Raw genomic sequence first — 57,671 nt, forward strand, 5'->3', positions numbered from 1 at the left:
TCCGCCCGATCCGCGTCGAGCTTCGCCTTCAATGCGGCGACGCTGTCGAAGAAGACCTGCTCCTGCCGCAGCGGCACCAGGCGCAGCGATGGCGGCATCAGCACATGGCTGACATTCGGCCGCCCCGAATTGGCGAACGCCTCCGACCGCTGCAGCGTCTGGACTGCGATGGCCACCACGAGCAGAACGCCGACCACGACGCCCTTGGCCACCAGATGGGTCCGCCCGACCGCGCGCAGATGCAGAAAACACGTGGCTGCAATGACCGTCCAGGAGACCACATAGCCATAGGTGAAGACGGCGGCCCAGGTCAGGGCGAACGCGGCAATCTGCGCAAACTCGCTGTAGATGCAGAACGCCGTGAGCCCGGCCTCGGCGATCAGGAGATGGCGCAGGACCTGCGAGCGTCCCGAAAACAGCCGTGCCAACAGCGCCCATATGCCGACCCACGCCGCCACGACCCCGACCATCGTGAGCGACGGCACGAGATAGTCGGACAGATGCGCTTCGGAGGTTTGTGCAAACCACACCGTGATCGCGTTGATGGCGAGCAGCGCCGCGCCGAGCCCGATGGCAGCCACGACGGGCAGCGCACTGCGCTCAGATCCGACCAGCCGCTCCGGCTCGACGGCATGCGCGGCGTCGCGGATCCGAAGCAGCGTCTGTCCGATGCGGATCGGCTGGACGCCGTCGAGAACGAGCTGCGGCTTTCGGCTCCTGCTCCTGTCGAGATAGAGCCCATTGGCGCTGCCGAGATCCTCGGCGACGAGGCGCCCGTCAGCGTCGCGAAAGATCCGGACATGGCGCGCGGCCACGTAGGGGTCGTCGAGAATGACGTGATTGTCGTAGCCACGGCCGATGCTGATCTCCGTCGCATCGACGCGGAAGCGGCCGGCGACCTCGCGATGCTTGGAGAGAATCTCGATCCAGATCATCGGGCGACCTGCAGCCGTTCGAGAAAGCTCCTGCCGAGCCGCAACGCGTCGTCATAGGCGATCGCCTGCAGATTCAGGCGGGAGACGAGCGCCTCGTCGGCACGGTCCTGCGTGACCGCGACAACCGCGACGTCATAGAGGCCGTCGAACTCGCGATAGCCCTGCGCGCACCAGAGCACGCGCAGCGGTGGGTGATCAGCCGGCGGTGCGATGCCGACGAAATCCTCATGGCAGTGCTGCGGCGTGTACCATTTGCGGAACGTGCCGCCCAAGGTCAGCCGCGGCTGCGCCAGCTGCGTCAGCACGGTGGCGAATTGAAACTGATTGAGGTCGATCGACTTCGCGTAGGAATGATTGATTTCGACCGTACCGGTGTTGAGGTCGGAGGCGACATAGACGCTCGCATCGGCCTTGCAACTGGTCGAATTGATGCTGGCCCGCGGCTTCGGCGAGGCGCTGGCATTGGTGCTGGCCCAGCATTCGAACCACGCCGCATGCGTTTCCGGCGCCTGATAGGAGCCGAACACGCGATCATGGAAGCCTTCCTCGGCCAGGGATTTGTACATCGCGCCGCGCCAGCTGGCGAGCTGGGCAACGACGTCCTTGCGCAGATCCGCGGCCTCCGGCCTGATGTCCTTGCCGCGGATCAGCAGAGCGGCGGCGAAGCGGGCGGGCACCAGAAAGCTGATCAGCTGACCGCCGCGTCGCGTTGCGACATTGACGCCGACCACCTGCCCTTGGGCGTTCACGGCGGGACCGCCGCTCATGCCGGGATTGAGCGCGCCGGTGAAGTGAATATGGTCGTTGTAGCTGTGCTCGACGAGGCCGTTATAGGTCCCTTCGATGATGGTAAAGCCGAGGTCCAGCGGGTTGCCGAGCGAATAGAGACGCTCGCCCTTGGGCAGGCTGCCCTCGAGCGCCGCTTTGTCGAAGGTGAAGAACGGCGCGTCGTGCTTGTCGACGCGCACGAGTGCGAGATCATTGGGCAGATCGACCGCAAGCAGAGTCACGCCGCCCTGCGTGCCATCTGCTCCGGTATATTCGAGCCGATAGGTCTTCGGCTCGAGCGCCGCGTCGGAGACCACGTGGTAGTTGGTGATCGCAAGCCCGTCTGCCGAGACCAGAAAGCCGGAGCCGGTCGAGGTCTGGCGGCCGGCATCGGCCAGGAGGGTGCGGATCTGCAGCAGTCGCGGCGGAGCCGAGGCATAGACGGTGTCCGCGCCAGCGAGCGCCTGCGCACTTGCGCCTGACGGCACCCCGGTGATGCCGATCGCGCCGAGAGCGGCGACGATCACGCCCCGCCAGAGCAGCGCCGACACAGTCCTCACAAAGCCGCGTCCCAATCGAACCCCCGCAACACGCCGGCGGCCGCCGACGTCCTGCGTCACACGCTCGATCAGCCCGCAATCCGGCCAATAACGAAAACAGACCGACCTTGCAACCGAGCCACCACCACCCGATGCGACTCAGCAATGCGGCACGTTCGGCGGACATCGCTTGCCTGCCGCCGGCGGAGCAGCCGGCCGCGGCGGCGGCGCCGCGGGCCGCATCATCGGCGGGGGCGACGGCGGCCGGGCCATGGCAGCCATCGGCGGCGGGCTGGGACGCGCCATCGGCGGTGGGGGAGCCGGTCGCGCCATCGGCGGCGGCCCGGGGGGACGCATCATCGGCGGCGGGCCCGCGGGACGGATCATCGGCGGCGGCGCGGCGTGGACCGGCGCGGCGCGAACCATCGGCGCCGTCGGAGGTCGAGGCGGAGCCGGCGGCTGGCTCAGGCGCGCGGCCGCCGCAGGCGGCGGTGGGGCACGGCGCGGCGGCGCGGCCTGTTGCAGTTGCGGCCGTACCTCAGGCGCGCGCGGACCAGCGTTAGGCCTGACCGGACGCGACATCGCCGGCGGCGGCGTGACCGGCGTGACCGGCGCGGCCGCCGCGCCTGGCGGCGTGCGGCTCGCCTGCAACCCGGACGCAGGCGACTNGCGGACCAGCGTTAGGCCTGACCGGACGCGACATCGCCGGCGGCGGCGTGACCGGCGTGACCGGCGCGGCCGCCGCGCCTGGCGGCGTGCGGCTCGCCTGCAACCCGGACGCAGGCGACTGCGGCGGCGGCGATCCGCCGGCCGGTCGCGCAGCTTGCGTCGGGCCCGGTGCGGGCGCGGCCAGCAACGGGGTCCGCACATGACCGCCATTGCCGGCCGGCGGGATCGCAGGTGCCCCCTGACCAGGCATCGGCAGCGCATTCGCTGCAGGCGCGACCGGCCCCGGTCGACCGGGCAGCGTCGGCGGCGTGCCAGCGACGCCGCTTTGTGTCGAATTGGGAACCGGTCCATGGCCGCCCGGCCCTGCCCCGGCGCCGAGCCCGGCCCCAGGTCCCGCGCCGGCGCCCGGCAATGGCGCCTTGCCCTGCTGGATCAACGTCGCCCGCTGCACCGCTGCGGGCGGCAGCGCCGGCGCCAGGGCGACGGCGGGCGTCGTCGCGGCGGCCGGCCCGGCGGCCGCCGGGCCCGTCGCTGGTGGTGCGGTCGGCGGCGTTGGCGGCGGCCGATTGATCACGGTATTGATGACCGCAGTGTTGTGGATGTTCTGGTAGATGATGTTGTTCGGCGGCGGCGCAACGAACGCCGGCGGCCGGCAATAGACCGGGATCGGCACGAACACCGGCCGCGGCAGGAAGAACACGCCGACCGACGCAAAGGGCGGCGCCAGATCGACGAAGTCGGGTGGCGGCGGCGGCAGGATATAGACCGGCGGCGGTGGCGGCGGCACGAAGCCGAACTCCGGATCCGAGAACATCAGCGCCGGACGCTCGATATAGACGACTTCATCGAGCGGCGGCGGCGGTACGTCATACTCGATCATGGCGAAGGTCGGCGGCGGCGCCGGCAGCGCCGACAGCATCGCCAAACGCCGTCGCGCGTCCTCGGCATGTGCGCCATTCGGATAGCGCTTCAGATAGGACCAATAGGCCTCGGGGCTGTCGGTGCGAAAGGTGCGACGCCAGGTCAGCGCCTCGCGGCGGGCCGCGAGAATCGCGCGCACGCGTCGCGCCAGCGGGTCGCTCGGATAGGCTGCGACAAAGTCTTCGTAGCCCTGAAGGGTGTCGCGCTCCAGCGCAGCCACATAGGCCTCCTGCACCGGCAGATCGCGGATCGGCCGCGTGCGCAGCGCCGCCGTCTGCTCGGGCGAGGCTTGCGCGGCCGGCGCGTCCGGCCCCCGCTCGAAGAAGGTGACGGCCGCCTGGATCTTCTGCGCATCCCACGGCACCTGCGCGCCCTTGGTCTCCTCATTGACTCGCAGCCGCAGCCGGTCGAACACCTCCGGCAGCGACAGACCGCCGGTGCGGATCATCTCCGCCAGCGAGCGCGCATAGACGCCGTAGGAGCCGGTCTCGTTCGGTGCGATCGTGCCCGGCGCGGCGTTGAAGGCGATCAGCATGTTGTTGTCGGGCTCGACCAGCGCCAACCCGCCAGCCAGGGTCGGCCCGCTGGCGATGAAGGGCTGCTGGCGAGCCGCGTCGAGCACGACCACGCCGGCCTTCAGCGGCGTCGCGGCAAGCTGGCGGATGTAGTCGCTGAGGCGGAGGCCTTCGGTCGGAATGTCCACGTCGCTGGCGATATTGGCGTCGACCGGAATGAAATAATTCTCGCCGGCGAGCTGCATGCCGTAGCCGGCGAGATAGACCATCGCGACGGTGTTGCCATCGGACGACTGCGCCTTGTGAATGAAGTCGCGAAAGCTCTTGCGCAGCGTATCGCCGTCGAGGTCGCGGGCGCCGACCACGTCGAAACCCGCCGCCTGCAGCGTCTGCGCGATCAAGCCGGCATCGTTGGCGGCCGTGGCCAGCGCGCCCTTGGCATAGGCGCCGTTGCCGATGACCAGCGCGATGCGTTTCTCGGTTGCGGGCTGCTGCGCCGCGGCAGACACGAGCGAAGCTGCCAGCGCGAGCAGGCAGAGCGAGACAGAGCAGACGATCTTTGAACAGCGCATGACGGTTCAAGCCCTTCGAGGCATTCTGCCCCGGATTCAGCGCGCGCGTGGCTGAACGGCGGTTGAACGGGGGCACGCCCGTACAGCCCACGGGCAGCCTTTTGGTTCCTCGCCCTGCGGTTCCGCGTCGTATTCCTGAGCGCAGCTACGCGTCGTTCCGCGATCCGGAAGCCCCCGGCCCACCGGACCGCTCGCTCACAGCTGCTGCACGTCGACCACGCCGGTCACCGCCTTGATAGCGCCGGCGATTTGTGGCGAAACCTTGAAACGCCCGGGCAGCTTCATCTCCACCTCGGTCTCGAGGTCGAGCATCATCACCAGCGACACCTCGCCCTCCCCGGCCCGCGGCGCGAGCGGCGGCGCGGCCGACTTGGCAGGCCCACCAGCGCCGTTCGCCGCGGCCTCCGGCCCCTGCAGGCGCTTGACGATGGAATCGAGCGGCTTGGTGTCGCGCAAGAAGATGCGCAGGCCGCGCTGCGTCTTGGCGGCGGCATCGTCGAGCGGCTCCGCATGCAGCACGCGGGCGCGCACATCCTCGCCCTGCAGCTCGGCGCCGAGTTGCAGCAGCACCGCGGCGCCCGGCTCGAGCACGTCGCGATATTGCGCCAGGCCTTCCGAGAACAGCACGGCCTCGAAATGACCGGTCGGATCCGACAGGCCCATGATGCCCATCTTGTTGCCGGTCTTGGTGCGGCGCTCCATGCGCGACACCACTGTTGCGGCGACCTTGCCGGCGGTCGCGCCGGTCTTCACCGCGCGGGAGAACTCGGCCCAGCTCTGCACCCGCAGCCGCTTCAAGGCCGCCGCATAGTCGTCGAGCGGATGGCCCGAGAGGAAGAAGCCGATCGCATCATATTCCCGCCGAAGACGCTCCGCCGGCAGCCAGTTCTCGACGTTCGGCAGGATGATCGCGGGCGCATCGGCGGCATTGCCGAACATGTCGTTCTGGCCTGAGGTCGCGGCTTCATGCGCGCGCTGGCAGGCCGCGACGATGGCGTCCGCGCCGGCGAAGACGCGGGCGCGGTTCTTGTCGAGCACGTCGAAGGCGCCCGCTGCCGCCAGAGTTTCGATGATGCGCTTGTTGATCGCGCGCGGGTTGACCCGGCTGGCGAAGTCCGCGAGCGAGGTGAACGGCCCGCCTTTGTTGCGGGCCTCGACGATCATCTCGATCGCCTGGGGTCCGACGCCCTTCAGCGCGGCGAGCGCGTAGAAGATGGTGTTGCCGCTGACCTCGAAGGTCGGCCCCGAGCGGTTGATCGAGGGCGGCTCGACCTTGATGCCCAAGCGCTGCGCCTCGGCGCGGAATTCGGACAGCTTGTCGGTGTTGTTCAGATCGAGCGTCATCGACGCCGCGATGAACTCGACCGGATAATGCGCCTTCATATAGGCGGTGTGGTAGGACACCAACGCGTAGGCTGCGGCGTGCGACTTGTTGAAGCCGTAGTCGGCGAACTTGGCGAGCAGGTCGAAGATGGTGTCGGCCTGGTCCTTCGACACGCCGTTCTTGACGGCGCCCTCGACGAAGCGGACGCGCTGCTTGTCCATTTCGGCGCGGATCTTCTTGCCCATGGCGCGACGCAGCAGGTCGGCTTCGCCGAGCGAATAGCCGGACATCTGCTGCGCGACCTGCATCACCTGCTCCTGGTAGATGATGACGCCGAACGTTTCCTTGAGGATCGGCTCCAGGATCGGATGCAGATACTCCGCTTCCTCCTCGCCGTGCTTGCGGGCGCAATAGGTCGGGATATTGGCCATCGGACCGGGGCGATACAGCGCAACCAGCGCGATGATGTCCTCGAAGCGGTCCGGACGCATGTCGATCAGCGCCCGCCGCATGCCCTGACTTTCAACCTGGAACACGCCGACCACATCGCCGCGCGCCAGCATCTGGTAGCTCGCCGCATCGTCGATCGGCAAGGTCGCGAGATCGACATGGACGTCGCGCTGCTTCAACAGCTTCACCGCGACGTCGAGCACGGTCAACGTCTTCAGGCCGAGGAAGTCGAATTTGACGAGGCCGGCCGGCTCGACCCATTTCATGTTGAACTGGGTCACCGGCATGTCGGATTTCGGATCGCGATACATCGGCACCAGCTCGCTGAGCGGCCGGTCGCCGATGACGATGCCCGCGGCGTGGGTCGAGGCGTGGCGCGTCAGGCCTTCCAAGCGCATCGCGATGTCAAAGGCGCGCGCCACGACGGGATCCTCGTCGCGGAACGCCTGCAGCTTCGGCTCGCCCTCGATCGCCGCGGCGAGCGTCACCGGCGCGGCCGGATTCTGCGGCACCAGCTTGGTGAGCTTGTCGACCTGGCCATAGGGCATCTGCAGCACGCGGCCGACGTCACGCAGCACGCCGCGCGCCTGCAGCGTACCGAAGGTGATGATCTGCGCCACCTGATCGCGGCCGTAGCGCTGCTGCACGTAGGAGATCACCTCGCCGCGGCGGTCCTGGCAGAAGTCGATGTCGAAGTCCGGCATCGACACGCGCTCGGGATTGAGGAAGCGCTCGAACAGCAGCGCGAAACGCATCGGGTCGAGGTCGGTGATGGTCAGCACCCAAGCGACCAGGGAGCCGGCGCCAGAGCCGCGGCCCGGTCCGACCGGAATGCCGTGCGCCTTGGCCCATTTGATGAAGTCGGACACGATCAGGAAGTAGCCCGCATATTTCATGCGGGTGATGACGTCGAGCTCGAAAGCGAGCCGCTTCTGATAGTCCTCCTCGGTCATGCCCGGCGCCATGCCGTGCACCTTGAGACGCCGTGCCAGGCCCTCCTCCGCCTGCCGCTTGAGCTCGGCGGCCTCGGCGCTGGCCGCGTCCACGGCATCAGCCCCGCTGCCGGCGCCGACGGTGAAAAACGGCAGGATCGGCTTGCGCGTGCGCGGCCGATACGAGCAGCGCTCGGCAATCTCGACGGTCGAGGCCAGCGCCTCCGGAATGTCGGCGAACAGGACCGCCATCTCGGCCCGCGTCTTGAAGCGATGGTCGGGCGTCAGCTGGACCCGATCGGTGTCGGCGATGAGATGGCCGCCGGCGATACACAGCAGCGCGTCATGCGCCTCATAGTCATCGGCGGTCGCGAAATAGGGCTCGTTGGTCGCGACCAGCGGCAGGCCCTTACCATAGGCGATGTCGATCAGACCGCCCTCGACGCGGCGCTCGCGGTCGGTGCCATGACGCTGCAGCTCGATATAGAGGCGGTCGCCGAACAGGCTCGCCAGCCGCTCGCAGCGCTGCCCCGCCAGCGCCGCCATGTCGTGCTGGATGGCGAGCGAAATCGGGCCATCAGGCCCGCCGGTCAGCGCGATCAGGCCGTCGACACCCTCCTGCAGCCATTCGAACTTGATGTGCGGCGCCTGGTGCGTCGGCGTATCCAGGAAGGCCCGCGAGTTCAGCCGCATCAGGTGCCGATAGCCCTCCTCGCGCGCCGCCAGCAGCACGATTCGCGACGGCTGCGCCACCGCCGCAGCGTTGCGGGCATTGGGATCCATGTCGCCAAAATCGATCGCGAGCTCGCAGCCGGCAATCGGCTGGATGCCATAGCCCGCCATCTTGTCGGAGAATTCAAGCGCACCGAACATGTTGTCGGTATCGGTCAGCGCCAGCGCCGGCTGGCGGTCGGCCTTGGCGAGTTCGCCCAGCTTGCCGATCTTGATCGAGCCCTTCAGCAGCGAATAGGCGGAATGGACATGGAGATGGACGAATCCGGCGCTGGACATGCTCGCCTTGCAACTTCTCTGAGGACTTCCGGGGATCAGTGCGGTGCGAGGGCCGACGGCCGGGCCTGGTGGTTCCCTCGTCGACTCGCTTGCCGATGATAACGGATCAGCCCGTGCGAGTCGGGCCGCTCCCGCCGCTGTCCGGCTTTTCCCCAGCCGCCCCGATCAGAAACATCAAAGCTGCGGAATGATTTGCGCCCAGAGCGCGATCATTCCGACGAACAGCGTGATCGACGCCAGTGCGGCGGCTTCTTCGACGAAAACCTTCAGCATGGGGACCCTCCCTGAGCTAGAACATATGAAGAACAATGTTCCTTTTCTGTTCTCAGGTCAAGCGCGCCGCCGGCGACGGTGACCGGCCGCAGCGAGACGTGGTTAATCCGCCCCGCTCGCGCAAGAAAAAGCCCCGGCGCGATCGCCGGGGCTTGTGACTTGGTCGATGACTTGGCCGATGGTCCGAGGAAAGGACTCAGTACCGCGTCGCGACCGGGCCGCCGAATCGATAGTTCAGGCGGGCCGTGAACAGGTCAGCATCCTGCTTGATGCTGTCGGAACCGAGCGCGCCGAAGCTCACGGTCTGGCGATCCATGAACAGATGGTCGTATTCGACGCCCAGCGACCAGTTCGGCGCAAAGCCGTATTCGAGGCCAGCACCGACGACGCCGCCCCAACGGGTGTTGTCGTTGGAACCGAGGAACGCGCCGGTCGCGGCGTTGGTAATCGTGTAGGTGTTGCTGGTGATGGCCGCACCGCCCTTGGCGTAGACCAGCACGTTGTTGAAGGCGTAGCCGACCTGGCCGGTGAACAGACCGAACGCATCGGTCTTCGTGCGGTTGCGGGTGCCGAACAGCGCGCTCTGATTGTCACCGGAGAAGTCCGCCCAGTTGCCCTGCGCCTCGACGCCGAACACGAACTGACCCATCTGCCAGCGATAGCCAACTTGGCCGCCGATGGTGCCGCCCGACGAATCGTGCGAGCCCTCGCGACCGCCGCCAACGACATCCCACGTGTTGTGGGTCCAGCCGCCGCCACCGTTCACACCGATGTAGAAGCCGCTCCAGTCATAGATCGCGGCCATCACCGGCGGCGGCGCCTTCGTGTAGGGACGCGCGGCGAGATCCGCGGCAAGCGCCGGCGAGGCCAGCACCACGAGCGCCGTCGTCGTCAACAGAAGTTTCTTCATCAATCCAGTCTCGTCTCATTTGGCCCCCAGGCCAGCCGCACCTCTTAACGATCTGCGCCACAATTGCTGTAGCCATGATGTCACAGGGCGCTGCTGAACGCGCCTCAGACATGACTGGAAATTAATCTGTAATCACAGTGTGTTGATGGAACTTTTTGATATGCAATCGGGAGCTGACCGACTACACACGAAGCGGCTCGCGCGCACTGCTTCGCATGCTGTATGCCGGGTCAGGACATCAGGGGATGAAGGAGAGATCGGTGATGCGTGGTGTGTTCTTCGCAACCTTGGCTGCAGCCGGCCTTGTGGTCGCAGCCCACGCGCCCGCGCAGGCGGTTGGCATCAGGCATCCGTTCTGTCTGCAGGGCGATCAGTTTCCCGGCTTGAGCAATTGCACCTTCGACAGCTACGCGCAGTGCCAAGCGACTGCATCGGGACGCCTGCTCGCTTGCATCGCCAATCCTTATTTTGCCGGCGTCAGCGATGATCCGCGCGCAACGCCGTATCCCTATCCGAACCGGCAGCGCATCAAGCCACGTCCCCCGCGCCCGAATCCCTACGCGCCGCTGCCCAATCCCTTCGTGTTCGAAGAGGACTGAGTTCGAAGACGATCGCAATCATGCTGCGCTCCCACGGAAACGCATCATGATCTTTCTTCCTTGAGCATGGTCTTTTCGGAAAATCGGTTTCCGCTTTCCGGATCATGCTCTGACGAACAGGATCGAGACGGAGGCAGGCGTGTCGCTCGCCTCCGCTCGACGAGCGGCCTCAGCGCATCATGCCGAAGCCCGGGCCGAACTTGTAGTTCAATCTGACGAGCCCGATGTCGACATCCTGCTTGATGCGATGAGTCATCACAGCTGCACCAGCGGCGTTGACGAAGTTCAGGTTCTTGTTGCCCAGGAAGATGTGATCGTACTCGACGCCGACCGACCAGTTCGGCGCGAAGCCATATTCCAGACCCGCACCGATCGTGCCGCCCCACCGCGTGGTATTCGCCCGATCGAGCATGACATTCGTGTTCGTCGTGAAGGTGTCGTAGCGATCGCCGACGACCGCCGCACCGCCCTTGATGTAGCCCAGAATGTTGTCGAAGGCGTAGCCGACCTGGCCGGTGAACAGGCCGAAGCCGTTGGTCCGCGAACGGTCGCTGACATTGGGCAGGATCAGGTTGCGATTGGTGCCCTTGAAGTTGGCCCAGTCGCCCTGCGCTTCGACGCCGAACACCCAGTTCGCCATCTGATAGCGATAGCCGACCTGACCACCGACGGCCGCACCGCCGCCGCCGGAGCAGCCCTCGCGATTGAGCGCCGGGTTGACCACGACGTTGGCGTTCTGAACCAGATTCCAGCAGTCTCGGCTGGAACCGCCACCGGCGTTGAAACCGACATAGAAGCCGCTCCAGTCATAGACCGTCGCCACCACGGCAGGTGGAGCCTTGGTGTAGGGACCCTTCTTCATCTGAAGGTCAGCAGCCAAGGCGGATGTCGCCGCGGCGATCGCGCCGAGTCCCACCGTTGCGCCGAAAAGCGTTTTCATCATCGAACTCCGTAGCTTCTGTCCCAAGGTCCCCAAACCCTCTGTTCCGACTCAAATACATGCAGCGCGACGAGGCGACGGTGCATTCGCAACGCGCTTCACCGAGATCACTTGATGAGCAGATTAGAAGCGTTCTTTCCGGCTTTTATGGGATTGGGCGCAAACGCCTGTTTTCAAAGGACTTGGCGACACTCTGAACAAACAACTAACAGGATATAAGGAAGAGTCGTGGCCGGCGTCGCGCGCACGCCACAATACGAGACGCACATCGTCGCCGAAATCACGGCGCGCCGCGTCACATCACCGTCGCCTTGAGGTCCCAGTCGTGAATTCTTCACGACAACCGATCACCTTGCGAATGCTTGGCATCATCATACGCAAAACCGACGATTGTATGGTGGCTCACTACACGGCAGCTCGGAACTCAGCGACCGAGCGCGTCGCCGCTCGTTCGGTAGAAGCCCTCAAATCGTGTAGTAGATCGCAAGCTTCAGCGCAGGATCGTCATTGGCCTGGAACGTCGCGTAGCGAAGCCTGACACGCCCCTTCTTCGGATGTTCGAGCAGCTTCTCGCCGGCGACCAGGCCGTTGATATCGTGAGCTGCCCACAGCTCCTCAAATTCGCGACTGCCGCGTCGCAGCCGCGCGATCAGATCAAGGAAGGCAGGATCACCCGCCCACAGATCATAGGTTGCGCGAAACTGCGCGACCATCCGTTTCGCCAGCTCCTTCCATTGCGCACCAAACAGCCGGCGCACGCCCGGCACGCACAGCATCAGCAGCAGCGTGTTGCGCTCGTCGTCGGCCAGCTGTGAGAACCCGAAGATCTCGTCCGCCGCGGCGTTCCACGCCAACACGTCCCATCGCCGTCCGGAGATGTAGGCGGGCTGGTTCAGACTCTGCACCAGCTCGCGCAATCCGGCCGGCACCTGCTCGCGCACGAACGGCTTGCGCAGGGGATTGCTCGCCAGCGCCTTGAGATGCGCATGTTCCGTTCGGTTGAGGCGAAGGGCACGTGCCAGCGCATCGATGGTCGCGGATGACGGCTTCACCGCGCGACCCTGCTCGAGCCGGATGTACCAGTCGACACCGATCCCAGCGAGTTCGGCAACCTCCTCCCGGCGCAGCCCGGCCGTGCGCCGCCGCCGTCCAGTCGCAAGCCCGACGGCTTGCGGCGTCAGCCTCTCGCGCCGCGAGCGCAGGAAGTTTCCGAGTTCGGCATGCCTTGGATCACTCATATGCGTTCCCGCGCCAGCGCGTTCCGAAAGTGGGCTTCCGCAATCCTAGGATAATACCAGGTCTTCTTGCGCGACGCATAGACCGCCATGCTCGGCCACCGCCATCGGGAATGGAGAAGGGTCATGAAAGCAGCCGTGCTGAAACGCTTTGGAGTGCCGCTCGATATCGAGCAGGTCGAGGCCCCCGTGCTCGGCACCGGCGAGGTCATCGTCGACATCGTCGCGGCGGGCGTTCTGTCCTATGCGAATGAGGTGTTCAGCGGCGAACGGCAGTACCTGCTGGAGCTGCCGGTCGTTCCAGGGACCGGCGGTATCGGCCGGGTCCGTGCACTCGGCCCCGATGCGACACATCTTGCGATCGGCGACTGGGTGTTCTGCGACCCGACGGTCCGCTCGCGCGATGCGGATCTCGCGCCCGACATCACGCTGCAGGGCTTGAGCGCGCGCGGCCCGGGCGGGCTGAAGCTGCAACAGCATTTTCGTCACGGCTCTTTCGCCGAGCGCATGCGGCTGCCGACGGAGAACGCCAAGCCGATCGGCCGCATCGACGCGCAGGAGGCCGCGCATTGGTGCGCGCTCGGCACCCTGCTCGTCCCCTATGGCGGCTTTCTTGCGGCCAATCTGCAAGCCGGAGAGACCGTGCTGATCAGCGGCGCGACCGGCAGGTTCGGCAGTGCCGCGGTCGCGGTGGCGCTTGCCATGGGAGCCGCAGCGGTCGTGGCACCCGGCCGCAACGAGACCATGCTGGCCGAACTGCAGCGCAGGTTCGGGCCACGCGTCCGTCCCGTCAGACTGTCAGGCGACGAGAACGAGGACACCGAGCGCATGATGCGCGCCGCACCCGGCCCGATCGACTGCGTGCTCGACATCATGCCGCCGTCGGTCACGACGACGGTGGTGCGCTCCGCGGTGATGACCGTGCGTCCTTACGGCCGCGTCGTCCTGATGGGCGGCGTCGGGATGCTCGGCGGCGCCGCGCTCGAACTGCCCTACCCCTGGATCATGCGCAATTGCGTCACCATCCACGGCGTCTGGATGTATCCGCCAAGCGCGACGGTCAGGATGGTGGCATTGATCCGGGCCGGCCTGCTCGATCTCGCTCAGTTCGAACCGACCTGTTTCGATCTCGATCACGCCAACGAGGCGGTCGCCCATGCCGCCGCCCATCGCGAACCGTTCAAGATGACCGTCATCAGGCCTTGAGCCCGGCCGAGCCGTTCAGTCGAGCTCGACCACCTTGCCGCCGACGATGGAGACGCGCCGGTCCATGCGGCCGGCCAGCTCCATGTTGTGGGTCGCGATCAGCATGGCGACGCGGGTCGCCTTCACGAGCTGCATCAAGGCGTGGAAGACGTGATCGGCCGTGCCGGGGTCGAGATTGCCCGTCGGCTCGTCGGCCAGCAGCGCGCGCGGGGCGTTGGCGACCGCGCGCGCGATCGCGACGCGCTGCTGCTCGCCGCCGGACAGTTCGGCCGGACGGTGCTTGATGCGCTCGCCGAGGCCCAGATAGGCCAGGATCTCGGTCGCCCGCTTCACCGTCTCGGAGCGCTTCAGGCCGCGGATCATCTGCGGCAGCATCACATTCTCCAGCGCCGTGAACTCCGGCAACAGCCGGTGCGACTGGTAGACGAAACCGATGTCGGTGCGGCGCATCTGGGTGCGCTCGATATCGGTGAGCTGCGAGGTCGGCACTCCCGCGACATACACCTCGCCCTCGTCGGGGCTTTCGAGCAGTCCCGCGATATGCAGCAGCGTCGATTTGCCCGACCCTGACGGGGCCACCAGCGCGACCGACTGCCCAGCCCATAAAGCGAGCTTGGCGCCGTCCAGAATGGTCAGCTGCCGCTCGCCCTGCATGTACTGTCGCTTGATCTCATGGAGATAAACAACAGGTACATCCTCCGCCCCCTGCTCGTCCATCAGCGCCTCACTCGTAGCGAAGCGCTTCGACCGGGTCTAAGCGGGCGGCGCGCCAGGATGGGTAGAGCGTGGCCAGAAAAGACAAAGTCAGAGCCATGATGACCACCGCGCTCGTCTCGCCGGCATCGATCTCAGCCGGCAGCTTCGACAGGAAGTACAGGGTCGGATCGAACAAATCCGTGTTGGTCAACCATGACAGAAACAACCGGATGGTCTCGATGTTCATGCAGATCAGGAGACCAACGATGAAGCCGGTGAGGGTCCCGACCACGCCGATCGAGGCGCCGGTGATCAGGAAAATCCGCATGATCGCGCCCTGCGACGCCCCCATCGTCCTGAGCACGGCGATATCCTGGCCCTTGTCCTTCACCAGCATGATCAGGCCCGAGACAATGTTGAGCGCGGCGACCAGCACGATCAGCGTCAGGATCAGGAACATCACGTTGCGCTCGACCTGGAGCGCGTTGAAGAAGGTCGAATTGCGCTGGCGCCAGTCGACCAGGAACACCGGACGGCCCGCCGCCTCGGTCACCGTCTTGCGAAACTGCTCCACCTTGTCCGGATTGCTGGTGAAGATCTCGATCGCGGTGACGTCGTTGTTGCGGTTGAAATAGGCCTGCGCTTCCGACAACGGCATGAACACGAAGCTCGAATCATATTCCGACATGCCGATCTCGAACACCGCCGCGACCTTATAGGGCTTGATGCGCGGCGTCGTGCCCATCGGCGTCACGGCGCCCTTCGGCGCCACCAGGGTGATGCTGTCGCCCGCATGCAGCGACAACAGGTCGGCCAGCCGGCGGCCGATCGCGACGCCCTGGCTCTCGTCGAAGCCTTCGAGCGTGCCCTGCTTGATGTTCTTGGCGATCGACGTCAGGTTGACGAGATCCTGCGAGCGGATGCCGCGGATGAACACGCCCGATGCGTTGAAGGGCGACGAGCCGAGACCCTGGCCGTCGACCACGGGCGCCGCAAGGCGGATGCCCTGCACCTGCGAGATCCGCTCGGAGACATCCTTCCAGTCGGTCAGTGGCGACTCCAGCGGCTGCACGAGCAGGTGTCCGTTGAGACCGAGGATCTTGTCGAGCAGCTCCTTTCGGAAGCCATTCATGACCGCCATCACGATGATCAAGGTCGCGACGCCGAGCATGATGCCGAGGAAGGAGAAGCCGGCAATGACGGAGATGAACCCTTCCCGACGCCGCGCACGCAGATAGCGCCCCGACAGCATCCACTCGAAGGGGGCGAAGGGCACGGTCTGCTGGGGTTCGGTCATGGTTTCATCCATCGCGCGATCATCCCATGATTCGGGCCGATTGTGGCCGGATTGGCCAGGAGGAGCCGAGCGGCCCGGTGGATAATCCGACGACCGAACGAATGGCTCAGCCGGCGACGGTTCCGCCGCCAAGCCTCGCCACGACATCGGCCGGCGACATCATTTGCCGCGCGCCATCGCTGCGGGTCTTCACCTCGACCTTGCCTTCGGCAAGGCTCTTGGGTCCGACCATGATCTGCCAGGGAATGCCGATCAGATCGGCCGTGGCGAATTTGCCGCCGGCGCGCTGCTCGGTGTCGTCATAGAGCACGTCGACGCCCTTGGCGAGGAGATCACGATAAAGCTGCTCACAGGCGGCGTCGGTATCGGAGCCGCCCTGCTTCAGATTGAGGATCACAGCCCGGAACGGTGCCACCTCCTCTGGCCATTTGATGCCGGCATCATCATGACAGGCCTCGATGATGGCACCGGCGAGCCGCGACACGCCGACGCCGTAGGAGCCACCATGGATGGTGACCTCCGCTCCGTCGGGGCCCGCCACCAGCGCCTTCATCGGCTCGGAATATTTGGTGCCGAAATAGAAGATCTGGCCAACTTCGATGCCGCGGGTGTGGAGGCGCCGCTCCTCTGGCACTTCGGCCTCGAAGCGGGCCCCATCATGGACGTCCTCGGTCGCGGCGTAGAGCGAGGTCCATTGCTTGATGATCGGCGTCAGGTCGCCGTCATAGTCGACGGACGCCGGCGGGATCGGCAGGTCGAGCACGTCGCGGTCGCAATACACGCCGGACTCGCCGGTCTCGGCGAGCACGATGAATTCATGGCTGAGATCGCCGCCGATCGGACCGGTCTCGGCGCGCATCGGAATGCCCTTGAGGCCCATCCGCGCGAAAGTACGCAGATAGGCCACGAACATCTTGTTATAGGCGCGCCGCGCGCCGGCCTCGTCGAGGTCGAACGAATAGGCGTCCTTCATCAGGAATTCGCGGCCACGCATCACGCCGAAGCGCGGACGCTGCTCGTCGCGGAATTTCCATTGGATATGATAGAGATTGAGCGGCAGGTTACGGTAGGACTTCACATAGGCACGGAAGATGTCCGTGATCATTTCCTCGTTGGTCGGCCCGTACAGCAACTCGCGCTTGTGGCGATCGCTGATGCGCAGCATCTCCGGACCATAGGCATCGTAGCGGCCGCTCTCGCGCCAGAGATCGGCGAGCTGCAGGGTCGGCATCAACAGCTCCAGCGCCCCGGCGCGGTTCTGCTCCTCGCGCACGATCTGCTCGATCTTCTTCAGTACCTTGAAGCCAAGCGGCAGCCAGGCATAGATGCCGGCGGCCTCCTGCCGCAGCATCCCCGCGCGCAGCATCAGCCGATGCGAGACGATCTCCGCCTCCTTCGGATTTTCTTTCAGAATGGGCAGGAAAAACCGCGACAAACGCATGGGCGAGGCCTTCGAGATTCGGTTCGGGCTGGCGCAGTCAAACCGGATCAGGCGGCAAAACACAAGACTGGGATTGAGAAAAAGCGGCTAAGCCGCCGGATTCCCAATCATTTTACCGGTTTGGCTGAAGCGGCAGATGAACGCGCCGCAAGCGCCGGTGGCGACGGCCGCAACGGTGGCCGCCGGCGCGCCCCGGACCGCCTATTGCGGCCGCCCCTGTTCCGACGACCATTTGTCGAGATCGCTGATCTCGGCGCTGCCCTCGATGGTCGAGATCGCGCCGTCGCGGGTGACCAGCATGGTACGGGGAATGTCACCTTGCCAGCTGGGATCGACCTCGAACCTGAGACGCTCGACATAGCCGTCGTTGAAGATGAAGTTTTCGGCGGCGGCGAGGCCCGCTTTGTCCAGCATGCTCTGGGTCGCGGCGTTCAGGTTGGGCACGAGGTCGGCGCTGACCGTAACGACGTCGATGTCGGGATGTTCGGCCATGAACTTGCCGAGTTGCGGCAGTTCGATCTTGCAGGGACCGCACGTCACGCCCCAGAAATGGATCAGGGTCGGCCGCCCCGCATGGGCGCGCAGCACCTCGCGCCAGCTGCCGCGCTCGAACGGCTTCAGCGCTGGCGGAGCCGCGGCGCTCGACGCGGCGCAGGCGACCATGCCGCCGATGACAAGACCCAACACTGCCCGCTTCATGACTCGTCTCCGATCGCCTGCAGCCGATAGCCGTCCGCCTTGGTCATCCACGACAAGAACACCTTGCCGCCATGAGCGACCAGCAATGGATGGTCGGACGCATTGTCCGTGCTGGCGACCGCCCGCGGCTTCGACCAGGTCTCGCCATCGTCCCTGGATTGCATGACCATGACGATGGTCCGCTCGCCATCGAACTCCTTCCACACCAGCGTCGTGGCCTCGGGCGTCGCCAGCAGATAAGGCCGCGTCGGATTGCGGTCGGCCTGCCCGATCGCCAGGGGCTCGGAGAAGGTTCGTCCGCCGTCGCGCGAATGCGCATAGAACAGCCCCTTGCGGACCTTGCCGCTGGTGAACCAGGCGACATGGTAAGTGCCGCCCGGCGCCACGGTCAGGCTGGGCCCCTGGTGCGGGCAGGCTTTGATCTGCCAATCGTCGGTGCTCACCCGATGCAGCTCGCCGGGCGTTGCGAGATCGCTGAACGTGATCACGGCATGGTCGCGCACACCGCCATCGAAGATGTTGCGGAACATCACCACCGGGCGTCCTGGCCCGGCGAACGCCACGCCGAGCCTGCAGCATTCGCAGGTGTTGTCCTGGGCCAGCGTCGCCTCGGCGTAGGTTGCGCCGCCATCGCGCGACGACGCGAAGAACAAGCCGGCCCCGTCATAGGAGCGCCCAGCCGCCTTCGCCGGAGCGCGGTTGCGCTTGTCAAGCCACGCCACAAACACCGTACCGTCCTGGTCGAGCGCCAGCGCCTCGAAGCGCTGGCTCTCATTGTTCGCCGTGAGCGGGCGCGGCGGCGCGAAACTCTTGCCGCCATCGTCTGATCGGGTGGTGAGCACCTGCCCGTTGAAGGCCTGGTCGCGGAAGATCGAGAACGCCACCGCGATGCCGCCTTTGCCGTCGACCACCAGCTTGGGCCGGGCGTCTGGCCCCCAGTCGAGGTTGAGCGGCTGCTCATTGACCGGCACGGATGCCGAATATGTCTTGCCGGCGTCGGTCGAGCTCGCCACCGAGACCCGTCCACCGGCCATCCAAGCCAGCCAGAGCTTACCGTCCTGCGCAAAGAACGGCGTGACCTTGGTGGCGCAGCGGAGCTCGGTGCCCTCGCATGCCGCATCCGAGCCGTGCTGATGCGCCATCTGGGCGTGACCAGTCAGCGGAGCGAAAACGGCGATCGCCAGTCCGAGCAGACCGCTCCTGAGCCGTGCTTTGCTTGTCATGCCGCTCCTCATCGGAATGCCACCTTCATGCCGGCCAGGAACGCGCGCGGGGAGCCGGCATAGATTGTTCCGGTGCCCGCCAGCCCCTGCACGCCGGTCCCCGCCACCGTGTTCTGCAGATTGTTCGCCGAGGCGATGTAGGTGCGATCGAACAGATTACGGACCTCGAAGAAGACGTTCATCGACTTGAACGTGTCTGAGGCGAGCTCGGTCTTGTAGTGGACATTCAGATTGACCAGCTCATAGCCCGGCGCCTTGAGCAAATTCGCGTTGTCCATGTAGAAGGAATCCTTCCATTGGACCTCGACGAAAGCACCGAGCCCGGCGAATCTCCCGCTATCGTGATCGTAGCCGAGCCGCGCCGTCAGCTCGTTGGGCGATATTCCGGGGATCTTGTTGCCGGCACGATTGAAGCTGAACAGCTTCGAGGCACCCACAAGGTTCTCAGTATATTCGGTGTAGACCTGATCGAGGTAGGTGTAGGCAGCGGTGAACCGCCAACCTGGCAGGAACCTCCAGTCAGCCGCCAGTTCGACGCCACGATGCTCCGAACGCGGGGCGTTGAAGGTGTAGGACGTGTTTTGCGTACCTGTGACGGCCTGTGTGACGAGCTCGTTGCGGAAGAACTCGTAGAAGCCCGTCGCGCTCAACGTCACCGCCCGGTTCGGCGTCCAGTCGAAGCCCACATCGTAGCCCAGGTTGGTCTGCGACTGCAGCTGGGTGTTGTTACCGTTGTCTCCGGTCGGCAACACGAACAGGTTCGAGACCTGCGGCGTGCCATAGCCGCTGGCGAGACGGGCCCGCAGCAGCCAGTCGCTGTTCACCCTGTAGAGCAGCGCCAGCTCGGGAGCGAGATTGTCGAACTGTCGGTCTGCGCTGGTGATCGCGGTGGTCGCAGTGCCGACCGCGTCCTTGTAGCTATACGCCGTGTTTACGCCACGCAGATGCGTGCGCTCCCATCCGAGCCCGGCCACCGCGGTCAGAGCCGCCGTCAGCTTGAGCTCCTCGCGCGCCCGCAGGCCATAATTCGTCGTCTCGCTCCAGGTGTTGGCGGACAGCCGGCCCAGCGCACCGTTGCCGCCGGGCACGACGAAGCGCGTATCCCCCGACGCGGTCAGCGTGTTGTAGAAGGCGCCGAAGAAGGTGGTCGATTCCAGGCCTAAGATTTCACCGCGCCGGGTGATGTCGCTCATGTAATTGTAGGACGGATAGTCGCCGATCGCGCTGGTCGAGCCCGTCGGCTGGCTGATGTTGCGGTCGTCGAACACAAACTGGTTGCGCCAGGTCGTGTTATTGTCGAAATCATGCTCCCAGCGGCCGCCGACGATGGTACGGCGGTCGTTGCGGCCGAGCCCGGCCTGCAGCGCGGTCTCCGTGTCGACACCACCGAGCGTATTGAAGCCGTTGTTGTTGAGCGCGACGGTCGCGCAGCCGGCTGCCCGGAAGCTCCCGGTGGTGCAGCCCTGCTGATACGGGTTCTGATTGTACTGGCTCAGCGTGTAGCGCAGCGGCAACCGCGTCGTCAGATCGTTATTGATGATCTTGACCGTGAAGCGGTCATCCGGCGTCACCTTCAGCGTGCCCAGAAAGTTCACAGTCTGGGTGTTGAACCAGCTGTTGCCGAGATAGCCGTCGCCGCGCACGTCGCTCGTGAACAGCGAGCCCTCGAAATTGCCGACCTTCTTGCCGAAAGCCATGTAGTTGCTGAGATAGCCGAAGCTGCCGCCCTCGCTGCCGATCTCGGCGCCGTCGATCGTGCCGCCCGGACGGGTGCGGAAATTGATCGCGCCGCCGGTCGCGTAATTGCCGTAGAGCGCGGAGGACGGTCCTCTGATGACGTCGACCGCGCCATAGGCATGGGGATCGATCAGGTCGCTGCGCGACAATCCGTCCGGCTGAGTGACCGGAAAGCCGTCCTCGAACAGCACGATGTTGCGGATGGCGAAGCTGTTGCGAGCATTGGAGCCGCGGATCGAGATGCCGAGATCGCGCGGCCCGTTGCCCTGCTTCAGCGACACGCCCGGACTCTCGCGCAGGATGTCGCCGACGGTGAAGGCCGGCCGGTCGTCATAACGGCTGCGGTCGATCGTGGTCGCGGTCTGGCCGGCGGGTGCCTGGCCGAGCTGATCACGGGCGTCAGTCGCTCCGGCGACCCGGCCTGATGCCGCCTGTCCCTGGGCGGAGATGTTGGTGGCGGACGCGGCGGTCGGCTTCGGCGCGCGGGCGCTGGCCGCGTTGGGCTGTGCGGCCGGCTTGCGCGTGGCCCGTGGCGTCGCGGCACGCGGCGCGTCGACGGTGACGGACGGCAATTCTCTCTCGGTCTGAGCGTGTGCGATCGTGGCCGGCTGCAGCCACGCGATGGCGATGACGCTCACGCCACCGAGGGCATGACGACGAAACATGATTGACTTTCCCCAATGCCGGCAGCTTCGGCCGGTCTTCCTGATCAGATGCAAAGCCGCGCGAGCCACTGCCGCGCCGGCGACGACAATCGCGGTCAGACGGGGAAAGGAGGCGCTCGCGGCTGGGTTTGCGACCGGGCGAGGAGATGAATCAGGCCGAGCTCGCGCCCGCGCCATGCGATCCGCACGCATCCGCGCTGCGGAGCCGCGCAGGTCGGCGCAGGCGGCGCGTCGAGAACGGCCGCGGCGTGAAGCACGCAGCACATCACGCAATCCAGGCCGCAGGCCGTGCGGTCGGTATCGCGGCTCGACGGCGGAGCATCCGGCTCGGCGTGGCAGATCACGGCGCCGGCAAGCGGATCGACCGCGGCCATGGCGGCCGCCGCCATCGCCGACGACGCCACCGGCGCCAGCAGCTGGATGATCAGTGCCAGCATCGCAAGCGGCAGAACCCGCGCGATCCAACCGCGCCGCGCGTCGCCGTGAGCCCGGCGACGGCGCTTGCGCAACGCAATGGAGACCGCGCGGGCTGAGCTCATGGCACGCCGATCCTGGCGCCGGCGGCGCGCGCCGCCTGCTCGGCCAAGCGGATCAGCGGCCCGCGCTGGGTCAGCACCGCCTGGGTGGCTTCCGGCCCGACACGCTCCGGCGATCCGGCCGCGAAGGGCGGCTGCGGGTCATATTCGATCAGCAGCTGGATGCGCCGCGCGGTGTCTTCGTCGGTGAGCTGCGCGGCCAACGCCAGGCCGAAATCGATACCCGCGGTGACGCCACCGGCCGTGATGCGGTTGCGGTCCGACACCACGCGATCCGCGATCACGGTGGCGCCCATCAGCGGCAGCAGATCGCGCACGTACCAATGCGACGTCGCCTTGTAGCCCTTCAACAGGCCCGCCGCACCGAGCAGCAGCGCGCCGGTGCAGACGCTGGTGACGAAGCGCGCGGTTTCGCCGCGCCTGGCGACGAAGTCGATCGTGCGCGGATCGTTCATGCCGTCGACGGTGCCCTTCAGCCCGCCCGGGACGAACAGCACATCGAGCCCGGTCGCGGCGGTTTCGAAGCTGTGGGTTGGAGTCACGGGAATTCCGACATCCGTCATGACCGGAGCCATCGACGCTCCGATCAGGTGGATGTCGGCCTGCATGATGTTGAAGACGGTCAGCGGCCCGGTGAGATCGAGCAGAATCATCCCGGGATAGACGAGCAGGCCGATGACCGGCTTGGCCGCCGGTCGCGGTGTCTCCGCAGCCCGTGCGCCCGGCAGCAGCAGGCCGGCCAGTGACCCCGCCAGAAGCGACGTGTTGAAGACGCGTCGGTCCACGAATGCCCCCGTCGTCCCGGACGCTACATCTTCATGCCCGAATGGTCGTGCTGCTTCATCATGCTGCCGCCCTCGCCGCCCGGCCCCTTGGCGCCGACCGCCTGCACCTCGAGCGTGACGGCCACCTTGCCGGCCTTCTCGAATTCCAGCGTGACCGGCAGCTTGTCGCCTTGCTTCAGCGGGCTCTTCAGCTCCATCAGCATCAGATGATAGCCGCCCGGCGCCAGCGCGACGGTCTTGCCGGGCTCGATCACCAATCCCTTCTCCAGCGGCCGCATCGTCATCACGCCATTGTTCACCGCCATCTCGTGAACTTCGATCCGGCCGGCGACATCACCGGAGACAGCGACGAGGCGGTCCGGCGCGCCGCCCTTGTTTTCGATGGTGAGATAGCCCGCGCCGGTCTTGGCTCCGCCGGGGGTTGCGCGGCTCCAGGGCTGCGTGATCACGAGGTCACCAGCCTTCACGTCCGCGGCGAATGCCGCGGGAGAACCGGCCAGCAGAAGAGCGAGTGCAAACAGAGAGCGTCCGAGCAACGTCATGTGAGGATCCTTTCGGTCGTGGTCGCGATGCGCCGGCTTCGTGCCTTGGCGCGTGTCAGTCCGCCCAACGGGCTGGGCAGACGGCAGAAACAAAAACGAATATTTCGGGAGACAGCGGCCGCAGCGCGCGGCCACGCTTCACACGACAGGCGGTGCTCTGGCCTGTGCGTTGGTAAAGCTTTGCGTGGGCGCGACGTCCGAGGCGGTCGTCCGCCAGATGACATCGAACGCGTCACGTCGGGGAACATCGAGGGCCGACAGGTCCGGCCCATCCAGCGTGGCCGGCTGCGCCGTACAACACAGCGCGCAGGACGCGGCGCCAGGCTTGCCGCGCGACTCGTCATCCGCTGGCTGGGAACCGGATTGGCTGTGGCAGATCTCGACGCCGCGCAGCGGGTCGGCTTTGACGAGGGCTGCCGCCCAGGCAGCCCCGATGGGCGCCAGGATCTGCACCATCAGCGCGATCAGCACGATCGGAAGAAACGCTTGCAGCCGCTGCCGCATCAAAGCCTGCCAAATGAACGGACCCGTTGTGACCGAGCGAGCGCCCCGAGTCGAGGCCGCCCAGAACACACTGCGCACATTTCGCCAGCGTTCGTTGACTAAGAACAACCCCGCGGCGCTCAATCGCGCCTTGCCATTGTGGTATTTCAGCACCAACGAGCGGAAAAGTCGAAAACAAAGCGCGCCAATTGCAAGCACTTACCGATCATTTCATCGGCTGCGCGAAATTTGAACAATCGTTGCCGAAAAGGATGACAAACGCAAAAAGATCGTCTACGAATTTGGGCCTCAGGCTAACGCTTGCGGAAGTCTGGTGGTCCAAGTCTCGGGAGGAGCCCTGGCGCGCAACAAGCAGCGTCACCCCGCTTAACAAGATCAAATCTGAACTTGCGGGATATCAAAGGGTCGACACAATTTCCGAGCAGGGCCCGCTGCCCTGCTCTATTTTTTTGCCGGTCAACCGCTTCCGGATGACCCTAGATTCCCCTGCATGAACGCTGCCTGAATAGCCGGATCGGCGCAGACTCGCTCACGCCGCGCCTGCAGCCGCAAAGCATGGCAATGGCGCGCGCCACTTTGACTTTGCCTTCGGCCATGGCAGCGTGAGCAACAGCGGCTCCCGCCCATGCACGGTCCAGCGCAGGTCTTCGCCGTCGATCTCGAGCACGCCAAAGGCCCCCGCCGCATCACCGGAAATGAAGGTTTCGGTCAGCGACTGCAAGGTGATGTGCGGCGTGCCATCGACCGTCGTCAGCGTATTCCAATGCACATGCCCCGCGAGCGCCACGACCGGACCCGGCGCGTTGGCGATGGCTGCGCGAATCGCGGCCCCCTCGGCATAGGTCGCGTGATCCGGATTGGCTTCGAAATAGTAGTTGCCGGTCTGGGCATGCCCCGACAGCGGCACGTGACTGACCAGCAAAGTCGGACGATCATCCTGCGCGAGCAGTTGAACCAGCCTTTCGAGATCGCCCGGAGACAGATGCAGACCTCGCTCGCGGGTCAGCCGCACATCGGGCTGCCAGAACACACACCTGACCTGCCCGATGACAAGGGCGCGCGAGCCGCACGGCCGATCGAGAATTGCTTCATTGTCGGCGAGCGTGAACATCGCGACGTCATGATTGCCACTGACGTGATGCCGGCGCGCGTCGAGCTTGGCGAAGCACATCGCCACATCGCTCTGCAACAGGCGATCGCGTTCCGGATCCTCGTCGGAGATCCGATCTCCGAGATCGATCACTGCATCGAAGCCAGCGCCGTTGACCTCTGCGACAAACTGCTCCAGCAGCGGCAGCGCGCGTGAGCCCCGCTTCGTCGGCGTGTCCCGGCCGTGATGAACGTCGCCGATCACGGCGATGCGTGTCGATGCCACGTCGCAGCTCCGAAGATGCCTTGAACGATCAAGTGCCGCCGCCGCGTAGCATGGACGCATCACGGTTTTCTGACATCGCGCGTGCAGCGCCACAAACGACAGACGCACCGCACAACATCCGGCTGTAGCGAGATCAGGAAGGTTGTGAAACACTGCAGGTCTTGGCGGCGCGATCAATGACGCCGCCAGACAACAATGGGACAGGGAGCACGGGATGTCCGGCACTGACAAAACGTCCAAGACAACGGTCAAGACGAGGCGCGATCTTCTCCAGGCGGCCACGGCCGCGGGCTCCGCGGCGGCCCTGCTCGCCGGTTTCGGCATCAATCCGGCGCTCGCGGCCGAGATGGGCCGCTCCGAAAAGCCGCTCAAGGCGGCGTTCTCCAATGCCGGCCTGCAGGCCACCTGGTGCGCCCAGGGCAAGCAGGCGGCGGAATGGTGGGGCAAGCTGCTCAATGTCGAGGTGACCTGGTTCGACGGTCAGCTCGACGCGGTGAAGCAGCGCGCCGCGATCGACAACATGGCGTCGCAGAAATGGGACTTCGTCGCGATCCAGGCGTTCGGCATCGGAACGCTGACGCAGCCGGTGCAGAAGATGATCGACGCCGGCATCCCCGTGATCGACATGGACACGCTGATCGCGCCGCTGGATCAGATCAACGTCCACTCCTTCCTCGCCCCCGACAACGAGTTCATGGGCGCATCCGTCACCCAGGCGCTGGCGAACGCGATGGGCGGCAAGGGCAAGATCATCATGACGCAGGGCGCGCTCGGCCATACCGGCGCGCAGGGCCGCGCCAAGGGCTTCAACTCGGTCATCAAGCAGTTCCCGAACATCGAGGTGCTCGACACCCAGCCGGCGGATTGGGACGTCTCCAAGGCCGCGCGCCTCTGGGAGACTTATCTGACGAAATATCCGCAGATCGACGCGGCCTTCTTCCACAATGACGACATGGCGCTCGCGGCCTACAACATCATGAAGGCGCGCAACCGCACCAACATTCTGATCGGCGGCGTCGACGCCATGCCGCCGGCCATCCAGGCCGTCAGCGACGGCCGGATGTTCGCGACCGTGCGCAACCCGTCCTGCCGCATCCATGGCGGCGCGATCGTGGCCGGTGTGGCGGCGGTTACGGCCGGCGAGAAGAGCGGCCAGGGCATTCCGAAGCATGTCATCACCGACGGCCCCGTCGTGACCAAGGCCAATGCCGCAGGCATGCAATGGATGGAGGATCACTTCCTGATCTGAAGTCTTCTCCCATGTCGGACAGCCGCCCGCCTCTCCTGGAACTGCAGGACATCACCAAGTCGTTCGGCGGCGTCACCGCCTTGCGCGGCGTCGATTTCACGCTACGCCCCGGCGAGATCCATGGTCTCGTCGGGGAGAACGGCGCCGGCAAGAGCACGCTGATGAAGATCATCGCCGGCGTGCACACCGGATTCTCCGGCCGTTTCCTGCTCGACGGCCGCGAGGTCCATTTCAACTCCGCCCGCGACGCCCGCGCCGCCGGCATCGCCATGGTGCATCAGGAGCTGAGTGTTGCCCCTGATCTCACCGTGGCCGAGAACGTGTTTCTCGGCAACCAGCCGACCAATGCGCTCGGCATCGTCCAATGGCGCCGGATGGCGCGCGAGGCGGCCGAGCAATTGAAGAAGCTCGGCATCGACGCCGATCCGATGAGCCGGCTCGGCGACCTGCCGATCGGCGTGCAGCAGCTGATCGAGATCGCGCGGGTGCTGTTCTCCGGCGCCCGCATCATCATCCTGGACGAGCCGACCTCGGCGCTGTCGCCGCCCGAGGTCGAGCGGCTGTTCGCAGCCCTGCGCAAGCTGCGCGAGCAAAGCACCGGGATCATCTTCATCTCGCATTTCATCGAAGACATCCTGCTGATCTCCGACGAGGTCACGGTGTTCCGCAACGGCCGCAAGATCATGGAGACGCGGGCAGCCGACACCAGCAAGGCAGCGCTGATCGAGGCCATGATCGGCAAGGGCCGCGATGCGCTGGAGGGCAGCTACACCCACGACATAACCCTGCCCGCGCCGCCGGCCGGCAAGCCCGTGGTGCTCGAGGCCGCGGGCCTGTCGCTGGCCCGCAGCCTCAAGCGTGTGTCGTTCTCCGTCCAAGCCGGCGAGGTGCTCGGCATCTACGGCTTCATGGGCTGCGGCCAGCTCGAGCTGGCGCGCATCCTGTTCGGCAAGCTGGCGCCCGATGCCGGCGAGCTGCGCCTGGCCGGCGAGCGCAACCGCTTCAAGAGCACGGCCGATGCGCGCCGCGCCGGCATCGCCTTCGTGCCGGAGAGCCGGCGCGACATGCTGTTCCTGCAGGAGCCCGTGTACAAGAACGTCTCAATCAGCATCCTCGATCGCATCAATGCCGTGTTGCTGAAGCCGTCGCGCGAGCGCGCGCTCGCCAAGCGCCAGGTCGAGCAACTGCAGATTCGTCCCGCCGATGTCGAGATCGATCTCGGCCTGCTCTCCGGCGGCAACCAGCAGAAGGTCGCGCTGGCGAAATGGCTCAGCCATCCGCCACGGCTGCTGGTGCTGTGCGAGCCGACCCGCGGCATGGATGTCGGCGCCAAGAGCGACGTGATCGGAATCGTCCGGCAGCTGCGCGACCAGGGCATTGCCGTCATCGTGCTCTCGACCGAGCCGGAGACCGTGCTGTCGCTGGCCGACCGCGTCATCGTGCTCAAGCGCGGCGAGGTCGTGCGCGAATTCGCCGGCGAAACCATCAGCAAAGACCGTCTGCTCGAGGCGGCGTAGGGAGACTGTCATGGCGCATGGCGACACTGTTCCGATGCCCGAGGCACAGCCGCGGCGCGCAGGCGGGCTCGCCACGCTGCTGCGCACGCAGATGCGCAACATCGCGCCGTTCCTGACCTTGATCTTCCTCACCGCGTTCTTCGCGATCGCCAGCCCGTCCTTCGCGACGCTCGACAATGTCGGCAACATCCTGACCCAGGTCTCGGTCACCGGCATCATCGCGGTCGGCCTGACATTCGTGATCCTGTGCGCCGAGATCGATCTCTCGATCGCCGCCATCGCCAATGTCACCGGCATCGCGGTGGCCTTCTTCACCTTGCAGGACTCCTACGTCAACATCGCCAATCTGCCGCTGCCGGGCTTTGCCGCGATCATACTCGCCCTGGCCTTGTGCGCGCTGCTCGGCGCCGTCAATGCCTTCGGCCTGACGGTGATCGGCATTCCCTCCTTCATCATGACACTCGCGATGATGCAGATCGCCGCCGGCATCTCGGCGATGCTGGTGCGCGGCCAGATCGCCTACAAGGTGCCGCCCCTGATCACGACGCTCGGCTCCGGCTCGATCGCCGGCGTGCCCTGGATCGTGATCGTCGCCGCGCTGATGCTGCTGCTCGGCCACCTCGTGCTGACCTATACGCGCTTCGGCCGCTACGTCTACATGGTCGGCGGCAACCGCGAGGCGGCGGAATATTCCGGACTGAACGTCAAGCTGATCCTCGGCAGCGTGATGGTGATCTCGGCGGTCTGCTCGGGGATCGGCGGCATGCTGGGCGTGGCGCATTTCGGCAGCGCGCAGCAGAACGAGTTCGACACCTATCTGCTCGACTCGATCGCCGCCGTCGTCGTCGGCGGCACCAGCCTGTTCGGCGGCCGCGGTGGCATCGGCAACACCATCGTCGGCCTGTTCGTGCTCGGCGTGCTCAACAACGGCCTCGATCACGTCAACATCGACAGCTTCCTGAAGATCCTGATCCGTGGCCTGATCCTGCTCGCCGCGCTGGTGATCAACGTCTACGCGCAGCGGCTGCGCGCCAAGGCAGCGGATTGAGCGGGATGTGGTAGTCGTAGGGTGGGCAAAGGCGCAGCCGCAGTCTCTCCACACGCGGGATCGCGATGGCGCCGTGCCCACCATCTTGCCGATAAGCGCGCCGACCGACGGTGGGCACGCTGCCGCCTGCGGCGGCTGCTTTGCCCACCCTACGCATCTGTCTACGCATCTGTTTCCGTCATTGCGAGCGAAGCGAAGCAATCCAGAGCCATACGAAGACTCTGGATTGCTTCGTCGCTTTGCTCCTCGCAATGACGGGATTTGCCGAGCCCATCAAAACGCCGGCTGCCACTGGCGCAGCTCGCGCGCGGCACGCGTCACCGCCTCGATCGTCGTGAACGAGGCCGTCTCGACCATCAGCGTTCGTGCCAACCGGAGCGCCCGCGCCTCGCAGCTTGCGCGTCGCCTCTCGTCGGCGATCAGCTCGAAATCGATGTTGTGCGCAAGCCCCAGGATGCGCCGGATGATCTTGGCGGCCGTGAATCCGACCGCATCCTGGAACAGCCTCGCCATATAGGCCTGACGCTCGGCTTCCAGCCGTGCCGCGCCGGCCTCGCCGGGAAACAGCGACAGCGGATAGGCATCGCCAGTCGACTCGCTGCGCCAGAGCTCCAGGAATTTGCCTGCGAATCCGCTCCACACCTGATCGACCGTGCTCAGCACCCAGCTCTCGAACGCCTCCCGCTCGCCCGGTGACCTCTCGTGTCCTACGGAGGCAAAATACGCCATCAGCAGGTTCGCGAGCACCGCGCCGACGTCAAACCCCATCGGGCCGTAGAACGCGAATTCGGGATCGATCACCTTTGTCTCGGTCTCCGTGACCATGATCGAGCCCGTGTGCAGATCGCCATGGATCAGCGCCTCGGCGCGCGACAGGAACTGCAGTTTCAGCCTGGAGACGGCGACATGAAGATCGAGATCGGCGCGGATGTCAGCCGCGGTCGCATCGAGCCAAGGCGAGGTCCAGCGGTTCTGCTCGGCGCTGCGATAGGGATCGGTGAAGATCAGGTCCTCGGTGATCTTGCAGAGCGCATGATTGCCGGCAAAGCTCGCGATCGCCTCCTTCTTTGCTGCCGCCGACAGCGCAAGGTCGGACGAAAAGAACAGCGTCCGCGCCATGAACGTCGTGATGTGATCGACGAAGGCCGGATAGATCGCGCCGGCCACCAGCCCCTTTCGCATGATGATATGGGGCTCGAGCAGCTCCATCGCGGTGAGCGCCAGCGCCGGATCATGATGAATGATGGCCGGCACCAGTCCGGGCGCCAGCCGGCCCTGATGGGTCAGCGCCAGATGCTCAAAATGCGCACGCGACAGCGGCAGCGGCCAGCTCTCACCGACCAGGCGCACGTAAGGCAGCGCCTGCTTGACCGCGAGACCGCCGGACGTCCCCTTGACGATGAAGACGAGGTTGAGATTGCCGTCGCCGACCTCGGTGATCGACCAGCGATCGGCCGGTCCGCCAAGTTGCGCCGCGACCGCCGCAATGCCCGCGAGGTAGTCGCGCAGATCCGTTTCGTTCAGAATGCGATAGCCCGATGGCGTCCCCTGGCGGGCCTCGGCCGGTGTCGTCACGCACAACCTCCCTGTCGCGCTTGTTTTGACCTCCTATAGCAAAAAAGCCGACGCGCGTCCGCGCATCGGCTTCGGAAGAATGTTGTGCGCCGCAAGCGGCCTAGAACGGCAGCCCCATCAGCTTCGACAGCCGCTCGATGCTGAAATAGCCGGCCTGATAGGCCGCGAGCGCGAACGCAAAGATCCCGGCCGACAGCAGCGTCGTCCAGATCAGGCGCTTGCCCATCAGGCTGATGGTCGGCGCGCCCGGATCGGTTCCCGGCGAGGCGCCCCCGGTCTCGTGCTGGCTGCGCACGCCGAACGGCAGGATGACGAACAGCGTCACCCACCACAGCACGAAGTAGATCGCAAGCCAGGTCGAGATCGTATAGGCCATGACCGGGCTGCCTCAGGCCTGTTCGATTTCAACGAGCGCGCCGGAAAAATCCTTGGGATGCAGGAACAGCACCGGCTTGCCATGGGCGCCGATCTTGGGCTGGCCGTCGCCGAGCACGCGCGCGCCTTCCTTGATCAGCGTGTCGCGCGAGGCGATGATGTCGGCCACCTCGTAGCAGACATGGTGGATGCCGCCGTCCGCATTGCGCTCGAGGAATTTGGCGATCGGCGAGGCCTCGCCGAGCGGCTGGATGAACTCGATCTTGGTGTTCGGCAAGGTCACGAACACGGTGATCACGCCGTGCTCCGGCAGCGGCACGGCTGACGAGATCTCGGCACCGAACGCCGCGCCATAGATCTTGGCGGCCTTCTCGGCGTCCTTGACCGCGATGGCGACGTGATTGAGACGGCCCAGCATTGCATCCCTCCCCATTTCATTTCGCGCGGCCGTTGACCGGCTCGCGTCAGACTTCCAGGACGTGAACGAGGCAGATCGGCTTCTTGCCCCATTGCTCGTTGACCGCGGCGCGCACCGCCCGCCGCACCGATTCCGCCGCCGCATCCGGATCGCGCCGCCGCGCCCGCGGCAGGCCTTCGAAGGTCGAGACCACGGCGTCGAACACGATGTCGTCCATCTCCTCGCCGGCCGCGTTCTTCTCGGGGATGCCGACCATGTCGACTTCGGGATCGTCCGCCAGTTCGCCCTTCTCGGTGATCGCCAGCGCCACGAAGATGCAACCGGCAAACGCCATCTTGCGACGCTCGACCACGGCACGCGATTTCGCGTCCTCGACGATGCTGCCGTCCTTGTAGAGACGGCCCGCCGGCAGCTCGTCGATGATCCCGGGCTCGCCCGGACCAAGCTTGACGAGGTCGCCATTGCGGCAGGTGATCACTTTCGGCACGCCGCAGGCGCGCGCCAGCCGCGCGTGCTCGTGCAGATGCAGCGCCTCGCCATGAACGGGAATCAGGAGCTGCGGCCGCGTCCAGGCGATCATGTCGCGCAGCTCGTCGCGGCGCGGATGGCCGGAGACGTGGACGAGATGGTTGCGGTCGGTGATGATCTCGATGCCCTGCTGCACCAGCCCGTTGATGACGGCGCCGACCGCCTTCTCATTGCCGGGAATGGTGCGCGAGGAGAAGATGACGGTGTCGCCCTTGTTCAAGGTCACCAGCGGATGGTCGTCATTGGCGATGCGCGCCAGCGCCGCGCGCGCCTCGCCCTGGCTGCCGGTGCACAGCGCGAGCACCTTGTCGGCCGGGAAATGACCGTACAGATCCATGCCGCGGAAATTCTGCACGCCGTCGAGATAGCCGGTCTCGCGCGCGACCTGGACGACGCGTTCCATGGCGCGGCCGACGATGACGACCTCGCGCTCGGCCTCGCGTGCGGCGTCAGCGACGGCACGGATGCGCGCGACATTGGAGGCGAAGGTGGTGACCGCGACGCGGCCCTTGGCTTCCTTCACCAGCATCGCGATGGTCTTGGCGACTTCGGCCTCGGACGGCGAGCGTCCCTCGCGGACGGCGTTGGTGGAGTCACCGATCAACGCCAGCAGCCCGGCATCGCCGAGCTCGCGCAGCCGCTTCTCGTCAGTCGGCGCGCCCAGCACCGGCGTCGGATCGATCTTCCAGTCGCCGGTGTGCAGGACGGTGCCGACCTCGGTGTGGATGGCGAGCGCATGCGATTCCGGAATCGAATGCGCAACTGGGATGAACTCGACGTTGAACGGGCCGATATCGACCCGGCCGCCCGAGGGGATCACCGTCACCGGGATCTTGGCCGGCAGCCGCTCGGCTTCGCACTTCGCCTCGAACAACGCCGCGCTGAACTTGGTCGCGTAGATCGGGCATTTCAGCCGCGGCCACAGATCGATGATGGCGCCGAAATGGTCCTCATGGGCGTGCGTCAGAACCAGCCCGACCAGATTGTTGCGCTCCTTCTCGAGAAACGCCACGTCGGGCATGATCAGGTCGATGCCCGGCAGATGCTCCTCGTCGCCGAAGGAGACGCCGAGATCGATCGCGAGCCAGGAGCGCTGGTGGCGGTTGCCGAGGCCGTAGATCGACAGATTCATGCCGATCTCGCCGACCCCGCCAAGCGGAGCAAATGTCAGTTCGTCGGGACGCGCCATCTAGACCGCTCCTTTGGATGCGACCGAGCCGAAATGAACATCACCGGCCGTGATCGGCTCCAATCGTCCCTCCGCGGTCCGCACCAGCATACAACCCTGTTCATCGATCGTGTCGAAAATTCCCTCGATGATAGCATGTCCGGACCTGATGGCGACGGGCTGGCCGAGCCCGGCCGCGCGTTCCAGCCAGAGCCGGCGGATATCAGCAAAGCCCCGCCCCTCGTTCCAGATGCCGAAATATTCCACCCAGGACTCGGACAGCGCCGAGAACAGATCCTCAGCGCTGACCTCGACGCCTAGATCGCGCAGCGAGACCGCCGGTGTCGGGGTATCGGTCGGCGCCGCCACGACGTTGGTTCCGATGCCCGCGACGACCGCGAGCCCGCCGGCGACCTGCTCCGCCTCGAGCAGCATGCCGACGATCTTGCGCCCACCGGCGAGCACGTCATTCGGCCATTTCACCGCAAAATCGAGCGCCGAGCTGCCGCCGGATCGCAGCACAGCCTCGCGGCTCACCTGCCGCAGCGCGTTCTCGATCGCCAGGCAGGCGGCGAAGCCGAGGGTCGCGGCGACGACCGGCGCGACATTCAGCACTTCAAGGACGGACGACGCCAGATTGCCGCGCGGCGCAACCCAAGGCCGCTGGCGGCGGCCGCGTCCGGCCGTCTGCTCCGTGGTGACGAACCAGCACGGCGCCCTGGCGCCTTGCCGTGCAGAGGCCAAGGCCTCGATATTGGTCGAGCCGGCCTGATCGAAGACGACGAGCCCGTAGCCGCGGGCAGCGGCACGGGCCCCCAGAGCAAAGGGCATCTAGAACAGCGACTTCGCCGCGGCCGCGGCGGCGCTGACCAGCGGGCCGGGATAGGCGAAGAACAGGATGTTGAAGATGCCGGAGATCGCGAGCACGGTACGCAGCTCGACACGGACCGGATCGAGCGTGGCGAGCGGCTCGTCGAAATACATCGTCTTGACGATCAGCAAATAGTAGTAGGCGCCGACCACGCTGGTGAGCACGCCGATCACGGACAGCGCGAACAGCCCGGCCTTGATCGCGGCGACGAAGACGTACCATTTGGCGAAGAAGCCCGCGAGCGGCGGGATGCCGGCCAGCGAGAACAACAGCATCGCGAAGAAGAAGGCGAGCAGCGGATTGGTTCGGGACAGGCCGGCAAAGTCGCTGATCTTCTCGAACGACTGGCCATTGCGCTTGATCGCCATGATCACGGCGAACGAGCCGAGCGTCATCGCGACATAGATCGCGATATAGGTCAGTACGCCCTGTGCGCCTTCGACCGTGCCGGCGGCAAGGCCGACCAGCGCAAAGCCCATATGGCCGATCGAGGAATAGGCCATCAGGCGCTTGATGTTGGTCTGCCCGATCGCCGCGAACGAGCCGAGCGCCATCGAGGCGATCGAGACGAACACGATGATCTGCTGCCACTGGAAGGTGATGCCGGGGAACGCGGTCAGCGCGACGCGGGCAAACACCGCGAGCGCCGCAACCTTCGGCGCCGAGGCAAAGAACGCCGTGACCGGGGTCGGCGCGCCTTCATAGACGTCCGGCGTCCACATGTGGAACGGCACCGCCGACACCTTGAAGCACAGGCCGGCGAACAGGAAGACGAGGCCGAAGATGATTCCGACGCTGCCGGTCTTGGCCGCCGCCGCAATGCCGGCAAAGCTGACCGTTCCGGTGAAGCCGTAGATCAGCGAGGCGCCGTACAGCAGCATGCCGGAGGACAGCGCGCCGAGCACGAAATATTTCAGGCCGGCTTCGGTCGACTTGACGTTGTCGCGATGGCTGGCGGCGACGACATAGAGCGCAAGCGACATCAGCTCGAGGCCGAGATAGAGCGTGATCAGGTCGCCGGCCGAGATCAGCACGAGCATGCCGAGCGTCGAGAGCAGCACCAGGATCGCGTATTCGAAGATGCGGCGGTCGGGCGACGACAGGAATTCCGCCGACATCACCAAGGTGGCGACCGAGCCGATGATCGCCAGGATCTTCAGGAAGCGCGCGTAGCTGTCAGCGATGAAGCTGCCGCCGAAAGCCTGGCCGCCGGGCTGCCTGAGCACCAGGATGCCGACCACGATCAGGAGCACGACCGCAAGGCCGGTGACGATCCCCGTCGTCCCCTGCCCGCGAAACGCGCCCAGCATCAACAGCGCCATGGCCCCCAAAGCCAGCAGCAGCTCCGGCAGCACCACCCAAAGCTGAGGCCCAAGATTCTCGATCATCGTCTTTGTCCCGACCCCCTAAGGTCTCATCATTGGAGCAGCGCGGCGGCCTTCACGGCCGTCACGGCGGTATTGTAGTTGTTGACGAGCTGCTGCACCGACGCCGCCGACATGTCGAGGATCGGCTTCGGATACACGCCGAACAGGATGGTCAGCGCCACCAGCGGAAACAGGATCACGCCCTCGCGCAAGGTGAGGTCCTTGATGCTGGCGAGCGACGGCTTGGTCAGCGCACCGAACACCACCTTGCGATACAGCCACAGCGCGTAGCCCGCCGACAGGATCACGCCGAAGGTCGCGAAGAAGGCAGTCGGGATCGACACCTTGAAGGTGCCGAGCAGGGTCATGAACTCGCCGACGAAGCCGGAGGTGCCGGGCAGACCGACATTGGCCATGGTGAACACCATGAACACCAGCGCGTAGATCGGCATCCGGTTGACGAGGCCGCCATAGGCCGCGATCTCGCGGGTGTGCATGCGGTCGTAGACCACACCGACGCAGAGGAACAGCGCCCCCGAGACGATGCCGTGCGAGATCATCTGGAACACGCCGCCGGCGACGCCCTGCATGGTGCCGGCGAAGATGCCCATGGTCACGAAGCCCATATGCGCCACCGACGAGTAGGCGATCAGCTTCTTGATATCCTCCTGCATCAGCGCGACCAGCGAGGTGTAGATGATCGCGATCGCCGAGAGCGTCCACACCAGCGGCGCGAAATCGTGCGACGCCAGCGGGAACATCGGCAGCGAGAAGCGCAGGAAGCCGTAGCCGCCCATCTTCAAGAGGATCGCGGCCAGGATCACCGAGCCGGCCGTCGGCGCCTCGACGTGGGCGTCCGGCAGCCAGGTGTGAACCGGCCACATCGGCATCTTCACCGCGAAGGAGGCGAAGAAGGCCAGCCAGGCCCAGGTCTGCAACGACCGCGGCACCGCCGTATGCATCAGGGTCGGAATGTCGGTCGTGCCGGCGTTCCAATACAGCGCCATGATGGCCAGCAGCATCAGCACCGAGCCGAGCAGCGTGTAGAGGAAGAACTTGAAGGACGCGTAGACCCGGCGCGGACCGCCCCAGACGCCGATGATCAGGAACATCGGGATCAGACCGCCCTCGAAGAACAGATAGAACAGCACGAGGTCGAGCGCCGAGAAGGTGCCGACCATGAGCGTTTCCAGGATCAGGAACGCCATCATGTATTCGCGCAGGCGGTTGGTGACCGACTTCCAGCTCGCCACGATGCAGAACGGCATCAAGGCGGTGGTCAGGATCACGAACGGCAGCGAGATGCCGTCGACGCCCATGTGATAGCTGATGCCGGCCGCCAGCCAGTTCGATTTCTCGACGAACTGGAAGTCGGTCTGGTTGGGATCGAAGCGCAGCACCAGGAGCACCGACACCGCGAAGGTGATCAGCGTGGTCCACAGCGCGATCCAGCGCGCATTGCGCCTTGCGGCCTCGTCGTCGCCGCGCACCAGATAGATCAGCAGCGCGCCGACGATCGGCAGGAAGGTGACGACGGAGAGAATTGGCCAGGTGGTCATTGCTGGCCCCCCATGAACATGAACCAGGTGATCAGGCCGGCGACGCCGATCAGCATGGCAAAGGCATAGTGATAGAGATAACCGGTCTGGATCTTGACGACGTTGCGCGTGACGTCGAGCACCCGCGCCGAGACGCCATCGGGACCGAACCCGTCGATGACGAAACCATCGCCCTTCTTCCAGAGGAAGCGGCCGAGCCACTTCGCCGGACGAACGAAGATAAAGTCATACAGCTCGTCGAAGTACCATTTGTTGAGCAGGAACTTGTAGAGCAGCGGCTGCTGCGCGGCCAGCTCCTCCGGGATGTCCGGACGGCTGACATAGAAGAAGTAGGACACCGCGAAGCCGAGCACCATCATGATGAAGGGCAGCTGGCCCAGCCAGAACGGCATGTGCTCCATGTCCTCCAGGATGTGCGGGTTCATCTTCAGCGACTCGCCGAAGAAGTGCTCGACGCCATGCGGATCGGCGAACAGGCCCTTGAACGGGAAGCCCGCGAGGATGGAGCCCGCCGCGAGCACGCCGATCGGGATCAGCATCCAGATCGGGCTCTCATGCGCGGCCTCGTAATGATGCTGGTCGTGCGGCGTGCCGAAGAAGGTCTTGAACACCAGACGCCAGGAGTAGAACGAGGTCAGGCCGGCGGCGACGATGGTGAGGAAGTAGGCGTAGGTCGCGAACGGATTATGCGAGGCGTAGGCGGCCTCGATGATCGCGTCCTTCGAGAAGAAGCCGGCGAAGCCCGGGAAGCCCGTCAGCGCCAGGGTGCCGATCGTCATCACCGCAAACGTATACGGGATCTTCTTCCACAGGCCGCCCATGTTGCGGATGTCCTGCTCGTGATGCATCGCATAGATGACCGAGCCCGCGCCCAAGAACAGCAACGCCTTGAAGAAGGCGTGCGTGAACAGATGGAACATGCCGACCGAATAGGCCCCTGCTCCCATCGCCACGAACATGTAGCCGAGCTGCGAGCAGGTCGAGTAGGCGACGATGCGCTTGATGTCGTTCTGCACCAGGCCGACGGTCGCCGCGAAGAATGCCGTGGTCGCACCGAAGAACATCACCACGGCCTGCGCGTTCGGCGCCAGCTCGAACAGCGGCGACAGGCGCGCCACCATGAACACGCCGGCGGTCACCATGGTCGCAGCATGGATCAGCGCCGAGACCGGGGTCGGACCCTCCATCGCGTCCGGCAGCCAGGTGTGCAGCAGGAACTGCGCCGACTTGCCCATCGCGCCCATGAACAGCAAGAGGCAGGTCAGGGTCAGCGCGTCGGCATGCCAGCCGAGGAAGTTGATTGTCTTGCCCGCGAAGCTCGGCGCGGCCGCGAAGATGGTCTCGAAATCGGTCGATTTCGCCAGTAGGAACACCGCGAAGATGCCGAGCGCGAAACCGAAGTCACCGACGCGGTTGACGACGAACGCCTTGATCGCGGCCGCATTGGCTGAGGGCTTCTGGAACCAGAAGCCGATCAGCAGGTAGCTCGCCAGACCGACGCCCTCCCAGCCGAAGAACAGCTGCACCAAATTGTTCGCGGTCACCAGCATCAGCATCGCGAAGGTGAACAGCGAGAGATAGGCGAAGAAGCGCGGACGGTTCGGATCCTCGTCCATGTAGCCGATCGAATAGAGGTGCACGAGCGAGGACACGCTGGTCACAACCACCAGCATCACCGCCGTGAGCGTGTCGACGCGCAGCGCCCACGACACCTGCAGCTCGCCCGAATTGATCCAAGGCAGCAGCTCCTTCACCCCGGCCTCGTGGTGCAAGAAGCCGACGCTCACAAGCATCGCCCAGGACAGCCCGGCCGAGACGAACAACAGTGCGGTCGTGATCGCCTGCGCGGCCCAAGTGCCGGCGGCCGGCGGCTCGGCGACGTGATGGTCGTCGTGACCGCCATGACCGTGATCATCATGGCCGTGATCGTCATGGGCATGGGCGTCGGCGGCGTGATGATGACCGTCGTCGTGATGATGCTCGACCGTATCGCCGCTCGGATGGCGCGCATGCGCCCCGAACAGCGCAATCAGGCCGGCCAGGATCGCGCCCAGCAGCGGCAGAAAGACAATGGCCTGGATCATTCGCCTGTTCCTTTACGCATGACCTTGCCGGCGAACCGGCCCCCACTCATCAGGATCATGCGCCCTTAGCCCTTCATCAGATTGACGTCTTCGACCGCGATCGAGCCGCGGTTGCGGAAGTAGACCACCAGCACGGCAAGACCGATCGCGGCTTCCGCCGCGGCCACCGTCAGCACCAACAGCGCGAACACTTGGCCGACGATGTCGCCGAGGAAGGTCGAGAACGCCACCAGGTTGATGTTGACCGCGAGCAGGATCAGCTCGACCGACATCAGGATGACGATGATGTTCTTGCGGTTCAGGAAGATGCCGAGGATGCCGAGCGTGAACAGCATGGCCGCCACAGCCAGATAGTGTCCCAGTCCGATGGTCATTTCACCCACTCCGCGGCGTCCGTATCCTGCAGCCCCTGTCCGACCGCGACCTTGCGCACCGCCATTGCCATCTCCGGCGTACGGGCGTTCTGGACGTTGATGTCCTGGCGCTTGACGCTGACCTTGTGGCGGAGCGTCAGCACGATGGCGCCGATCATCGCGACCAGCAGGATCATGCCCGACAGCTGGAAGTAATGGATGTACTTCGTATAGAGCACGAGGCCGAGCGCCTCGGTGTTGGTGACGTTGGTCGGGATCGCCGCCGTGATCGCCTTCGGCGTCGTCGGGTTGATGACCCAGTAGGACACCGTCAGCAGCAGCTCGAACAGGAAGATGCCGCCGATCACCAGGCCGATCGGCATGTATTGCAGGAAGCCCTCGCGCAGCTCGGTGAAGTCGACGTCGAGCATCATGATCACGAACAGGAATAGCACCGCGACCGCTCCGACATAGACGACGACCAGGATCATCGCCAGGAACTCGGCGCCCATCAGCACGAACAGGCCGGAGGCGTTGACGAAAGCGAGGATCAGATAGAGCACCGAGTGAACGGGGTTCTTGGAGACGATCACCATCACGGCCGAGGCCACGCAGACCGCCGCGAACAGATAGAAGAAGAGCGCAGGAAGGATCATCGGACGGCCTCAGCGGTACGGCGCGTCGAGCGCGATGGCTTTGGAGATCTCGCGCTCCCAGCGGTCGCCGTTCGCCAGCAGCTTGGCCTTGTCATAATACAGCTCCTCGCGGGTCTCGGTCGCGAACTCGAAGTTCGGTCCCTCGACGATGGCGTCGACCGGGCAGGCTTCCTGGCAAAGGCCGCAATAGATGCACTTCACCATGTCGATGTCGTAGCGCACCGTGCGGCGGGTGCCGTCATTGCGACGCGGACCGGCCTCGATGGTGATCGCCTGCGCCGGGCAGACCGCCTCGCACAGCTTGCAGGCGATGCAGCGTTCCTCGCCATTGGAATAGCGGCGCAGCGCATGCTCGCCGCGGAAACGCGGCGAGATCGGGCCCTTCTCGAACGGATAGTTCAGGGTCGGCTTCGGCTGGAAGAAGTAGCGCATCGCGAGGAAGAACGCGGAGACGAACTCGGACAGCAGCAGCGACCGTGCAGTGGCGGAAATGTTCATGACAGCCTCATTTCGGCGCGATGCCGGCGAAGTGCAGCACGCCCGCGACGATCACCACCATGACCAGCGACAGCGGCAGGAACACTTTCCAACCGAGTCGCATCAACTGGTCGTAGCGGTAGCGCGGCACGATCGCTTTCGCCATCGCGATCAGGAAGAACATGAAGAACAGCTTGAGTGCGAACCAGATGACGCCGGGCACCCAGTTGAACGGCGGCAGGTCGATCGGCGGCAGCCAGCCGCCGAGGAACAGGATCGTCGCCAGCGCGCACATCGTGGTGATGGCGACATATTCGCCGAGCATGAACAGCAGATAGGGCGTCGAGCCGTATTCCACCATGAAGCCGGCCACGAGCTCGGATTCCGCCTCCACGAGGTCGAACGGCGGACGGTTGGTCTCGGCCAGCGCCGAGACGTAGAACACCACGAACATCGGGAACAGCGGCCAGACGTACCAGTTCAGGATCGTCAGCTGCGGCAGGCCGATCAGGCTGGCGAGACCGCGGGCATGCTGCGCCTCGACCACAGCCGAGAGGTTCAAGGTGCCGGCGCAGAGCAGCACGGTGATGATGACGAAGCCGATCGAGACTTCGTAGGACACCATCTGCGCCGCCGAGCGCAGCGCCGCCAGGAACGGATATTTCGAGTTCGACGACCAGCCGGCCATGATGATGCCGTAGATCGACAGCGACGAGATCGCGAAGATGAAGAGGATGCCGACATTGATGTCGGCGATCGCCCAGCCGAGATTGGTCGGAATCACCGCCCAGGCCGCCAGCGCCAGCACGCAGGACACCAGCGGCGCCAGCAGGAACACGCCCTTGTTGGCGCCCGCCGGGATGATCGGCTCCTTGAGCACGAACTTCAGGAGGTCGGCGAACGACTGGAACAGGCCCCAGGGCCCGACCACGTTGGGTCCCCGGCGGATCTGCACCGCGGCCCAGATCTTGCGGTCCGCCAGCAGGATATAGGCGATCGCGACCAGGAGGACGACGAGGAGCAGCACGCTCTGCGCGATCATGACGATCAGCGGCCAGAGGAAGCCGGTCCAGAATGAGCTCGCAAAGAAATCAGCCATCAGGTCACGCTCACTCCGCTGCCGTCAGCATCTGCCCGGAGGCCAGGCGGGAGCATTCCGCCATGACCGCCGATGCGCGTGCGATCGGGTTGGTGAGATAGAAGTCTTCGATCAGCGGCTTGAACGGCGCCTTCTCCAGGCTGCCGCCCTTGCCCGCCAGGGTTTTGATGTCGGCGATCTTGCCGGCCTCGATCTGGTCGATCCGGCCGAGATGCGGCGCGACCTTGACGATCTCGGCGCGCAGCGCCGCCAGCGAGTCATAGCCGAGCTTGCGGCCGAGCACATCGGATAACGCGCGGATGATCGCCCAATCCTCGCGCGCCTCGCCCGGCGGGAACGAGGCTCGCCCTGTGACCTGCACCCGGCCCTCGGTGTTGACGTAGAGACCGGACTTCTCAGTGTAGGCCGCGCCCGGCAGGATGACGTCGGCGCGATGCGCGCCGCGGTCGCCATGGGTGCCGATATAGACGGTGAACACGCCCTCGGGCACCTCGACCTCGTCGGCGCCGAGCAGGAACATCACGTCCATGGTGCCGAAGGTCGTCATCTGGGCGCCGGTCAGGCCGGTGCCGTTGAAGCCGATGTCGAGCGCACCGACCCGCGAGGCGGTGTCGTGCAGCACGGCAAAGCCATTCCAGTCGTCGCGGACGGCGTTGACGTCCATCGCGATCTTGGCGGCGAGCGACAGGATCGCCCCGCCATCATGGCGGGCGGCGGCACCGGAGCCGACCAGCACGATCGGGTTCTTGGCGTTGCGGAACGTGGACGCGAAGGAGTGCTTGCCGGCGGCGACATCGCTGAGCGAGTCCGTGCCTGCGCCGATATGCTCATAAGGATAGGTCAGATCGGCCTTGGGGCCGACCTGACCGACCTTGAGCTGCCCCGAGCGCCAGCGCTTGCGGATGCGGGCGTTGAGCACCGCCGCTTCCTTGCGCGGATTGGCGCCGACGATCAGGATCGCGTCGGCCTGCTCGATGCCGGCGATGGTCGGATTGAACAGATAGGACGCACGGCCGAGCTTGGCGTCGAAGCTGTCACCGCCCTGCACCGCGACGTTGGACGAGCCGAGCTTGGCGAGCAGATCCTTGAGCGCGAACATCTCCTCGACCGCGGCGAGATCGCCGGCGATCGCGCCGATGCGCTTGCCGTCGATGCGCGACAGCTTGGCGGCGATGGCCTTGAACGCCTCCGGCCAGGTGGCCGGGCGCAGCTTGCCGTCCTCGCGCACATAAGGACGGTCGAGCCGCTGTGTGCGCAGGCCGTCGACGACGTGACGGGTCTTGTCCGAGATCCACTCCTCGTTCACGGCGTCGTTGATGCGCGGCAGGATGCGCATCACCTCACGGCCGCGGGTGTCGACCCGGATCGCCGAGCCCAGGCCGTCCATGACGTCGATCGACTGCGTCTTGCCGAGCTCCCAGGGGCGCGCGGCAAAGGCATAGGGCTTCGAGGTCAGCGCGCCCACGGGGCAGATGTCGACCAGATTGCCCTGCAGCTCCGAGCTCAAGGCCTGCTCGAGATAGGTCGTGATCTCCATGTCCTCGCCACGGCCGATCGCGCCCATTTCCGGCACGCCGCAGACTTCCGCCGAGAAGCGGACGCAGCGCGTGCACTGGATGCAGCGGGTCATCGAGGTCTTGACCAGCGCGCCGAGATACTTGTCCTCGACGGCGCGCTTGTTCTCGGCGTAGCGGCTGGTGTCGACACCATAGCCCATCGCCTGGTCCTGCAGGTCGCATTCGCCGCCCTGGTCGCAGATCGGGCAGTCCAGCGGATGGTTGATCAGAAGGAATTCCATCACGCCTTCGCGTGCCTTCTTGACCATCGGCGACCGTGTCGAGATCTCCGGCGGCTCGCCCTTCGGACCCGGACGGCAGTCGCGCACGCCCCAGGCGCAGCTCGCGACCGGCTTCGGTCCGCCCTTCACCTCGACGAGGCACATCCGGCAGTTGCCGGCGATCGACAGCCGCTCATGATAGCAGAAGCGCGGAATCTCGGCGCCCGCCGCCTCGCACGCCTGCAGCAGCGTGTACTCCGGCGGCACATCGATCTCTTTGCCATCGATGATGATCTTGGTCATTGCCTCACATCTCTCTCAAACCACGGACCACCGCGCCGCTGCGCTCCTTCAGGGCGCGAACGCGGAGGAAAATCTTGCTGGCGGACAGGACCGCCATCCCCTACTCCGCCGCGACCATATGCGCGGGATCGCGCACGCCGACGTCGTCGACATCGGCCTTGTGCGAATACTGGTCGATGCGCGCTTCGATCTCGTGACGGAAATGCGTGATCAGGCCCTGGATCGGCCAGGCCGCGGCGTCGCCGAGCGCGCAGATCGTGTGTCCCTCGATCTGCTTGGTGACTTCCAGCAGCATGTCGATCTCGCGCTTATGCGCGCGGCCTTCGGCCATGCGGGTCAGCACGCGCCACATCCAGCCGGTGCCCTCGCGGCACGGCGTGCACTGGCCGCAACTCTCATGCTTGTAGAAATACGAGATGCGCGCGATCGCGCGGATCAAGTCGGTGGACTTGTCCATCACGATCACGGCCGCGGTGCCGAGGCCGGAGCGCAGCTTGGACAGGCTGTCGAAATCCATCGGCGTGTCGATCATCTGCTCGGCCGGCACCATGCGCACCGACGAACCGCCGGGGATGACCGCCTTGAGATTGTCCCAGCCGCCGCGGATGCCGCCGCAATGCTTCTCGATCAGCTCGCGGAACGGGATGCCCATCGCCTCTTCGACGTTGCAGGGCCGCTCGACGTGACCGGAGATGCAGAACAGTTTCGTGCCGACATTGTTCGGACGGCCGATGCCGGCGAACCATGACGCGCCGCGGCGCAGGATGGTCGGCGCGACCGCGATCGATTCGACGTTGTTCACGGTGGTCGGGCAGCCATACAGGCCGACATTGGCCGGGAACGGCGGCTTCAGCCGCGGCTGGCCCTTCTTGCCCTCGAGGCTTTCGAGCAGCGCCGTCTCCTCGCCGCAGATATAGGCGCCGGCGCCATGGGCGACGTAGAGATCGAACGGCCAGCCATGGATGTTGTTCTTGCCGATCAGATTGGCCTCATAGGCCTGGTCGATCGCGGCCTGCAGCCGCTCGCGCTCACGGATGAACTCGCCGCGCACATAGATGTAGCAGGCATGCGCGTTCATCGCGAAGCTGGCCAGCAGGCAGCCCTCGACGAGATGATGCGGATCGTGCCGCATGATCTCGCGGTCCTTGCAGGTGCCGGGCTCGGACTCGTCGGCGTTGACCACGAGGTAGCTCGGCCGGCCGTCGGTCGATTCCTTCGGCATGAACGACCATTTCAGGCCGGTCGGGAAGCCGGCGCCGCCGCGGCCGCGCAGGCCCGACGCCTTCATCTCGTTGATGATCCAGTCGCGGCCCTTGTCGATGAGACCCTTGGTGCCATCCCAGCTGCCGCGCCGGCGCGCGCCTTCGAGGCCCCAATCATGGAGGCCGTAAAGGTTGGTGAAGATGCGGTCCTTGTCCTCGAGCATGATCAGACGGCTTCCTCGAATTCAGCGGTTCGACTGCATGGTGGCGATGAAGGCGGCACAGCCGCCGAACACCAACGCCCACAGCAGACTGGACTCCAGCGTCGCGTTGAGCGCGAAACGCTGCAGCACGAAAATGAAAGCGGCGGCAGCAAGCGTATGCAGCGCCACGTAGCGCCAGTTCTTCATCGCGGCGCCCTCTCGGGTCAGGGCCGCAACGCGGATGCGATGGCGGCTCATGTCTTTTCCTTCAGCGTGGTCGGACCGCCGGCGGGCGCCGAGAACTGGCGGCCGTTCTGCGGACCCGGCGTCGGCAGGTTGCCGGTCGCGAAGCCGTCGAGCACCTTGCCGAAGCTCTCCGGCGTCAGGTCCTCATAAGTGTCCTTCCACACCTGCACCATCGGCGCATTCACGCAGGCGCCCAGGCACTCGACCTCTTCCCAGCTGAAATCGCCATCCTTCGACAGATGGAAGGGGTCGTGATGGATGCGATGCTTGCAGACCTCGATCAGCTCCTCGGCGCCGCGCAGCCGGCACGGCGTGGTGCCGCAGACCTGCACATGCGCCTTCTTGCCGACCGGCTGCAACTGGAACATCGTGTAGAAGGTCGCGACTTCGAGCACGCGGATATAGGGCATGCCGAGCATGTCGGCGACGACGCGGATCGCGGCTTCCGAGACCCAGCCCTCGTTCTGCTCCTGGGCACGCCACAGGATCGCGATGACCGCCGAGGCTTGGCGGCCTTCCGGATATTTCGCGATCTGGGCCTTGGCGAAGGCGAGGTTTTCCTCCGTGAACGCAAAGCTCGCGGGCTGGACTTCCTTCGGGGCAAGACGGCGGACGGACATGGCTCTTCAGTCTTTCATTGCATGCGGCGCGCGGCACTTGCATTGAGCGCTGCGACGCGATTCTGCCAGAAGGCACTTGCAGTTCCGAACACGTTATAGCCGACGTGCGCGGACACCTTGATGCGGTCGAGGATCGACAGTTCGGTCACCGTCTCGAAACGCCGGCTCTGCGGGTCATAGACCATCAGCTGCATCGGCGTCTGCTCGAGGATATAGCGGGAGACCGTATGATTGCGGTCCTGGCCGTGCTCCTCGCAGAGGATCATGCTGTCCGTCGACAGCAGCCGGGCGCCGCCCTTGATCGCCTCGATCTCGACGCCCTCGACATCAAGCTTGATCAGGTACTTGCCGGAGGCCGCGACCTTGCCGTCATCGATGAGGTCGTCCAGCGCCATCACCGGCACCTGCTCACCGCCGGTGTTGCCGCCGGCGATGCTGAAGGCCTCGTGCTTGGTGCCGGTCAGATAGGCTGTGCCACGGCGTTCGCCGATGGCGCACTTCATCACCTCGAAGCGGCCGGCATTGACCCTGGCATTGTTGGCGAGCTTGGCGAAATTGGCCGAGGACGGCTCGATCGCGATCGCCTTGTGGGCGCCATAGGGCGCGCTGGAGACCAGCACCGACCAATAGCCGTAATTGGCGCCCCCATCGATGAACGTATAGTCGACATCGGCGGTGCCAAGAAAAAGCAGCTCGAGCTCGTCTTCGTAGTGATAGGAGCGGTTGAGCAGCTTGCTCCAATAGCCGTCGCCATACGGAAACTCGAACACGGCGTCCGGGTTGAGCTTGACCGCGATGTTGCGCTCCGCCAGCGCCAGGCGCAGCAGATTGGCGCAGCGATTATAGCCGCGATGCGAGAAATGCGACGAGATCTTCGAACCGGTGACCAGCGCCAGGGCAGCCGTGCGCTCCCAGAGATTCGCCCCTTCGAGCGCTCCGGAAGCACGATCGAACTGGATCGGCGCATGGCCCATCAGCGGTCCACCTCTCCGAACACGATGTCGAGCGAGCCGAGAATGGCCGAGACGTCGGCGAGCAGATGCCCGCGGCACAGGAAGTCCATCGCCTGCAGATGGGCGAAGCCCGGCGCCCGGATCTTGCACTTGTACGGCTTGTTGGAGCCGTCGGAGACCAGGTAGACGCCGAACTCGCCCTTCGGGGCCTCCACGGCGGCATAGATCTCGCCGGCCGGCACGTGCACGCCCTCGGTATAGAGCTTGAAGTGGTGGATCAGCGCTTCCATCGAGCGCTTCATCTCGCCACGGCGCGGCGGCGCGATCTTGTTGTCGGTGACCACGACCGGCCCCTGCCCGTCCGGCGCCCGCAGCTTCTGGATGCACTGCTTCATGATGCGCACCGACTGGCGCATCTCTTCCATGCGGATCAGATAGCGGTCGTAGCAGTCGCCATTCTTGCCGATCGGAACGTCGAACTCCATCTCGGCGTAGACATCATAAGGCTGCGACTTGCGCAGGTCCCAGGCCGCGCCCGAGCCGCGCACCATCACGCCGGAGAAGCCCCACTCCCAGGCCTGCTTCAGGGTGACGACGCCGATGTCGACATTGCGCTGCTTGAAGATGCGGTTGCCGGTGAGCAACTGGTCGAGATCGTCGACCACCTTCAGGAACGGATCGCAGAACGCGTCGATGTCGTCGATCAGCTTCGGCGGCAGGTCCTGGTGGACGCCGCCGATGCGGAAGTAGTTGGCGTGCATGCGCGAACCGGAGGCGCGCTCATAGAACACCATCAGCTTCTCGCGCTCCTCGAAGCCCCACAGCGGCGGGGTCAGCGCGCCGACGTCCATCGCCTGCGTGGTGACGTTGAGCAGATGCGAGAGCAGCCGCCCGATCTCCGAATACAGCACGCGGATCAGCTGGCCGCGGCGCGGCACCTCGATGCCGAGCAGCCGCTCGGCCGCAAGGCAGAACGCATGCTCCTGGTTCATCGGCGCGACATAGTCGAGCCGGTCGAAATAGGGCATCGCCTGCAGATAGGTCTTGGTCTCGATCAGCTTCTCGGTGCCGCGATGCAGCAAGCCGATATGCGGATCGACCCGTTCGACCACCTCGCCGTCCAGCTCCAGCACGAGACGCAGCACGCCGTGCGCCGCCGGATGCTGCGGACCGAAATTGATCGTGAAGTTGCGGAGTGCCGGGCTCTGCTCGTTCATGCTCGCGCTCCCACTCACTTGGTCGCTTTCTCGTCGCCGGGCAGCGGATAGTCAGCTCCCTCCCACGGCGAAAGGAAATCGAACTTGCGGAATTCCTGGTTGAGCCTGACAGGCTCGTAGATCACCCGCTTCTCCTGGTCGTCGTAGCGCACCTCGACGAAGCCGGTGGTCGGGAAATCCTTGCGCAGCGGATGGCCGTCGAAACCGTAGTCCGTGAGGAGCCGACGCATATCGGGATGACCGACGAAGATCACGCCGTAGAGATCGTACGCCTCGCGCTCGAACCAGTCCGCCCCCGGAAACACGTCGATCAGCGACGGCACCTGAGTTGCCTCGTCGGCCTGGCCCTTGAGCCGGACCCGCGCGTTCAAGGTCGGTGACAGAAAATGGTAGACGACATCGAAGCGCTTGGCGCGCTCCGGATAGTCGACCGCCGTGATGTCGGTGATATTGACGAAGCGGCAGGCCGGATCGTCGCGCAGATATTTCGCCACCTCGACGATTCGGGTCGGCTCGATGTCGACCGTCAGCTGGTTGAAAGCGACCGAATGACCGAGCGCGGCGCCCGGAAGCGCGCTCACGATCGTCTGCCCAAGGGCGTCGAGCCTGCCATCGTCCATAACGAAAACCTTCAGCGTTCGATGGTGCCGGTGCGACGGATCTTCTTCTGCAGCAGCAGAACACCGTACAGCAGCGCTTCCGCAGTCGGCGGACAGCCGGGCACATAGATGTCAATGGGAACGATGCGATCGCAGCCGCGGACCACCGAGTAGGAATAGTGGTAGTAGCCGCCGCCATTGGCGCACGACCCCATCGAGATGACGTAGCGCGGCTCCGGCATCTGGTCGTAGACCTTGCGCAGCGCCGGGGCCATCTTGTTGGTCAGGGTGCCCGCGACGATCATCACGTCGGACTGGCGCGGCGAGGCGCGCGGCGCGAAGCCGAACCGCTCGACGTCGTAGCGCGGCATCGAGACCTGCATCATCTCGACGGCGCAGCAGGCCAGACCGAACGTCATCCACATCAGCGAGCCGGTACGGGCCCAGGTGATGAGATCGTCGGCGGTCGCAACGAAGAATCCCTTGTCCGACAGCTCGTGCCTGACCTCGAGGAAATACGGGTCGTTGGCACCGATCGGCCTGCCGGTCGCGGGATCGAGAATGCCCTTCGGGGCCGGTGCGATCACCGGGCCGGTCGAGGACGGGTTGGGGCTCAATCCCATTCAAGCGCGCCTTTCTTCCATTCGTAGGCAAACCCGACCGTCAGCAGGGCCAGGAACACCAGCATCGACCAGAAGCCGGCCGCGCCGAGCTTGCCGAATGCCACTGCCCAGGGGAACAGGAAGGCGACTTCGAGGTCGAAGATGATGAAAAGGATGGCAACCAGGTAGAAGCGAACGTCGAACTTCATGCGCGCGTCATCGAACGCATTGAAGCCGCATTCATACGCGGAAAGCTTCTCCGGATCGGGCTGCTGATAGGCGACCAGGAACGGCGCGATCAGCAGCACCACCCCGATGATGGCTGCGACACCTATGAACACGACGAGGGGGAGATAATTCTGGAGGATGCCGGTCATCGGCGCCACTTTCCTCTGCGGCTTCGGTGCAAACCACAGACTCGTTGCATTGGAATTGTTCTGAGCCTTAGCGCAGCGCACCAAGCCGCGCAAGACAAGCCGTCTCAACGCCGTCATCCCTCCCCACATTGCGGAAACCCGGACACACGGGGCTGGCGGGCGCCGCAGCGCGCACGCGTCTGTCACATCACAGACCCGCAGCATTACGGTGTCCGGTGCGCGATCGGCAGAGGCTGATCGGCTCAGCGATCGCGAGCACGCACGGCGGTGTGCGCAGAGCCGGACATGGTTCGGGGCGGATGGCAAAGCGGCGATCGGGTGGCAGATCAGTCGCGATGAGCAATGGGCCGATACGCTTCCTCTATCGAGTAGATGGTCACCCGAGGTCGCCGAATCAAGCTCGCGCGCAGCTTGCAGGGGCTCGAGGCAGCGGAGACACCAACCAGGGCAACGTCAGCCAAAGACGCCGGTCGGGCGACGCTGGCGAAGGACGGTCCGCATCCTCCCGCCGGCCGCAACACGCCCTGCAAACAATGAAACCATTTTGAGGAAACGACGAAACCGGATCGAAACAAACCAGCGGTACATGTCCGGCAACAAAGTGGCGCTGTGAGACGCCGGGAGGCTGACATGAACCACTCGCTCCATTCCGCGGATCGTTCGACCCATCTGAAGGTCGTCGTCGTGGCCCTCATCGCCGGGATCGCCTTGACTGCCTTTGGGATCGCCGCCCGCACCGTCGACGACAGCCAGACGGCCGCTCACGTCGTGAAGGCGGGCAAGCCGATCACCGTGACGAGTTCCACCGCATCGATGGTGCGCTGACCCGTCGCCGTTCCCTCGTGGAAGGTGTCCCGGCCGCCGCTTCGGCGGCCTTTTTCTTGCGCGTCATACGTCCTCAGAGCACCGGTCCGCCGCGGTCACACCGCAGGCGCAAAGCGGCACGGGTCGAAAGCCACCCAGAAGCAGCGAGACGAACAACCAACGATATGTGTGAGGATACTAAGCCATTCAAAATGGCGCGAGAGACGGGGCTCGAACCCGCGACCTCCGGCGTGACAGGCCGGCGCTCTAACCAACTGAGCTACTCCCGCGTGATCGCGAAATCCGCGGAGGAGTGCGACTTAAAGGGGCGATGTTTCGAAGTCAAGGACAATGAAACCGGATTTGTGAGAAGTCGTCGATCAGTCCCCAACAGGCCCAGACCCGCCACGCCGCTGCCTGCGCTGCGTCCGCATCAAAACCTCAGGACGCAAGGCCGGGAGACGGCAAGATGACCATCGCTCCAAACATCCGGTTGCCGCAACGGCGGAGGCGCCCCTGCCTCGATCGAGACGCAGAGGTGGAAGTCCCCGGATGGGGTCTCCGAATCGGGATCATCTTCGGTACGATGACCAGGTCAGGCAGGCTTCCTCAATCTCGCCTTAAGGCCGTTGGAAGCGGAGGAACTCGGCGCTGGCGATCCCGTTCTGATGCTGAAAACATCAGTATCGCGGTTGGGCGCAGGGACCTGCACACGTGCTGTGACACATTGGCGGCTGCCGCGCAGACCTGGCATGTGGTATACGCACGCTAATATACTAATATCTTTGCTATGACGGTATCATAATCCTCCGGCCCTCCTGGTGCTCATGTCCGACACGTCGCTCAGCTTCACCCACTCCGTCCTGGAACGGTTCCTCCGCTACGTCGTGATCGACACCCAGTCGGACCCGACCTCCCCGACCTGTCCCTCGACCCTGAAGCAGAAGAATCTCGGGCGCCTGCTCGCCGCCGAGTTGCAGGCGATGGGGCTCGCCGATGCTCACCTCGACGATCACGGCTACGTCTATGCGACGATCCCGGCAAATACCGACAAGCACGTGCCGGTGATCTGCTTCTGCTCGCACATGGACACGTCGCCCGACTGCTCCGGCGCCGACGTGAAGCCCCAGATCATCCGCAACTATCAGGGTGGCGACATCGTGCTGCCCGGCGATCCGAGCCAGGTCATCCGTCCCGGCGAACATCCCGCGCTGCAGGACCAGATCGGCAATGACATCGTCACATCGGACGGCACCACGCTGCTGGGTGCCGACAACAAGGCCGGCATCGCCGAGATCATGGATGCGGCGCAATTTCTGCTCAGCAATCCCCAGATCAAGCACGGCACGATCAAGATCCTGTTCACTCCCGATGAGGAGATCGGCCGCGGCGTCGATCGGGTCGACCTGAAGAAGCTCGGCGCCGATTTCGGCTACACGATGGACGGCGAGACCGCGGGCAATATTGAGGACGAGACCTTCTCCGCCGACGGCGCGACCGTGATCATCAACGGTGTCAGCGCCCATCCCGGCTTTGCCAAAGGCAAGATCGAGCATGCGATCAAGATCGCTTCGGCGATCGTGGAGCGCCTGCCCAAGGACACCTGCTCGCCCGAGACCACGGAAGGCAAGGAAGGCTTCCTGCATCCGGTGGCGATCTCCGGCACGCTTGAGCAAGCCCGCCTCGATTTCATCGTCCGCGATTTCAGCGAGCAGGGCTTGCGGCAGAAGGAGGCGCTGCTCGAGGACATCGTGCGCGACGTCATGACGAACTATCCGCATTCCAGCTACCGGATGGACGTCCGGCAGCAATACCGCAACATGAAGGAGGTCATCGATCTCCATCCGCAGATCGTGACCTATGCAGAGGATGCGATCCGGCGCGCCGGCCTGACTCCGATGCGGACCTCGATTCGCGGCGGCACCGACGGGTCGCGACTGTCTTTCATGGGGCTGCCCTGCCCCAACATCTTCGCCGGCGAGCACGCCTTCCACTCGCGCCTCGAATGGGTCAGCGTCCGTGACATGGAGAAGGCGGTGCAGACCATCGTGCATCTGGCGATGATCTGGGAAGAGCGCTCCTGAGCGCTGGGCGGCGCCGCGTCAGGCGTGCGCCGTCACCAGCCAGATCGAGCCCGGCAAAGTGACGCTGTCACCGGTCTGATGCTGCGCGAGCAGGTCGCGGACCGACTGCCGCGCGGCCTCCCGCGTCTCCGGCGAATGTCCTTCCAACGCGCGGCTGGCGGGTCCGATCTCGAAGGCCGATTGCACGGCGGCATCGAGCCCCTTGCCGATCGCAATATCGAGCGACAACGCCTGCGGCTCCAGCGCGACATCGCGGAACCCAGCCTCGGCCAGAATGCGGCTGACCCGCGCCTCGGATGCGAAGGCGAAGGGACCCGGATCCTCGGGCGCCATTTCGGGCAGCTTCGGCACGTGGCGATACACCGCCTGCAACGGCGCGATCATCCACGGATTGGCCTTCGGCTCCCGCCAACAGGCGAACACGACCCGGCCGCCCGGCTTCAGCGCCTTGCGCATATTGGCGAACGACGCCACGGGATCGGCGAAGAACATCACGCCGAAGCGCGAGACCAGGAGATCGAAGCTCGCCGGCGTGAACGGATGCACCGTAGCGTCAGCCAGCACGAACTCCACCGGACATCCCACCGGAGCCACCTGGCGCGCTTGCGCGAGCATCGGTGCGGAGATGTCGATCCCGAGCACGGAGCCGCCCGGGGCAACCTGCCTCGCCAATGCGATCGCCAGGCCGCCACAGCCGCAGCCGATGTCGAGAACGCGATCGCCCGCCTTGGCCGCGATGCGCGCGATCAGGATCTCCGACACCGGAGACAGCAGGATGTCCTGCGCCTCCTGGCGATCGGACCAGCGCTGGCCGCCGGGCCCGTTCCAATAGGCGATCTGGTCGGCATTGCGGTCGTCCCCGGCTGGCAATGGCATGCTGCGTCCCTCGCTCGATGTCATCCTTCGAGTCATCGCGCATGCCGCCGGCATCACTGTCAAGCCACGCGGGCGCGGCACGCTCACCAGGATTCGGTAAGGCTCTCGCCGACGCCGAGCGCGGCCCACTGCCGGCTCAACCGCGCAAACTCCTGCCGGACCGCGGCACGGCGAGCCGGCGTGTACAGCGCACGCTCGGCCGGAGCCATAGACGCGGCCAGGCTGCGCGCCGACTTTGCCATCTCGGCCCCACGGGCTCGCAGCGCCGGATCGTCGGAATGTTCCAGCCAATCCTGCCAGCACACATAGGTCGCCCGCTCCGAGCGGGCATAGTCCTCGCTTTGCTCCGGCATCAGGCGCTGATCCCTGGCCGCGAGCTTGCGTCGCTGCCGCGACGCCTCGCGTGACGCGCCGCCCTGCTCGACGGCGTGAAACGTGCCTGCCGTGCCGCCCGCGGCCAACCGTCCGAACACGGCACCAGCGATATCGAAATGCTTCTCGACGATGAAATGCTGCAGGTCATGCGGCACCCAGGGATCGAAGCCGGGTGCCGGGTTCATTTCGAGCACGGGGCCGGCGGGCAGCATCGCGCGCACCGCATAGCGGCGCTCGCCAGTACGGACGAAGCAGACGGTCATAAGCGCGCGTTGACGGGGCATGATCGACCTCCTCGGTTTGGCCGGGGCGACGCAGGCAGACGAAGCAGGCTCATCATACCACCGGACGCGGCATGCCGTCGATTCGACGCCGCCGCGCTGGCGTCTGCAGCGTCGAGATGGAATAGCAGGATGCCGAATCTGGTCCCGCTCTTGCTTCGAGCCAAAGCGTCAGGAGCCCCATGCGCTGTCTCGTCGTTGCCGATCTCCACTACGCGCTGCCGCAGTTCGACTGGCTGGTGGCTGCGGCCGATCATTTCGATGCGGTCGTGTTCGCCGGCGACGCGCTCGACCTCGCCTCGATCGTCGACATCCGCGCGCAGATCGTGGTCGTGAAGACCTATCTCGCGCTGCTCGCGGCCAAGACCCGCGTGATGATCTGCTCCGGCAATCATGACCTGGAGGAGCGCAGCGCCGAGGGCGAGAAGATCGCGGCCTGGATCGGGACGGTTCGCGAGCTCGGAATCGCGGCCGATGGCGATGACCTCCTGATCGGCGAGACGCTGTTCTCCATCTGCCCATGGTGGGACGGACCGCTGGTGAAGGCGGCGATCCAGCGCCAGCTTGACGCCGCCGCCGGACTTCCGGCCGCGCGCTGGATCTGGGTGCATCACGCCCCGCCGGCCAACTCCCCGGTCAGTTGGGGCGGCAAGCGCTTCTTCGGTGACACCGAGCTCGAAGGCTTCATCGCACACCACCGGCCGGCGATGGTGATCTCCGGCCATGTTCACCAGTCGCCCTTCATCAAGGACGGGTCGTGGTTCGATCGCGTGGGTGAGACCTGGGTCTTCAACACCGGGCGGCAGCCTGGACGGCCCCCGACCTACATCGTGATCGACACCGACGCCGAGCAGGCGTTCTGGCTGGCGGCGGGGCAAGCCGAGTGGATCGATCTCGCCAGCCCGCTGCAGCGGCCGGCGCAGCCGGTGACCGTGGCGCCGGAGTGGCTCAGAGCCGTGGATCGGATTCCAGATCCGTTCCTGGCGAGACCTGCTGCGGCGGCAGGTTGATCATGCTCTGCAGCACCTCGCCGACCATCGACAGATGCGTGCCGTGGCCGGCATATTGCCGCTTGAGATCGGCGAGATAGGTGTTGGCGACATTGAGACGCTGCGCCAGCATGCGCGCGATCCACAGCGTCGCCTCGGGATTTTCAGCCAGGAAACGCTGGGCATCGAGAATCTCGTAGATCCGGCACTCCGTCACGGCCCGCACGGTCGCCGTGTGCGGCTGCGCCAGCAAGAGCGACATCTCGCCGAACAGCGCGCCCGGCTCGGAGACGACGGCCACGGTCGCACCGGCCTTGATCACCTCCAGCCGCCCATCGAGCAGGATGTAGAGATGCCCGGTGCTGTGGCCTTCCTCGAGCAGCTCGGTGCCTGCGGCAATGCCGCGCTCTTGTCCGCCGGTGCAGTGGCGCAGGAAGTCGGTCATCGGCTCGTCCACGATGTTTTCGCCAAGCGCGAAGCTAACCGACAAGCAGCCGGTCGCCACGCAAAATCATTGTGGCACTTCGTAGCGGCTGCGGAAATGGGTTATGAACCGTCTCGAAAGCGGATGTCTGGCCACCCACGCGTCCATGCAACGTTGCGCGACAGGCCGCTCATCGAGCAGCGGCGCGATCGGCGAGGCGCACACACGTGCTTCTGGAGCGGATTGCCATCGGCCTGGAGAAACTGGGTATGCCGCAATGGCAGCACGGCTGGCTGGGAAAGACGATCCAGCGCATGCGCATGGTAGGCGGTGAGAGATTCGAACTCCCGACCCTCTCGGTGTAAACGAGATGCTCTAACCAGCTGAGCTAACCGCCCGTCGCGCAGCAGATCGGGCTTTGCCTCCGGTGTCCGGACCGCCCGCGCGCTGCGCCTCTTTACCCCCTGCCCGACCCGCAATCAACGCCGGAACCGCACGGCGGCCGTGAGAAAACGCTGCGACGGAGCCCTGAATGGGCTCGCCACAGAGCCGCTGACGTCGTCCGCCCCCTCAAACGAAAACGGCGCCCTCGCGGGCGCCGTTTCCTTGGATAGGTTCTGATCTCAGTGGGCGGTCAGGCCGCCGGCGGCTTCATCGCCATCGGCCTTCACGGGCACCTTGGTGTCCTCTTCCCAGACGATCGGCACCGGCTTGCGGACCAGGGCCCGGGCGACGACGTCGTCGAGACGAGAGACCGGGATGATCTCCATGCCGCCCTTGATCGCATCGGAAATCTCCGTGAGATCCTTGGCGTTGTCCTCGGGGATCAGCACCGTCTTGATGCCGCCGCGGGCCGCCGCCAGCAGCTTCTCCTTCAGACCGCCGATCGGCAGCACGCGACCACGCAAGGTGATCTCGCCGGTCATCGCGACGTCGTGACGGATCGGAATGCCCGTCATGACCGAGATGATCGCGGTCGCCATCGCAACGCCCGCCGACGGACCGTCCTTCGGGGTTGCCCCCTCCGGCACGTGGACGTGGATGTCGCGGCGGTCGAACATCGGCGGCTCGATGCCGTAGTTGATCGCCCGCGACCGGACGTAGGACGCCGCGGCCGAGATCGACTCCTTCATGACGTCGCGCAGATTGCCCGTCACCGTCATCTTGCCCTTGCCCGGCATCATGACGCCTTCGATGGTCAGCAGCTCGCCGCCGACATCGGTCCACGCCAGACCCGTGACGATACCGACCTGATCGTCCTGCTCGATCTCACCGAAGCGATACTTCGGCACACCCAAGAATTCCTCGACGGCCTTCTCGGTGACCTTCACCGACTTCTTCTTGGAGATCATGAGCTCCTTCACGGCCTTGCGGGCCAGTGTTGAAATCTCACGCTCCAGGTTACGCACGCCCGCCTCGCGGGTGTAGCGCCGGATCACGAGCAGCAGCGCATCGTCGTCGATCGACCATTCCTTCGAATCCAGGCCGTGCTTCGACAGCGCGGACGGGATCAGATGCTTGCGGGCGATCTCGACCTTCTCGGTCTCGGTGTAGCCCGCGATGCGGATGATCTCCATGCGGTCCATCAGCGGTCCGGGAATATTGAGCGTATTCGCGGTCGTGATGAACATCACGTTCGACAGGTCGTAGTCGACCTCCAGATAGTGATCGTTGAACGTCGTGTTCTGCTCGGGGTCCAGGACCTCCAGCAGCGCCGACGACGGGTCACCCCGGAAGTCCGAGCCCATCTTGTCGATCTCGTCCAAGAGGAACAGCGGGTTCGAGGTCTTGGCCTTGCGCATCGACTGGATGATCTTGCCGGGCATCGAGCCGATATAGGTCCGGCGATGACCGCGGATCTCGGCCTCGTCACGCACGCCGCCGAGCGACACACGAACGAATTCGCGGCCCGTGGCCTTCGCGATCGACTTGCCGAGCGAGGTCTTGCCGACGCCGGGAGGTCCGACCAGGCACAGGATCGGGCCGGTCAGCTTGTTGGCGCGCGACTGCACCGCCAGATACTCGACGATGCGGTCCTTGACCTTCTCCAGACCATAGTGATCCGCATCCAGGACCGCCTGCGCGGCCTCCAGATC

The 57,671-nt window shown here is 65.3% G+C and carries 50 protein-coding genes, 2 tRNA genes and 1 pseudogene (2 of these 53 running past the window's edge); 8 read left to right on the forward strand and 45 right to left on the reverse strand.

Annotation, left to right across the window (positions count from 1 at the left end; genetic code table 11):
- The 5 genes and pseudogenes from HL671_RS10755 to HL671_RS10775 all read right to left on the reverse strand — a co-directional run.
- Positions 1 to 935, reverse strand: partial view of an FHA domain-containing protein gene (locus HL671_RS10755; protein WP_172236382.1) — the 5' portion only. The gene continues 28 nt to the left of window position 1, outside the view; the window shows 935 of its 963 coding nt (coding positions 1–935); its start codon is at positions 933 to 935; its stop codon lies off the left edge, out of view.
- Positions 932 to 2,254 (reverse strand): S1C family serine protease, encoded by a 1,323-nt coding sequence (locus HL671_RS10760; RefSeq protein ID WP_374050102.1) that lies wholly within the window; start codon positions 2,252 to 2,254, stop codon positions 932 to 934. Before HL671_RS10760 ends, HL671_RS10755 begins: the two co-directional genes overlap by 4 nt.
- 147 nt (positions 2,255 to 2,401) lie before the next feature.
- Positions 2,402 to 4,919: pseudogene (locus HL671_RS10765) on the reverse strand (caspase family protein).
- Positions 4,920 to 5,114: 195 nt separating this feature from the next.
- On the reverse strand, positions 5,115 to 8,636 hold the full coding sequence (gene dnaE, locus HL671_RS10770) for a DNA polymerase III subunit alpha (RefSeq protein ID WP_012044550.1): 3,522 nt from the start codon (positions 8,634 to 8,636) through the stop codon (positions 5,115 to 5,117).
- 469 nt (positions 8,637 to 9,105) lie between these two features.
- Complete coding sequence (locus HL671_RS10775; protein ID WP_172236383.1) at positions 9,106 to 9,819, reverse strand: outer membrane protein; 714 nt, start codon at positions 9,817 to 9,819, stop codon at positions 9,106 to 9,108.
- Between the two features lie 263 nt (positions 9,820 to 10,082).
- Here HL671_RS10775 and HL671_RS10780 point away from each other — a divergent pair, with 263 nt between their 5' ends.
- Positions 10,083 to 10,418, forward strand: coding sequence for a DUF3551 domain-containing protein (locus HL671_RS10780; protein WP_012044552.1), 336 nt, complete (start codon positions 10,083 to 10,085; stop codon positions 10,416 to 10,418).
- Positions 10,419 to 10,587: 169 nt separating this feature from the next.
- On the opposite strand, the gene HL671_RS10785 is transcribed toward HL671_RS10780, so the two are convergent.
- Positions 10,588 to 11,361 carry an outer membrane protein gene (locus tag HL671_RS10785; RefSeq protein ID WP_172236384.1) on the reverse strand — a complete coding sequence of 258 codons (774 nt, stop codon included), beginning with the start codon at positions 11,359 to 11,361 and terminating at the stop codon, positions 10,588 to 10,590.
- Positions 11,362 to 11,822: 461 nt separating this feature from the next.
- Positions 11,823 to 12,596, reverse strand: coding sequence for a helix-turn-helix transcriptional regulator (locus tag HL671_RS10790; RefSeq protein WP_172236385.1), 774 nt, complete (start codon positions 12,594 to 12,596; stop codon positions 11,823 to 11,825).
- A gap of 123 nt (positions 12,597 to 12,719) precedes the next feature.
- On the opposite strand from HL671_RS10790, the gene HL671_RS10795 reads away from it, so the two are divergent.
- Positions 12,720 to 13,799 (forward strand): alcohol dehydrogenase catalytic domain-containing protein, encoded by a 1,080-nt coding sequence (locus HL671_RS10795; RefSeq protein WP_172236386.1) that lies wholly within the window; start codon positions 12,720 to 12,722, stop codon positions 13,797 to 13,799.
- Positions 13,800 to 13,814: 15 nt separating this feature from the next.
- On the opposite strand, the gene HL671_RS10800 is transcribed toward HL671_RS10795, so the two are convergent.
- The 11 genes from HL671_RS10800 to HL671_RS10850 all read right to left on the reverse strand — a co-directional run bounded on the left by HL671_RS10800 (position 13,815) and on the right by HL671_RS10850 (position 25,299).
- Positions 13,815 to 14,516 carry an ABC transporter ATP-binding protein gene (locus HL671_RS10800; protein WP_012044556.1) on the reverse strand — a complete coding sequence of 234 codons (702 nt, stop codon included), beginning with the start codon at positions 14,514 to 14,516 and terminating at the stop codon, positions 13,815 to 13,817.
- 7 nt (positions 14,517 to 14,523) lie between these two features.
- A complete protein-coding gene (locus HL671_RS10805; protein WP_172236387.1) occupies positions 14,524 to 15,804 on the reverse strand; it encodes a lipoprotein-releasing ABC transporter permease subunit in 1,281 nt (426 codons plus the stop codon).
- Positions 15,805 to 15,898: 94 nt separating this feature from the next.
- Positions 15,899 to 17,233, reverse strand: coding sequence for a proline--tRNA ligase (gene proS, locus HL671_RS10810; protein WP_012044558.1), 1,335 nt, complete (start codon positions 17,231 to 17,233; stop codon positions 15,899 to 15,901).
- Between the two features lie 201 nt (positions 17,234 to 17,434).
- A complete protein-coding gene (locus HL671_RS10815) occupies positions 17,435 to 17,932 on the reverse strand; it encodes a TlpA family protein disulfide reductase (RefSeq protein ID WP_012044559.1) in 498 nt (165 codons plus the stop codon).
- Positions 17,929 to 19,155, reverse strand: coding sequence for a sialidase family protein (locus HL671_RS10820; RefSeq protein WP_172236388.1), 1,227 nt, complete (start codon positions 19,153 to 19,155; stop codon positions 17,929 to 17,931). Before HL671_RS10820 ends, HL671_RS10815 begins: the two co-directional genes overlap by 4 nt.
- 8 nt (positions 19,156 to 19,163) lie before the next feature.
- Complete coding sequence (locus HL671_RS10825; RefSeq protein ID WP_172236389.1) at positions 19,164 to 21,557, reverse strand: TonB-dependent receptor domain-containing protein; 2,394 nt, start codon at positions 21,555 to 21,557, stop codon at positions 19,164 to 19,166.
- 95 nt (positions 21,558 to 21,652) lie between these two features.
- On the reverse strand, positions 21,653 to 22,096 hold the full coding sequence (locus HL671_RS10830; RefSeq protein WP_172236390.1) for a DUF2946 family protein: 444 nt from the start codon (positions 22,094 to 22,096) through the stop codon (positions 21,653 to 21,655).
- The gene (locus tag HL671_RS10835; protein ID WP_172236391.1) at positions 22,093 to 22,878 is read right to left on the reverse strand and encodes a DJ-1/PfpI family protein; all 786 of its coding nucleotides are present in this window, start codon (positions 22,876 to 22,878) and stop codon (positions 22,093 to 22,095) included. The genes HL671_RS10830 and HL671_RS10835 overlap by 4 nt, the downstream gene beginning before the upstream one ends.
- A 23-nt stretch (positions 22,879 to 22,901) precedes the next feature.
- Positions 22,902 to 23,420 carry a copper chaperone PCu(A)C gene (locus HL671_RS10840; RefSeq protein ID WP_012044564.1) on the reverse strand — a complete coding sequence of 173 codons (519 nt, stop codon included), beginning with the start codon at positions 23,418 to 23,420 and terminating at the stop codon, positions 22,902 to 22,904.
- Positions 23,421 to 23,558: 138 nt separating this feature from the next.
- Entirely contained in the window at positions 23,559 to 24,122 is a 564-nt protein-coding gene (locus HL671_RS38945; RefSeq protein WP_307768988.1) for a DUF2946 domain-containing protein, read from the reverse strand.
- 331 nt (positions 24,123 to 24,453) lie between these two features.
- Positions 24,454 to 25,299, reverse strand: a complete 846-nt coding sequence (locus HL671_RS10850; RefSeq protein ID WP_172236392.1) for a metallophosphoesterase family protein — start codon at positions 25,297 to 25,299, stop codon at positions 24,454 to 24,456.
- Positions 25,300 to 25,513: 214 nt separating this feature from the next.
- Here HL671_RS10850 and HL671_RS10855 point away from each other — a divergent pair, with 214 nt between their 5' ends.
- Genes HL671_RS10855 through HL671_RS10865 form a run of 3 tightly spaced genes read left to right on the forward strand, consistent with a single transcriptional unit; the run spans position 25,514 to position 29,113 of the window.
- A complete protein-coding gene (locus tag HL671_RS10855; protein ID WP_012044567.1) occupies positions 25,514 to 26,548 on the forward strand; it encodes a sugar ABC transporter substrate-binding protein in 1,035 nt (344 codons plus the stop codon).
- A gap of 11 nt (positions 26,549 to 26,559) precedes the next feature.
- Positions 26,560 to 28,065, forward strand: coding sequence for a sugar ABC transporter ATP-binding protein (locus HL671_RS10860; protein WP_172236393.1), 1,506 nt, complete (start codon positions 26,560 to 26,562; stop codon positions 28,063 to 28,065).
- A 10-nt stretch (positions 28,066 to 28,075) separates the two neighbouring features.
- Positions 28,076 to 29,113, forward strand: coding sequence for an ABC transporter permease (locus tag HL671_RS10865; protein ID WP_172236394.1), 1,038 nt, complete (start codon positions 28,076 to 28,078; stop codon positions 29,111 to 29,113).
- Positions 29,114 to 29,386: 273 nt separating this feature from the next.
- Here the strand turns inward: HL671_RS10865 and mtnK are convergent, their stop codons facing one another.
- The 21 genes from mtnK to HL671_RS10970 form a co-directional block, all read right to left on the reverse strand.
- Positions 29,387 to 30,688, reverse strand: coding sequence for an S-methyl-5-thioribose kinase (gene mtnK / locus HL671_RS10870; RefSeq protein WP_172236395.1), 1,302 nt, complete (start codon positions 30,686 to 30,688; stop codon positions 29,387 to 29,389).
- A gap of 100 nt (positions 30,689 to 30,788) precedes the next feature.
- The gene (locus HL671_RS10875) at positions 30,789 to 31,064 is read right to left on the reverse strand and encodes a DUF1467 family protein (RefSeq protein ID WP_172236396.1); all 276 of its coding nucleotides are present in this window, start codon (positions 31,062 to 31,064) and stop codon (positions 30,789 to 30,791) included.
- A gap of 12 nt (positions 31,065 to 31,076) precedes the next feature.
- Positions 31,077 to 31,481, reverse strand: coding sequence for a methylmalonyl-CoA epimerase (gene mce, locus HL671_RS10880; RefSeq protein WP_012044572.1), 405 nt, complete (start codon positions 31,479 to 31,481; stop codon positions 31,077 to 31,079).
- Between the two features lie 46 nt (positions 31,482 to 31,527).
- Positions 31,528 to 33,198 carry a ribonuclease J gene (locus HL671_RS10885; RefSeq protein ID WP_012044573.1) on the reverse strand — a complete coding sequence of 557 codons (1,671 nt, stop codon included), beginning with the start codon at positions 33,196 to 33,198 and terminating at the stop codon, positions 31,528 to 31,530.
- Positions 33,199 to 34,008, reverse strand: coding sequence for a biotin--[acetyl-CoA-carboxylase] ligase (locus tag HL671_RS10890; protein WP_172236397.1), 810 nt, complete (start codon positions 34,006 to 34,008; stop codon positions 33,199 to 33,201).
- Positions 34,009 to 35,436, reverse strand: a complete 1,428-nt coding sequence (gene nuoN / locus HL671_RS10895; protein WP_172236398.1) for an NADH-quinone oxidoreductase subunit NuoN — start codon at positions 35,434 to 35,436, stop codon at positions 34,009 to 34,011.
- Between the two features lie 29 nt (positions 35,437 to 35,465).
- Positions 35,466 to 36,974: an NADH-quinone oxidoreductase subunit M gene (locus HL671_RS10900; protein WP_012044576.1), complete on the reverse strand. Its 1,509-nt coding sequence runs from the start codon at positions 36,972 to 36,974 to the stop codon at positions 35,466 to 35,468.
- Positions 36,971 to 39,058 (reverse strand): NADH-quinone oxidoreductase subunit L, encoded by a 2,088-nt coding sequence (nuoL, locus tag HL671_RS10905; protein ID WP_172236399.1) that lies wholly within the window; start codon positions 39,056 to 39,058, stop codon positions 36,971 to 36,973. Before nuoL ends, HL671_RS10900 begins: the two co-directional genes overlap by 4 nt.
- Before the next feature lie 65 nt (positions 39,059 to 39,123).
- Positions 39,124 to 39,432 carry an NADH-quinone oxidoreductase subunit NuoK gene (gene nuoK / locus HL671_RS10910; protein WP_006611001.1) on the reverse strand — a complete coding sequence of 103 codons (309 nt, stop codon included), beginning with the start codon at positions 39,430 to 39,432 and terminating at the stop codon, positions 39,124 to 39,126.
- A complete protein-coding gene (locus tag HL671_RS10915) occupies positions 39,429 to 40,067 on the reverse strand; it encodes an NADH-quinone oxidoreductase subunit J (protein ID WP_012044578.1) in 639 nt (212 codons plus the stop codon). Before HL671_RS10915 ends, nuoK begins: the two co-directional genes overlap by 4 nt.
- 9 nt (positions 40,068 to 40,076) lie before the next feature.
- Positions 40,077 to 40,565 (reverse strand): NADH-quinone oxidoreductase subunit NuoI, encoded by a 489-nt coding sequence (nuoI, locus tag HL671_RS10920; RefSeq protein WP_172236400.1) that lies wholly within the window; start codon positions 40,563 to 40,565, stop codon positions 40,077 to 40,079.
- 7 nt (positions 40,566 to 40,572) lie between these two features.
- Positions 40,573 to 41,643: an NADH-quinone oxidoreductase subunit NuoH gene (gene nuoH / locus HL671_RS10925; protein ID WP_012044580.1), complete on the reverse strand. Its 1,071-nt coding sequence runs from the start codon at positions 41,641 to 41,643 to the stop codon at positions 40,573 to 40,575.
- Positions 41,644 to 41,653: 10 nt separating this feature from the next.
- Positions 41,654 to 43,723, reverse strand: coding sequence for an NADH-quinone oxidoreductase subunit NuoG (nuoG, locus tag HL671_RS10930; RefSeq protein WP_172236401.1), 2,070 nt, complete (start codon positions 43,721 to 43,723; stop codon positions 41,654 to 41,656).
- A 100-nt stretch (positions 43,724 to 43,823) separates the two neighbouring features.
- A complete protein-coding gene (gene nuoF, locus HL671_RS10935) occupies positions 43,824 to 45,149 on the reverse strand; it encodes an NADH-quinone oxidoreductase subunit NuoF (protein WP_172236402.1) in 1,326 nt (441 codons plus the stop codon).
- A gap of 21 nt (positions 45,150 to 45,170) precedes the next feature.
- Positions 45,171 to 45,386, reverse strand: a complete 216-nt coding sequence (locus tag HL671_RS10940) for a hypothetical protein (RefSeq protein WP_012044583.1) — start codon at positions 45,384 to 45,386, stop codon at positions 45,171 to 45,173.
- Positions 45,383 to 45,994, reverse strand: coding sequence for an NADH-quinone oxidoreductase subunit NuoE (gene nuoE / locus HL671_RS10945; protein WP_172236403.1), 612 nt, complete (start codon positions 45,992 to 45,994; stop codon positions 45,383 to 45,385). The genes HL671_RS10940 and nuoE overlap by 4 nt, the downstream gene beginning before the upstream one ends.
- 14 nt (positions 45,995 to 46,008) lie before the next feature.
- Positions 46,009 to 46,968 (reverse strand): FkbM family methyltransferase, encoded by a 960-nt coding sequence (locus tag HL671_RS10950; RefSeq protein ID WP_012044585.1) that lies wholly within the window; start codon positions 46,966 to 46,968, stop codon positions 46,009 to 46,011.
- On the reverse strand, positions 46,968 to 48,164 hold the full coding sequence (locus HL671_RS10955; protein WP_012044586.1) for an NADH-quinone oxidoreductase subunit D: 1,197 nt from the start codon (positions 48,162 to 48,164) through the stop codon (positions 46,968 to 46,970). Before HL671_RS10955 ends, HL671_RS10950 begins: the two co-directional genes overlap by 1 nt.
- Positions 48,165 to 48,178: 14 nt before the next feature.
- Complete coding sequence (locus HL671_RS10960) at positions 48,179 to 48,784, reverse strand: NADH-quinone oxidoreductase subunit C (protein ID WP_012044587.1); 606 nt, start codon at positions 48,782 to 48,784, stop codon at positions 48,179 to 48,181.
- Positions 48,785 to 48,795: 11 nt separating this feature from the next.
- Complete coding sequence (locus HL671_RS10965) at positions 48,796 to 49,380, reverse strand: NuoB/complex I 20 kDa subunit family protein (RefSeq protein ID WP_012044588.1); 585 nt, start codon at positions 49,378 to 49,380, stop codon at positions 48,796 to 48,798.
- Positions 49,377 to 49,742 (reverse strand): NADH-quinone oxidoreductase subunit A, encoded by a 366-nt coding sequence (locus HL671_RS10970; protein WP_172236426.1) that lies wholly within the window; start codon positions 49,740 to 49,742, stop codon positions 49,377 to 49,379. Before HL671_RS10970 ends, HL671_RS10965 begins: the two co-directional genes overlap by 4 nt.
- 630 nt (positions 49,743 to 50,372) lie before the next feature.
- On the opposite strand from HL671_RS10970, the gene HL671_RS10975 reads away from it, so the two are divergent.
- Positions 50,373 to 50,567: a hypothetical protein gene (locus HL671_RS10975; RefSeq protein WP_041750805.1), complete on the forward strand. Its 195-nt coding sequence runs from the start codon at positions 50,373 to 50,375 to the stop codon at positions 50,565 to 50,567.
- 192 nt (positions 50,568 to 50,759) lie between these two features.
- On the opposite strand, the gene HL671_RS10980 is transcribed toward HL671_RS10975, so the two are convergent.
- Positions 50,760 to 50,836: transfer RNA gene (locus HL671_RS10980), tRNA-Asp, on the reverse strand.
- Between the two features lie 537 nt (positions 50,837 to 51,373).
- Between HL671_RS10980 and pepT the strand changes: the two genes are divergently transcribed.
- The gene (gene pepT / locus HL671_RS10985) at positions 51,374 to 52,630 is read left to right on the forward strand and encodes a peptidase T (RefSeq protein ID WP_012044589.1); all 1,257 of its coding nucleotides are present in this window, start codon (positions 51,374 to 51,376) and stop codon (positions 52,628 to 52,630) included.
- Between the two features lie 18 nt (positions 52,631 to 52,648).
- Here the strand turns inward: pepT and HL671_RS10990 are convergent, their stop codons facing one another.
- Positions 52,649 to 53,506 carry a class I SAM-dependent methyltransferase gene (locus tag HL671_RS10990; protein WP_172236404.1) on the reverse strand — a complete coding sequence of 286 codons (858 nt, stop codon included), beginning with the start codon at positions 53,504 to 53,506 and terminating at the stop codon, positions 52,649 to 52,651.
- A gap of 83 nt (positions 53,507 to 53,589) precedes the next feature.
- A complete protein-coding gene (locus HL671_RS10995; protein ID WP_246579461.1) occupies positions 53,590 to 54,165 on the reverse strand; it encodes a hypothetical protein in 576 nt (191 codons plus the stop codon).
- Positions 54,166 to 54,344: 179 nt separating this feature from the next.
- Here HL671_RS10995 and HL671_RS11000 point away from each other — a divergent pair, with 179 nt between their 5' ends.
- Positions 54,345 to 55,172, forward strand: a complete 828-nt coding sequence (locus HL671_RS11000) for a metallophosphoesterase family protein (RefSeq protein WP_012044592.1) — start codon at positions 54,345 to 54,347, stop codon at positions 55,170 to 55,172.
- Here the strand turns inward: HL671_RS11000 and HL671_RS11005 are convergent.
- The 3 genes from HL671_RS11005 to lon all read right to left on the reverse strand — a co-directional run.
- Positions 55,111 to 55,596, reverse strand: a complete 486-nt coding sequence (locus HL671_RS11005; protein ID WP_012044593.1) for a Crp/Fnr family transcriptional regulator — start codon at positions 55,594 to 55,596, stop codon at positions 55,111 to 55,113. The two genes, HL671_RS11000 and HL671_RS11005, sit on opposite strands and share 62 nt — an antisense overlap.
- Positions 55,597 to 55,896: 300 nt before the next feature.
- A tRNA-Val gene (locus HL671_RS11010) sits at positions 55,897 to 55,973 on the reverse strand.
- A gap of 225 nt (positions 55,974 to 56,198) precedes the next feature.
- Positions 56,199 to 57,671, reverse strand: the 3' portion of a protein-coding gene (lon, locus tag HL671_RS11015; RefSeq protein WP_012044594.1) for an endopeptidase La. Its footprint extends 951 nt past the window's final position; the window shows 1,473 of its 2,424 coding nt (coding positions 952–2,424); the start codon falls outside the window, past its right edge; it ends in the stop codon at positions 56,199 to 56,201.

Origin of the sequence: Bradyrhizobium denitrificans, from assembly GCF_013179005.1 — a bacterium.
GTDB lineage: Bacteria > Pseudomonadota > Alphaproteobacteria > Rhizobiales > Xanthobacteraceae > Bradyrhizobium > Bradyrhizobium denitrificans.

Bases quoted from the DNA above. Each gene is read 5' to 3' on its own strand.
- dnaE (WP_012044550.1), bottom strand. From the start codon at position 8,636: ATGTCCAGCGCCGGATTCGTCCATCTCCATGTCCATTCCGCCTATTCG.
- HL671_RS10775 (WP_172236383.1), bottom strand. From the start codon at position 9,819: ATGAAGAAACTTCTGTTGACGACGACGGCGCTCGTGGTGCTGGCCTCG.
- HL671_RS10780 (WP_012044552.1), top strand. From the start codon at position 10,083: ATGCGTGGTGTGTTCTTCGCAACCTTGGCTGCAGCCGGCCTTGTGGTC.
- HL671_RS10785 (WP_172236384.1), bottom strand. From the start codon at position 11,361: ATGATGAAAACGCTTTTCGGCGCAACGGTGGGACTCGGCGCGATCGCC.
- HL671_RS10790 (WP_172236385.1), bottom strand. From the start codon at position 12,596: ATGAGTGATCCAAGGCATGCCGAACTCGGAAACTTCCTGCGCTCGCGG.
- HL671_RS10795 (WP_172236386.1), top strand. From the start codon at position 12,720: ATGAAAGCAGCCGTGCTGAAACGCTTTGGAGTGCCGCTCGATATCGAG.
- HL671_RS10800 (WP_012044556.1), bottom strand. From the start codon at position 14,516: ATGGACGAGCAGGGGGCGGAGGATGTACCTGTTGTTTATCTCCATGAG.
- HL671_RS10805 (WP_172236387.1), bottom strand. From the start codon at position 15,804: ATGGATGAAACCATGACCGAACCCCAGCAGACCGTGCCCTTCGCCCCC.
- proS (WP_012044558.1), bottom strand. From the start codon at position 17,233: ATGCGTTTGTCGCGGTTTTTCCTGCCCATTCTGAAAGAAAATCCGAAG.
- HL671_RS10815 (WP_012044559.1), bottom strand. From the start codon at position 17,932: ATGAAGCGGGCAGTGTTGGGTCTTGTCATCGGCGGCATGGTCGCCTGC.
- HL671_RS10820 (WP_172236388.1), bottom strand. From the start codon at position 19,155: ATGACAAGCAAAGCACGGCTCAGGAGCGGTCTGCTCGGACTGGCGATC.
- HL671_RS10825 (WP_172236389.1), bottom strand. From the start codon at position 21,557: ATGTTTCGTCGTCATGCCCTCGGTGGCGTGAGCGTCATCGCCATCGCG.
- HL671_RS10830 (WP_172236390.1), bottom strand. From the start codon at position 22,096: ATGAGCTCAGCCCGCGCGGTCTCCATTGCGTTGCGCAAGCGCCGTCGC.
- HL671_RS10840 (WP_012044564.1), bottom strand. From the start codon at position 23,420: ATGACGTTGCTCGGACGCTCTCTGTTTGCACTCGCTCTTCTGCTGGCC.
- HL671_RS10855 (WP_012044567.1), top strand. From the start codon at position 25,514: ATGTCCGGCACTGACAAAACGTCCAAGACAACGGTCAAGACGAGGCGC.
- HL671_RS10860 (WP_172236393.1), top strand. From the start codon at position 26,560: ATGTCGGACAGCCGCCCGCCTCTCCTGGAACTGCAGGACATCACCAAG.
- HL671_RS10865 (WP_172236394.1), top strand. From the start codon at position 28,076: ATGGCGCATGGCGACACTGTTCCGATGCCCGAGGCACAGCCGCGGCGC.
- HL671_RS10875 (WP_172236396.1), bottom strand. From the start codon at position 31,064: ATGGCCTATACGATCTCGACCTGGCTTGCGATCTACTTCGTGCTGTGG.
- mce (WP_012044572.1), bottom strand. From the start codon at position 31,481: ATGCTGGGCCGTCTCAATCACGTCGCCATCGCGGTCAAGGACGCCGAG.
- HL671_RS10885 (WP_012044573.1), bottom strand. From the start codon at position 33,198: ATGGCGCGTCCCGACGAACTGACATTTGCTCCGCTTGGCGGGGTCGGC.
- HL671_RS10890 (WP_172236397.1), bottom strand. From the start codon at position 34,008: ATGCCCTTTGCTCTGGGGGCCCGTGCCGCTGCCCGCGGCTACGGGCTC.
- nuoN (WP_172236398.1), bottom strand. From the start codon at position 35,436: ATGATCGAGAATCTTGGGCCTCAGCTTTGGGTGGTGCTGCCGGAGCTG.
- HL671_RS10900 (WP_012044576.1), bottom strand. From the start codon at position 36,974: ATGACCACCTGGCCAATTCTCTCCGTCGTCACCTTCCTGCCGATCGTC.
- nuoL (WP_172236399.1), bottom strand. From the start codon at position 39,058: ATGATCCAGGCCATTGTCTTTCTGCCGCTGCTGGGCGCGATCCTGGCC.
- nuoK (WP_006611001.1), bottom strand. From the start codon at position 39,432: ATGACCATCGGACTGGGACACTATCTGGCTGTGGCGGCCATGCTGTTC.
- HL671_RS10915 (WP_012044578.1), bottom strand. From the start codon at position 40,067: ATGATCCTTCCTGCGCTCTTCTTCTATCTGTTCGCGGCGGTCTGCGTG.
- nuoI (WP_172236400.1), bottom strand. From the start codon at position 40,565: ATGAACATTTCCGCCACTGCACGGTCGCTGCTGCTGTCCGAGTTCGTC.
- nuoH (WP_012044580.1), bottom strand. From the start codon at position 41,643: ATGGCTGATTTCTTTGCGAGCTCATTCTGGACCGGCTTCCTCTGGCCG.
- nuoG (WP_172236401.1), bottom strand. From the start codon at position 43,723: ATGACCAAGATCATCATCGATGGCAAAGAGATCGATGTGCCGCCGGAG.
- nuoF (WP_172236402.1), bottom strand. From the start codon at position 45,149: ATGCTCGAGGACAAGGACCGCATCTTCACCAACCTTTACGGCCTCCAT.
- HL671_RS10940 (WP_012044583.1), bottom strand. From the start codon at position 45,386: ATGAGCCGCCATCGCATCCGCGTTGCGGCCCTGACCCGAGAGGGCGCC.
- nuoE (WP_172236403.1), bottom strand. From the start codon at position 45,994: ATGTCCGTCCGCCGTCTTGCCCCGAAGGAAGTCCAGCCCGCGAGCTTT.
- HL671_RS10950 (WP_012044585.1), bottom strand. From the start codon at position 46,968: ATGGGCCATGCGCCGATCCAGTTCGATCGTGCTTCCGGAGCGCTCGAA.
- HL671_RS10955 (WP_012044586.1), bottom strand. From the start codon at position 48,164: ATGAACGAGCAGAGCCCGGCACTCCGCAACTTCACGATCAATTTCGGT.
- HL671_RS10960 (WP_012044587.1), bottom strand. From the start codon at position 48,784: ATGGACGATGGCAGGCTCGACGCCCTTGGGCAGACGATCGTGAGCGCG.
- HL671_RS10970 (WP_172236426.1), bottom strand. From the start codon at position 49,742: ATGACCGGCATCCTCCAGAATTATCTCCCCCTCGTCGTGTTCATAGGT.
- HL671_RS10975 (WP_041750805.1), top strand. From the start codon at position 50,373: ATGAACCACTCGCTCCATTCCGCGGATCGTTCGACCCATCTGAAGGTC.
- pepT (WP_012044589.1), top strand. From the start codon at position 51,374: ATGTCCGACACGTCGCTCAGCTTCACCCACTCCGTCCTGGAACGGTTC.
- HL671_RS10990 (WP_172236404.1), bottom strand. From the start codon at position 53,506: ATGCCATTGCCAGCCGGGGACGACCGCAATGCCGACCAGATCGCCTAT.
- HL671_RS10995 (WP_246579461.1), bottom strand. From the start codon at position 54,165: ATGCCCCGTCAACGCGCGCTTATGACCGTCTGCTTCGTCCGTACTGGC.
- HL671_RS11000 (WP_012044592.1), top strand. From the start codon at position 54,345: ATGCGCTGTCTCGTCGTTGCCGATCTCCACTACGCGCTGCCGCAGTTC.
- HL671_RS11005 (WP_012044593.1), bottom strand. From the start codon at position 55,596: ATGACCGACTTCCTGCGCCACTGCACCGGCGGACAAGAGCGCGGCATT.